This is a genomic window from Streptomyces poriticola, from assembly GCF_036689765.1.
GTDB classification, from domain to species: domain Bacteria; phylum Actinomycetota; class Actinomycetes; order Streptomycetales; family Streptomycetaceae; genus Streptomyces; species Streptomyces poriticola.
Map to the genome: position 1 here is coordinate 1 of NZ_JBAGKH010000030.1, position 56710 is coordinate 56710.

A 56710-nucleotide genomic window follows, 5' to 3' on the forward strand; every position below is an offset into this window, starting at 1 on the left:
CGGGCCCCCCCCGCCCCCCTACCCCCGCCCCCGGGGCCCGGGGGCCGGGGATCGGCGTGCGGGGCGGGTCAGGCGTCGGGCGACCGGCGGTCCGTGATGAGGTCCATGTCGGCGAGCCCCAGCAGGTGGGTGATGTCCCCGTTCCCGGACCGGGCACGGTCCGCTTCGTCCACGCCGAGCGCGTCGACGTCGAGGAGAGAGGTCAGTTCGGTGACCTGCCGGGGATCCTGCAGCCCGAGGGAGAGGACGGGGTCGGCGTCGATGGCGCCCTGTACGTCGATCAGTCTCACCACGATGTCGTCGCGCTGGAAGATCGTGCTGTTGCGGACCGGGCTGAACGCATCGCCCGCCATCGCCTCGTCGTGCCGGGCGAGCAGCCGGGCCAGCCGCATCCCGCAGCCCTTCCGGGCCGGGTAGTACAGGGCGTGGCGCCGTGCGTCCGCCGGCACCGGCCCGCTCGTCGTCACATGGTGGACGGCGGGCAAGGCCGCCCTGGTGAAGAAGACCCGGGCGGACTCGGGATCGCCGAGGTCCCGTTCCTGCTCGAGGTAGGGGTTGATGGCCTCCTCCACGGCCCGGACCTCCGGCTGCCGGGCGACGTGGCGCAGCGCCGCGAGCAGGTCGCCGCGCACCTCGATGGCCCGTACGACCTGGTTGCCGTGCATGAACAGGGAGGTGCGGCACAGCCGTGTGGTGTCGTCGACGCGCGGCTCGGGCGCCGAGTAGCCGGCCAGCAGCCGGGCGACCGTCTGCTCGCTGCCGGGCTTGACGGTGAAGGTGAGCGCATGACGGATCACACCGTCCCCGACCCTGGGGGGCGCCTGCAGTCCGCTCGTCGCGGACTCGGCGAACGGTCCACCGGTCTCCCGCAGCACATGGAAGCGCAGCGACCTGGTGTCCCGCACACAACGGTGCAGCGGCTTGACCATCTGCACGTGCTCCTCGCTGTTCACCCACGCGAGGAAGGGCGGGGCGCTCTCCCACTCACTGGTTATCAGCCATTGGGACGGATTCTCGATCGACTGGCACAGCTGCTCGCTGACGTGGCCCGGCACGGACGCCACGTGGTTGCGCAACTGCTCGTACGTTTCGAGGAACTGCTGCTGGGCCCCGTCGTACAGGTCCAGCAGGAGGAACACCCGGAGCCTGGAGTCGTCGAACACGGACTGCGAGACCTGCTCCGACACCCGTCCCGGCGATTGCTGCGTAGCTTCTTCCAACGTGGTCATCCTGTGACTGTCTCCTTCGGGGCAGAGGCGAATGTCGCACCGGTGTGAGCGACATCGGCGGGTCTCGATCGTGTGCCGTTGGTGTCCGGTCGCGCGACTTGCGTGAATCACCCGGGTGACCGGGACCGCGGATCGGCTCCCGGAGGGCGTGCGAGGCCCGTCGCGTCCCGCAACCCGTACTGCTGCGTCTGGAGGCGTTGATGAACGAAGCCGTCGGCCACCGGGTCCCCGTCCTCATCGTGGGCGGCTCCCTGGTGGGCCTGTCGCTCTCCCTGTTCCTGGGCCGCCTCGGCGTACCGCACACCCTGGTCGAGCAGCATCCGGCGACCTCGGTTCATCCGCGCGGACGTGGCAACAACGTCCGCACCATGGAGCTGTTCCGGGTGGCCGGGATCGAGCCGCGGATCAGACGGGCCGCGTCGCTCCTGGCGGACAACCACGGCATTCTGCAGACACCGTCCCTCGCCGGTGACGGCGGCGAGTGGCTGCTCGGGCACCTCGACCCGGGGGGCGGGCTTGCGCGGCTCAGCCCCAGCTCATGGTGTCTGTGCAGTCAGAACGATCTCGAGCCGGTGCTCCTGCGGGGCGCCCGGGAACTCGGCGGCGACCTGCGGTACGCCACGCAGATGCTGTCCTTCGAGCAGGACGGCGAAGGAGTGACCGCGCTGCTGCGGAACCGCGACACCGGGGAGCGGTACACGCTTCGCGCGGACTACCTCGTCGCGGCGGACGGTCCGCGCAGCGCGGTCCGCAACCGGCTCGGCATCGGCCGGACCGGACCCGGCGAACTCTTCCACAGTGTGAGCATCACGTTCCGTTCCAAGACGCTGGCGGGGGTGGTGGGCGACCGGCGCTTCATCGTGTGCTACCTGACCGACCCCCAGGCCGACGGGACTCTGCTGCCGGTCGACAACACGGAGAACTGGGTCTTCCACGCGCCCTGGTACCCGGAACACGGCGAGGCCATGGAGCACTTCACGACCGAGCGGTGCGCCCGGTACATCCGAAGGGCCACCGGGGTCCCCGACCTCGACGTGGAGATCACCGGCAGGGCGTCGTGGCATGCCGCCGAGCACGTCGCCGACCGGTACGCGGCCGGCCGGGTCCTGCTCGCCGGGGACGCCGCCCACGAGATGTCCCCGACCGGAGCGTTCGGTTCGAACACCGGTATCCAGGACGCCCACAACCTGGCCTGGAAACTGGCCGCCGTGCTGGACGGCTGGGCCGGTCCGGGGCTGCTGGAGACGTACGACACGGAGCGCCGTCCCGTGGCGCAGGCGACCAGCGCTCGCGCGTCGGCACGCTCGGCCGAGCACAGTCACCCGGGCTGCTCCCGGGACGCGGGTCCGTCCGGGGGACCCGGGCGGGGCGGGATCCTCGAGGTCGCCCTGGGCTACCGGTACCCGCGCGGTGCCGTGGTGGGCGCTCCTCCCGGGACGGCCGTGGTCCCCGGGAAGCTGCGCCTGACGGGTGAACCGGGCAGCAGGGCCCCCCATATGTGGCTGCGGCGCCCCGGTGCCCGGCAGGCCCGGCTGTCCACGCTCGACCTGTACGAACGGTCGATGGCGCTCCTCAGCAGCGCCCAGGGGGCGACGGATTGGCATGCCGCCGCCCGGAGCATCGCCGCCGCCGGGTCCGTACGGCTCGAGTCGTACCGCATCGGCGCAGGGCCGGACGCCGAACTGGCTCCGCAGGACGGGACCGACTGGGCGCGGCTGCACGGCACGAGCGGCGACGGGGCGGTGCTGGTACGGCCGGACGGGTTCGTGGCCTGGCGGTCGCCGGGACCGGTGCCGGACCCGGAGGCGGAGCTGCGGCAGGCCCTGAGGCAGGTGCTCCGGCTGAGCTGATCCCGCCCCGGCCGGCCGGCGGCACCGGACGACCGGGTGCGGTCGGGCGGCGTCCGGAGACGGTGAACTCCCGGAACCCGGCGACGCCCCGGGCACCGGTCCAGCCGCCGGCGGCGGTCATGAAGACCCCCACGTCCTGGGCCGGTACGGCACCTCCCGGCGTGGCGGTGCCGACCGTGATCCAGGTCGTGCCGTCGGTGCTCGCCCGGAAGGAGACGGCGGACGAGCGACGGCGATGCACGTACGAGCGTGATGCAGAATGCTGCTCGAGGGCGCCGGACCGCCCGCATCTTCTTGCGGAAGCAGGCGGGTCAACGCCGGATGGGGCGCGGGGCATTGCCCGGGGACAAGAACAGGCCGACCGCCCCTGCGCCGTCTCCAGCCGGGCCGCGGGGCTAGATCACCGCGCCGACATGCGCCAGCGCCTGCTTGAGCAGTACGCCGTGCCCGCCGGGCATCTCGCTCTGCACCGCCGGGGACAGCGCCTCCTGCGGGCTGAACCAGACCAGGTCGAGCGCGTCCTGCCGGGGCCGGCAGTCGCCGCTGACCGGGACCACATAGGCGAGGGACACCGCATGCTGCCGCGGGTCGTGGTACGCAGTGATGCCCTGCGTCGGGAAGTACTCCGCCACCGTGAACGGCTGCAGCGAGGCCGGGACCCGGGGCAGCGCCACGGGGCCGAGGTCCTTCTCCAGGTGGCGCAGCAGCGCGTCCCGGACCCGCTCGTGGTGCAGCACCCGGCCGGAGACCAGCGTCCGGTTGACCGTGCCGTCGGGCCCGATGCGCAGCAGCAGACCGACGCTGGTGACTTCACCGCTGTCGTCGACGCGCACGGGGACGGCCTCGACGTACAGCACCGGCACCCGGGCCCGTACGAGTTCGAGCTCGTCGGTCGTCAGCCAGCCCGGTGTGGTTTCGGTCGTGTCAGACATCGCCTGATCATACTTTCAACGTCGTCGGATTCCTGGGTGCCGCTCCGGTCCAACTGTGATCAGCACCACCCTGCCCGCTCGCCGTGCGCCTCACCGTCCGCCTCGCCGTCCGGCAGCCGGTAGACGCGCAGCGCGTTGTCCCGGCCGGTCCAGCGCGCGATGCGCAGGGCGTCCGGCAGGGCCAGCTCGTCGGCGTCCACCCGCTCCTGCAGCAGCCCGGCCAGCCCCTGCCGGAAGGCCAGCGCGCCCAGATGGTGGAACTCGGCCACACCGTAGGCGTCGGAGCTGAACAGCAGTTTGCGGAACGGGGTGATCTCCAGGGCCTCGGCCAGTACCGCGCCCGCCCGGGACGGGCCGACGTGGTGCAGGGTCAGACCGACGTCCAGGTACACCCGTTCGAAGACCGCCGCGAGATAGCCCGCCTGCCGCTGGAACGGCCAGCAGTGCAGCAGCAGGACCGGGACCGTGCCCGCGGTCAGCCGCAGCCAGTCGGTCAGCAGGCTCGGGTCCGCGCGGTGCAGCCGCAGGTCGCTGTCGCCGAACCCCGCGTGCAGCTGCAGCGGCAGCCCGAGATCGACGGCGGTCCACAGCAGCTGCCGGACCAGCACCGGGTGGTCCAGCCGCCCGCCCCGGGCAAGCCAGTCCCGGGCCGCCGCGGTGACCTCCGCGTGCGTGGGCCGGGCCGGGTCCAGGCCGAATCCGGTGCGGTAGGCGGCCACCGACTTCACCGCCACCACGTCCGGGCGCCGCGCCGCCGCCTCGGCCGCGCCGCGGAACGCCCGCGCGTAGCCGTCAGGTTCGACGCCGCGGGCCGCCACCGCCTCCGCCACGCTCTCCAGCCGGACCACCTCGTACGCGTCCCCACCCGCGGCCCGCGCCAGCTGGGCCGGTTCGGTGACGGCGTGCGGGGCGTACCCGGTGTCGACGCAGAAGACGCCGGTGCCCGACGCGGTGAGGAAGCGGCGGTTCACCTCGTCGGGGCCCAGTTCGGCCCGGCGGTTCAGATAGGTGTCGGCCGGGGCGTGCCGCGGCAGGTCCAGCAGGGGCGCACAGTGCCGGCGGACGGCGAGACCCGCCGGAGTGTCGAAGGCCGAGAACCCCGGCCACGCCTCGCCCTCGGTGAGCAGCGACTCGAAGCCCGCCCGGTCCAGCTCGGCGGTGACGGCACCGTGGCAATGGTGGTCCACCAGCTCCAGCGCTTCGAGCGTCTCGTGCACGGGGCCGACGGCCATCTCAGTACACCCAGCGGTAGGCCGCCGCGATCTGCTCGTCGTCCCGGTCCCGGACCGCCTCGATCTCCCCGAGCCGTACGGCGGTCACCGCGTCGGCCAGCACCGGCCCCAGCGCCGCGCGGAGCACGCCGTCGGCGCGGAACGCCTCGACCGCCCCGGCCAGGGAGGTGGGCAGCCGCCGTACACCGCGGGCCGCCGCCCGGGCCGGGTCGAGCCGCACCGGATCGCCGGTGGTCTCCTCGGGAAGCCTCGCCGAAGACACCATGCCGTCCAGCCCGGCGGCGATCAGACAGGCCAGCGCGAGATACGGGTTGGCGGCCAGGTCGACCGGCTTCACCTCCAGGTTCGCCGCCCGGTCGCGGACCCCGGCGGTCCCGGTGACGATCCGCAGCGCGGCCTCCCGGGTCTCCCGGCCCCACGCGGTGTACACCCCGGCCCACTGCGAGGGCTTGAGCCGCAGATGACTGGCCGGGCTCGGCGCGGTCACCGCGGTGAGCGCCGGGAGCCGGGCCAGCACGCCCGCCGCGAAGCCCTCGGCCTCGGCGGTCATGCCGTACCGGCCCTCGCCCCCGGCGTGCAGGTTCCGGCCCTCGCGCCAGGCGGAGAGGTGGATGTGACCGCCGTTGCCGACGCCCTGTGCGGACACCGCGGGGGAGAAGGAGACCCGCAGTCCGTGCCGCTGGGCCACCGCCCTGATCGTCTGCCGCACCAGCACACTGCGGTCGGCCGCCGCCACCGGGTCCAGCGCGCCCACCGAGAGCTCGAACTGTCCGGCCGCGTACTCCGGATGGAACTGCTCCACGTCCACGCCCTGGGCGGCCAGCGCCGCCAGCAGATCGGCGCCGCAGTCGCTCAGCTCCACCTGCCGGACGGCACCGTACGCCGGCCCCGACACGGCGGGCCGGAACGCGCCGCCGGGAGCGTCGCCGCGTCCCACCGCCCACTCGATCTCGATCGCGGCCCGGAAGGAGACACCGTGCCGCTCGGCGCTCTCCCGCACGATGCGCCGCAGCACGGTCCGCCCGCACCCGGGGTGCCGCTCGCCCTCCTGGGTGACCCGGTCGACCGGCGCCCACGCCCAGCCCGGCTGCGCGGCCAGCACCGCCAGCGCGCCGAGGTCGGGGTAGAGGCGCAGATCCCCGTCCGGGGAGCCGAGCACGTCCGTGGCCACGATCGCGTCGTTGGCCAGGAAGGTGTCGAACACCGGGGACATGCCGACGCCCCAGGCCGCCGCCGAGGCCAGCGCGGCCGTCGGCACCGTCTTCACCCGGCCGACGCCCGCGGTGTCCACATACGCCAGCACCACCCCGTGCACGCCCCGCCCGGACAGCTCCGCGCTCAGCGCGGTGGCCCGCTCGACGTCGCCGGGACGTCCGCCCGGTACCGGGTCGGCCAGGGTGGTCATGCGTCCTCCCGGACGGTCAGGGCTTCACGGCCACCGCGCCGAACTGCGGTACGGGGGCGGGGGAGCCGGGCTCGGCGCGCCACTGCGAGCAGGAGACCAGGCCCGGCTCCAGCAGCTCGAGCCCCTCGAAGAACGCGGCGATCTCCTCGCGGCTGCGGGCGGTGATCGGCGGCGTGGCGTTCTCGTTCCAGAACGCCATGGCCGGGATCTGGCCCTCGCCGCCCAGTGCGGAGTCGTGCGTGGGATGGGTGAGGGCCAGGCAGCTGCCGGAGGGGACGGCCGTCATGACCCCGCGCACGATCTCGCGCGCCTCGTCGTGGTCGAGCACGAAGTTGAGGATGCCCAGCATCATCACGGCGACCGGACGGGTCAGATCGAGGGTCTGCGCCGCCCGCTGCAGGATCGCGTCCGGATCGTGCACGTCGGCGTCGATGTAGTCGGTGGCGCCCTCGCGGGTGCCGGTCAGCAGGGTGCGGGCGTGGGTGAGGACGATCGGGTCGTTGTCGACATACACGATCCGCGCCTCGGGCGCGATGCGCTGGGCTATCTCATGGGTGTTGTCGGCGGTCGGCAGTCCGGTGCCGATGTCCAGGAACTGCCGGATCCCCCGCTCCCGGCCGAGGAAGCGGACGGCCCGGCCCAGGAACCAGCGGTCCGCCCGCGCGACCTCCCGGATGACCGGGAACATGCCGGCGACGTGCTCGCCGACCTGCTGGTCGACCTCGTAGTTGTCCTTCCCGCCGATCCAGTAGTTCCACACGCGCGCGTTGTGCGCCACACCGGTGTTCAGCCGTGCGGACCCGCTCGTCGGGGTGTGGCCCTCGCTCACGTCCATGACTCCCATGCGCCGGTACTGCCGTTCCCCGCCCATTGTGCCGCCGGGTGATCACACATGTCCCGGGAACCGGGAATCGGCCGGCGGGCGCACACGGCGGACTCCCGCCCCGCACGCTCGTACGGTGGGGCGGGAGTCCGCTGCGGTCGGCCCTCAGTACGCGTTGGTGGGCTGCGGCGAGGGGGTCCGGCCGGCCAGGACGTCCTCCAGCCGCTGGGTGCCCGCCTCGGTGCCCTGCTCGACGGAGTCCTTCTGGCCCCCGTCCAGGCCGCCGCCGGTGATGTTGAGCGCGTTGTCGCCGACCCGTACGGCGGCGACGGTGAGTGTGAGCGTCGCGGGCGAGCCGTCCGCCTGGCCGCGCACCGTCACCTCCAGGCCCTGGCGGTCGTCGCCGACGTCGGGCAGCGAGGTCTCGACCACCTGGATCGTCCGCTCGTCGCCGGCGTCGTCGGTCGCGGTGAACTCGTCGCACTGGGTGGGCAGATCCTTCAGCCACTTCATGGAGTCGTCCAGCGTGTCCTTGTCGTAGACGGCGACCTGCTCCAGCAGGCGGGAGTCGCCCATCTCGAAGCCGGTGAACGCGGAGGCGCCCGAGGGCTTGCCCAGCAGCTCCTCGCCGTACAGGTTGTCGAGCAACTGCTGGCAGTCCTCGGCGTCGGTCTGCGCGGTGAGGAAGGCGTCGACGTCGACGTCGTCGATGAGCAGTTCGTCCTGCCACTGGTCGGCGTCGTCGACCTGCTGCCAGTCGTCCTCCAGGTCGGCCTCGGTGAGCAGCGCCATCTGGGCGCCGTCCTCGGAGAGGGTGCCGGGGGAGGGGCTGGGCGTGGGGCTGGTGGTCTGGGCGGCGGGTTCCGCGGCGGGCGAGCTCGCGGCCTGCGCCGCGCCGGGGGTGTCGCCGGCTCCGTCCGAGCAGGCAGCGGTGGTCAGCAGCGCGCCCGCGGTGAGTGCGGTGGCGAGAAGACGGACGGGGTGGGCGGGACGACGGATCATCGGGAATGCCTCCTGGGAACGTGACGCGTCTCCTCAGCGCATCACCGCTGCCGCGGGCCCACCAGCGCACGGACCCTGACCGGGTGACCCGCCCCACCGGCCGGGTCCGCCCCCCCCCGCCCCACCGGCTGCCTCCAGGCCGGGCAGCGTCCGTCCCGTCCCACCGGGTGTGTTGGTCGGCGGTCCGTGGGTCGTGTCCGGGTCGGGGTGGTGTGTGTCCCGTCCCCCCGGGTGTGTTTGTCCGCGACTCGTCTGCCGCGCCTCCGGGCCGGGGTCGCGTCCGCCCCGGGGGCCGTCATACCGGTTCCGGGGCGGCGTGATCTGCTCCTGTGGTGGTGGTCGCGCCTGTTCCCGACGTGGTGGTCTCGCCGGCCCCGGGGTGTCGGCGCCGGCCGGTCCCGGGGTGGTCTTGCCGGCCCCGGGGTGTCGGCGCCGGCCGGTCCCGGGGTGTCGTCCGTGTTCGTTGTCCGGGAGGCGGGGCCGGCCCGATACCGGGCGCCGCTCTCGCCCGTTGCCGGGGAGCCGGGCCCGTCCGTCCCGGGTGCCGGCTTCGGCCGTTCCCGGACCTCAGCCTCGCCCGTCCGGGTGTCGTTCCTGTCCGTTCGGGGGGCTGTCGGCGTCGCCCGGCCCCGGGCGCCGGTCTCGACCGCCCCGCGCGGCGCGCCTCATCCGGCGCGCTCCAGCGTCTCCCCCGCCACCTCCTTCTCGACCGCGGCCCGCACCAACGCGGCGGCGAGCACGGCCGGTTCCGTGTCACCGGCCAGGTCCAGCAGCCGGTCGGGATCGTCGGGCAGGCCCAGACGCTCAGCGCCCTGCAGCGCCTTGCGGTCCAGGCAGGGCCCCGCCTCCGGCCACACCCGCTGCACCTCGCGCAGGAAGATCGCGGCACCGGCCGGGCCCATGCCGGGGAACTCCTGCAACAGCCTGCCCAGTTCGGCGGTGTCGCCGTCGGCCTGCTCGCGCAGCCGGCGCAGGTCCCCGCCCCAGCGCTCGGTCAGCATCTCGGCGCCCTCGCCGAGCTGGGTGGCGGTGCGTTCGTCGTAGCGCCGGTAGCCGCCCCGTCCCAGTGCGTCCACTCGCTGCTGCCAGTCGGCCGCGGCCATCCGGCGGGCATCGCGCAGTCCCGCCTCGTGCAGGGCGCGGGCGGTGGCCACGGCGATCGAGCCGCGGATCCGGGCGCTGAGCAGATGCGCGAGGACCAGCAGCCGGTACAGCGGCTGCGGGGTGTCCGCCAGCCGGATGCCCGCCTCTTCGGCATAGGTCCGTCCGTGCCTGTCGACGAGCTCCCGGACCACCCGTGCGTCGCGGTCCACGGCTGCACCCCTCCCGGGCTCACTCGTCCCGCGGCCAGTTCTCGGCGTCGAACATCCAGCGCTGCTTCTCCAGCTCGGCCGTGAGCCCGATCAGCAGGTCCTGGGTGACCGGGTCGGCCTCCGCGGTGGCCGTGATCCGCTCGCGCAGCCGTGCCACGGCCGCCTCCAGGCTCTCCACCAGCAGCGCGATCACCTCGGTGTCCCGAACCCAGCCCTCCTTGGCGCCGGGCAGGGTGAACGCGGACGCGACCGTCTCCGGGCGGCCGTCGGCCGGCATGCCGAGCGCGGCCAACGCTCCGCGACCGTGTCCGCGTACGAGCGGGCCGTGGCGACGACCTCGTCGAGCTGCAGATGGACCGAGCGGAAGCGCGGTCCGACGATGTTCCAGTGCACCTGCTTCGCAACCAGGGAAAGCCCGAGCAGGTCCACCAGCGTGCCCTGCAACGCGTCCCCGGTGACCTGGCGGGCCGACTCCGGGATCGTGCTCCTGACGACAGTCATGCGGTGCCACTCCTTGTCCCGTCCTCCGTGCCGGTACGGCAGCCGCGGGCGCCGCGCGCCGGTGGTACGGCGGTCGCGGCGCGGGCCGCTCCGCCGACGCGGGTGCCCGGAGCCGACCGGGACAAAACACCGGCGGCGGTCAGGGCGCGAGGACGCCGTCCAGGAAGGCCGTGAGGTCGGCGAGCACCTCGGCCCGGTTGGTCTCCAGGAACACCTCGTGCCGGGCACCGGGATAGATCCGCTCGGTCAGCGCCCCGCCGCTGAGCCCCTCCACACCCGGACGGCTCCCGGACAGCGGCACCAGCCGGTCGTCGTCGCCGTGCAGCCACAGCAGCGGGAGCCGGCCGATGTCGCCGCCCTTGCCGACGGTCGCCAGCGTCCGTGCGAAGGCCTCCACCGTCGGCCGCTTCATCGGGCCGTGCCACACCAGCGGATCGGCCGCGTACGCCGCCCCGACCGCAGGGTCGCGGGAGAGCGCGGACGGGCTGATCGGCGTCTCCGGGATCTCGTCCAGGGCGAGCAGCCGCCGGGGGAGCTCCCAGTCCCCGATGACCGGACCGGACAGCACCAGCGCGGCCAGGCCGCCGGGATGGCACTGGGCATAGCGGGAGGCGATCAGCCCGCCCATCGAGTGTCCGACCATGACCAGCGGCAGCCCCGGGTGGGCGGCCCTGGCCAGGCCGGCCACGGCGTGCACATCGGCGACCACGTCCTCGAAGTCCTCGATCAGCACCCGTTCGCCGTCCGACCTCCCGTGCCCGACGTGGTCCGGGCCGTACACGGCCGCGCCGTGCGCCACCAGCACCCCGGCCACCTCCTCGTACCGGCCGATGTGCTCGCCGTACCCGTGCACCAGCAGCGCCGCATACCGGGGCCGCCGCCCCGGCCACGCGCGGACCGAGATGCGGCCCCGGGTTCCGGTCAGTACGTGCTCGCGGGCCTCGGCCATTGCTCCTCCGGCTTGCGTGGGATGAAGGTTCCCGGGGGATCTTCCCAGCGGACCGCCGCGCGGTCTATAGTCCAAAACTAGCAGCGCTAATTAAGGAGTGTGCTCGTGCGGGCCGGTCCGGCGGCGCCATGCCGCCCGGCGGTGGCCGAGCCACGAACGGTCAGGAGTCCTCTCGTGCGTCCCGTCCACTTCGCCGCCGCCCGCCGCACCCCCGTCGGCCGACTCCGCGGGGCCCTGTCCACGGTGCGTCCCGACGACCTCGCCGCCGCCGTGATCCGCGGCCTGGTCGCCGACGTGCCCGCGCTCGACCCGGCGCGCATCGACGACGTCTACTGGGGCGCCGCCAACCAGGCCGGTGAGGACAACCGCAACGTCGCACGCATGGCCGCGCTGCTCGCCGGTCTGCCCGAGACGGTGCCCGGCGCCACCGTCAACCGGCTGTGCGCCTCCGGCCTGGAGGCCGTGACCACCGCCGCCCGCACCGTCGCCGCGGGAGAGGCCGACATCGTCCTCGCCGGCGGCTCGGAGGCGATGAGCCGCGCCCCCTTCGTGCTGCCCCGCCCGGACGAGGCGCTGCCGCACCGCATCGAGACCGCCGACACCCGGCTCGGCTGGCGGCTGGTCAATCCGGCGATGAAGGAACTGCACGGACTGCTGGCCATGGGCGAGACCGCCGAGGAGGTCGCCGAGCGGTACGGCATCGCCCGCGAACGCCAGGACGCGTTCGCGCTGCGCAGCCACCGCCGGGCCGCCGCGGCCCGCAAGAACGGTCACTTCGACGACGAACTGCTCCCCGTCGAGCGGCCGGACGGCGTCACCGTGACCGCAGACGAGTGCATCCGCGAGGACACCTCGCCCGAGAAGCTGGCCCGGCTGAAGCCGGTCTTCCGCGAGGGCGGCACGGTCACCGCGGGCAACTCCTCCCCGATGAACGACGGCGCCGCCGGTCTCCTTCTGGTGAGCGAGGAGGCCCTGAACGACCTCGGCCTGGAGTCGCTCGGCCGCTACGTCGCCGGTGCCTCGGCCGGCGTCCACCCGGACGTCATGGGCATCGGCCCGGTCCCCGCCACCCGCAGGGTCCTGGCCCGCGCCGACTGGGGAATCGGCGACATCGAGGAGGCCGAGTTCAACGAGGCGTTCGCCGCCCAGGCCCTCGCCTGCACCGACCAGCTCGGCATCGACCCCGAGCTGGTCAACGCCTCCGGCGGTGCCATCGCCCTCGGCCACCCGCTCGGCTGCTCCGGTGCCCGCATCCTCACCACCCTGCTGCACCGCATGCGCCGTACCGGAGCCGCCCGCGGGCTGGCAACCATGTGCGTCGGCGTGGGACAGGGCAGTGCCGTGCTCGTCGAGAGGCACTGAGGCCGGTCCGACAGGCCCCGGGCCCGACCCGCTGAGCGCTCCGCCGGAAGTGCCGCGATGTGCCGTCGCTCGTCCGCGGGCGCCGTCGTGGCCGGTCGCGCAGTTCCCCGTGCCCCTCCAGGGCGCTGCCGAACCGCAGGGGACTTCGCCCGAACCGCAGGGGACTTCGCCCGACCTGCTTGGACGGCCCCACGGATCTGTGACGATCCCGCGGTCCCACCCGCGGTCCCACTCACGGGCCGTGATCAGGCGCGCATAGCATCGGTGCCCGTCATGGACACCTCGATGCTCTCCCTCCTGCACGTCACCGGCTGGCAGTTCGCCGCGCTCGCCTTCGCGGCCCTGCTGGTCGGCTTCTCCAAGACCGCCGTCAGCGGCGCCAACACGGTCAGCCTGGCGATCTTCGCTGCGGTGCTGCCCGCCCGTGCCTCCACCGGCATCCTGCTGCCGGTGCTGATCGCCGGTGATGTGCTGGCGGTCCTGATCTACCGGCGGCACGCCCACTGGCCCACGCTGTGGCGGCTGTTCCCGGCGGTCGGTGCCGGCGTGGTCGTCGGCACCGTGTTCCTGATGCGGTCCGACGACGCGGCGGTCCGCACCTCCATCGGGGCGATCCTGCTGGTGATGGCGGCGGTGACGGTGTGGCGCCGACGGCAGGCCGACGCGGCCCCGCCACCGGACGCCGCGACCGGGCCGGGGACAGGGAGGGGAGTGAGAACGGGGCCGGGGACGAGCCCGGAGCCGGGGCCGGGCGGCGTCGGCCGCGCCCGGGCCCGCTCCTACGGCGTCCTCGGCGGCTTCACCACGATGGTGGCCAACGCCGGCGGCCCGGTCCTGTCGATGTACCTGCTCTCCGCAGGCTTCCGCAAGCTGGGCTTCCTGGGCACCTCGGCCTTCTTCTTCCTGATCGTCAACGTCTCCAAGGTGCCGTTCAGTGCCGGTCTCGGTCTGATCGACGCCCGCTCGCTGCTGCTGGACGCGGCCCTAGTGGCGTTCGTCGTCCCCGGCGCCCTGATCGGCAAGTGGGCCGTCGGCCGGATCGACCAACGGCTGTTCGAGCGGCTGGTGATCGCGGCGACCGTCGTCGGCGGCCTGCAGCTGCTGCTGCGCTGACCCGCCGTAGGCTCGGCCCCATGCCCGTCCACGTCCTGATCCTCGGCGGTACCACCGAGGCCCGCCTGCTCGCCGCCGACCTGACGGCGCGGCCCGGCGTGCGCGTCACCACCTCGCTCGCCGGGCGCGTGAGCCGGCCGGGGCCGCTCCCGGGCGTCGTCCGCTCCGGCGGCTTCGGCGGCGCCGACGCCCTGGCCGCCTGGCTGCGCGAGCACCGCGTGGACGCCCTGGTCGACGCCACCCACCCGTTCGCCGAGACGATCACGGCCAACGCCGCCCGGGCGGCGGCGACGGCCGGCGTACCCGCGGTCGTCCTGCGCCGCCCCGGCCGGCGGCCGGGCCCCGGCGACCGCTGGCACTCCGTGGCCTCCCTCGCCGAGGCGGCGGGCCTGCTGCCCGGACTGGGCCGCCGCGTCCTCCTCACCACCGGCCGCACCGGCCTGGCCGCCTTCGCCCACCTGACGGACGTCCACTTCGTGGCACGCTCGGTGGAACCCCCCGAGCCGCCGCTGCCGCCGGACATCCACGTCGTCCTGGCCCGCGGCCCCTTCACCCCGGCCGGCGAGACGGCTCTGCTCCGCGACCACCGCATCGACGTGCTGGTGACCAAGGACAGCGGGGGGCCGGCCACGTCCGCCAAGCTCACCGCGGCCCGCGAACTCGCCCTGCCGGTGATCGTCGTCCGCAGACCGTCCCTCCCGGAAGGGGTGCGGGCAGTGCCCGACATCCCGTCCGTCCTGGCCCGGCTGCACCTCGACGCCGGCTGACGGAGCCCGCCCGCGCGGATCCCCGGGCCGGGCTACGCGTCCCCCGGGTTGCGGCGCAGCAGATACGTGTCCATGATCCAGCCCTTGCGGGCGCGGGCCTCGGCGCGCAGCCGTTCGATGCGGGGCGCGGCCTCGGCGAGCGGACCGGAGACGAGGATCTCGTCCGGGGTGCCGAGATAGGCGCCCCAGTAGATGTCGATGTCCTGGTCGGCGTAGTGCCGGAAGGCCTGGCGGGCGTCCAGCATCACCACCACGTCGTCCGCGTCCTCGGGAAATGCCTCGGCGAGCCTCCGGCCCGTGGTGATCTGCACCGGCCGGGCGACCCGGTTCAGCCCCGTGCGGTGCCGGGCGACCAGCGCCGAGACACTGCTGATGCCGGGCACCACGTCGTACTCGAAGGCGACGGCGCCCCGGTCCAGGACCTCCTGGAGGATCCCCAGCGTGCTGTCGTACAGCGCCGGGTCGCCCCACACCAGGAACGCCCCGGTCCCGTCCGCCCCGAGCTCCTCGGCGATCAGCCGCTCGTAGATGCCGGCTCGGGCACTGCGCCAGTCCCCGACGGCCGGGGAGTACGCCTCGCCCCCGGCGGCGCGGTCCCGCTCCGGGTCCCGGGCCTCGACCACCCGGTACGCGCCCTCCGGGACGTGGGCCGCGAGCATCTCCCGGCGCAGCTGCACGAGATCCGCCTTGGCCTCGCCCTTGTCCAGGACGAAGAACACGTCCGTGTCGCGCAGTGCCCGGACCGCCTGCAGCGTCAGCTGCTCCGGGTCACCCGCGCCGATTCCGATGACATGGATCTTCCGCACGCCCCGAGTCTGCCGTATGCCACCGCCGGGGCCCGCGCCGGGCCGTGCTCAGCCCCGCAACCTGGGCGCCCGCGCCGCCGCGTCCACGGCCGCACCGCCGCCCTCCACCTCCACGGCGAGCTCCCGAGCCCACCCGGCGACCGACGGGAGGGCGACGCCGTACGGCTCCGGCCGCCCGCGCAGCCGTGCCCAGTCCTCGACCGCCCCCGCCCCGCGCCGCAGCAGCCGGGCGCCGCCCGTCGCGTTCCCCCGGGCGGCATGCGTCAGCCCCACGGCCAGCTGCGCCAGTCCCCGCCACAGCTCCCGCTCCTCGTCGGGGCCCGACTTCCAGGCGTCCTCGAACACCTCGTGGGCGTGGAACGGCTTGCCCTCGTCCAGCAGCCGCTGTGCCTCGGCCACGGTGTCCGCGGGGGCCCGCACCACGCCCTCCGGCTGCCGGGGCACGCCCTCCGCCCCGTACGGCAGGGGCCGCCCCAGCCCGTCCCGCGGCCGGGCGCTGCGCGCCCGTCCCGCACTGTCCCGGTCCCGTGCCTCGGGAGAGGTGCCGTCCATGGATCCGATTGTCGCGCGCCGGTGCCCGTTTCGGCTCCGCGGGGCGTGTGCGGTAGAGTGCTGTTCGCGTGATCACGCGGTTCACCGCGTGCGACCGCACCGGGACGTGGCGCAGCTTGGTAGCGCACTTGACTGGGGGTCAAGGGGTCGCAGGTTCAAATCCTGTCGTCCCGACGGTGTGGAGGGTCTTCGGGGCGAGAGCCCGGGAGACCCTTTTCCTTGTGGTTCTCCGTGGTCGTCCCCGGATGGTAGAAGCGGGTATGAGCACCTCGCCCCATGCCTTCGGGCACGCAGTCCACCGTCTCGTCCCCCGGGTCCGGCCGGGCGGCCTCCGATGACCGCCGGCGTCGACACCCCGGACCGCCGGGGCCGCACCGGGCTCGACCGGGCCGGCAGGGAGCTGACCGGCAACCCCCGGGTCGAGGTCCGGGATGTGAGACTGCTGTCCAGCCACTGGTACGTGGAGCGCACCACCACCTTCGACTTCCAGCGAGCCGACGGCACCTGGAGCACCCAGGAGCGCGAGACCCACGACCGCGGCAACGGCGCCACCGTGCTGCTCTACGACGCCGCACGCGAGACCGTGCTGCTCACCCGCCAGTTCCGCTTCCCCGCGTATGTCAACGGCCACCCGGACGGGATGCTGGTGGAGACCCCCGGCGGGGTGCTCGACGACGAGGACGAGCACCCCGAGGTCGCGGTGCGGCGCGAGGTGGTGGAGGAGACCGGGCACACCGTGGGCGACGTCCAGCACGTCTTCGACATGTACATGAGCCCGGGCTCGGTGACCGAGCGCGTCAGCTTCTACGCCGCCGCGTACGGCCCGTCGACCCGCACCCACGCGGGGGGCGGCCTGGACGAAGAGGGCGAGGACATCGAGATCCTCGAACTGCCCGTCCGCCGCGCCCTGGAGATGATCCGATCCGGGGAGATCACCGACGCCAAGACCGTCCTGCTGCTCCAGTGGGCGGTGCTGGAGGGGCCCTTCGCCGGGCTCGGCCCGAAGCGCGGCACGGCCCGCTGACGGGCCCCGCTCACAGGTGGCGGCGGCGGTCGGCGACCGCACGGGCATAGCGTTCCCGGGCCTCGGCGGCGGCCGCGCGACCGGACACCTCCGCCACCGGCACGTCCCACCACGCCTGGGCCGGGGGAGCCGTCGGCGCCGGGTCGGTCTCGACGTACACGCAGGCCGGCCGGTCCGACGCGCGTGTGGCGGCCAGTGCCGCGCGCAGCTCGCCCACCGTCTTCGCACGCCGGACCTGCATTCCGAGGCTGGCCGCGTTGGCGGCGAGGTCGACCGGGAGCGGAGCGCCGGTGAAGGTGCCGTCGGCGGCCCGGTGGCGGTAGGCGGTGCCGAACCGCTCGGCGCCCACCGTCTCCGAGAGCCCGCCGATGGAGGCGTAGCCGTGGTTCTGGATCAGCACCAGCTTCACCGGCAGGTTCTCCTGCACCGCGGTCACGATCTCCGTGGGGTTCATCAGATAGGTGCCGTCGCCGACCAGTGCCCACACCGGGGTGCCGGGCGCCGCCAGCTGGACACCGAGGGCGGCCGGGATCTCGTAGCCCATGCAGGAGTAGCCGTACTCCAGGTGGTACTGGCGCGCCGAGCGGGTCCGCCACAGCTTGTGCAGGTCGCCGGGGAGCGACCCGGCCGCGTTGATCACCACGTCGTCGTCGCCGACGACGGCGTCCAGCGCGCCGATCACCTGGGCCTGGGTGGGGACGGCGCTGTCGTCGCCGGCCGAGTACGCGGCCTCGACCAGTCGCTCCCAGCGTTCCCTGCCGGTGCGGTACCCGGTCTCGTAGGACGGGTCGACGCGGTGGTCCGCCAGTGCGTCCGTCAGCATCTCCAGCCCGGCCCGTGCGTCGCAGACCAGTGTGCGGGCGGCCAGCTTGTGGGCGTCGAAGGCGGTGATGTTCAGGTTGAGGAACCGCACGGCCGGGTTCTGGAAGAGGGTGCCGGAGGCGGTGGTGAAGTCGGTGTAGCGGGTGCCGACGCCGATCACCAGGTCGGCCCTGCGGGCGAGGTCGTCGGCGACCGCGGTGCCGGTGTGGCCGATGCCGCCCGTGTCGGCGGGGTGGTCGTGGCGCAGCGAGCCCTTGCCGGCCTGGGTCGAGGCGACCGGGATGCCGGTGGTGTCCACCAGCGCCCGCAGAGCCGCCTCGGCCTCGCTGTGGTGGACACCGCCGCCCGCGACCAGCAGCGGGCGCGCCGCCGCACGGATCGCCCGTACGGCCTCGGCGAGCTCCACCGGGTCCGGCACCGGGCGGCGGACCCGCCAGACCCGCTCGGCGAAGAACTCCTCCGGCCAGTCGAACGCCTCCGCCTGCACGTCCTGTGGCAGTGCCAGGGTGACCGCCCCGGTCTCGGCCGGGTCGGCCAGCACCCGCATCGCGTTCAGCGCGGCCGGGATCAGCGCCTCGGGCCGGGTGATCCGGTCGAAGAAGCGGGAGACCGGGCGCAGGGTGTCGTTGACGGACACGTCGCCGGCCAGCGGATGCTCCAGCTGCTGGAGCAGCGGGTCGGCGGCGTGCGAGGCGAAGTAGTCGCCGGGCAGCAGCAGGACCGGCAGCCGGTTGACGGTGGCCAGGGCGGCTCCGGTGACCAGGTTGGTGGCGCCGGGGCCGATCGACGTCGTCACCGCCTGCGCGGAGAGGCGGTTGCGGTGGCGGGCGTGGCCGACCGCCGCGTGCACCATCGCCTGCTCGTTGCGGCCCTGGTGATACGGCATCACCTCCGCGTACTCCACGAGCGCCTGGCCGAGGCCCGCCACATTGCCGTGGCCGAAGATCCCCCAGGTTCCGGTGATCAGCCGGTGGCGTACGCCGTCCCGCTCCGTGTACTGGGCGGACAGGAACCGCACCAGGGCCTGGGCGGTGGTCAGTCGGCGGGTGCCTGCGCTGGGCGCGCTCATAGGGACGTCTCCGGCGTGGTGTAGAGGGGGAGTCGGGGGTCGACGGGCTGCTCGGGCCAGGTGTCGCGGATCCAGGCGTGGCCGGGGTGGTCGCAGATCAGCCAGGCGCGCTCCGGGTCCGGGCCCGCCATGACGTTGAGGTAGTACATGTGGTGGCCGGGAACGGCCATCGACGGGCCGTGCCAGCCGTCCGGGATCAGTACGGCGTCGCCGTCGCGGACCTCCGCCAGGACGTCCGTGCCCCGGCCCCGCCCGGACGGCGACACCCGCTGGTAGCCGAGGCCCGGGGTGCCGTCGTGGGCGGCGAACTCGAAGTAGTAGATCTCCTCCAGCTCCGACTCCTCGCCGGGGCGGTGCTCGTCGTGCTTGTGCGGCGGGAACGACGACCAGTTGCCGCCCGGGGTGAGCACCTCCACGGCGATCAGCCGGTCGCACTCGAACACCCCGGCCGCAGCGAAGTTGTTCACCTGGCGGGAGCAGCTCCCGGTGCCGCGCAGCTCCACGGGGACCGAGGACGCCGGCCCGTAGCGGGCGGGCAGCCGGCGGGTGCAGCGCGCGCCGGTGAGCGCGAACCGTCCGCCACCGGACGAGGCCACCGTCGTACGGGAGTCCCGGGGGACGTACGCGAAGTCGCTGACGGCGCTGAACACGTCGGGGCGGCCGGTCAGCTCGAAGGCGTGCCGGCCGAACTCGTCCTCGGCGGTGACCGTGCAGCCGCCGCTCAGCGGCAGCACGATCCACTCGCTGTCATCGGTGTCGAAGGTGTGGGCGCCCCGCGGCGGCAGCTGCAGCACGCGCAGACCGGAGTAGCCCCAGCCGGCGGTCTCGGGGGTGATGTCCACGGCGTAGGGGCCGTCGGCGGCCCTGCCCGCCGACAGGTGATGCGTCATCGGTGCCTCCTCCTCACAACAGGCCGACGGCCGTGTCCACCGCCTGCTCCACGGTGCCCTCGGCCGGGTAGAGCAGCGAGCGGCCGACGACCAGTCCCTGGACGGTCGGCAGGCGCAGGGCCTTGCGCCAGCGCTCGTAGGCGACGTCCTGATCGTTCCCCACCTCGCCGCCGAGCAGCACCACCGGCAGGGTGGAGGTCTCCAGGACCTCGCCCATGTGGTCGGGGTCGGCGGTGACCGGCAGCTTCAGCCAGCTGTAGGCCGAGGTGCCGCCCAGGCCCGAGGCGATGGCGACGGACCGGGTGACGGCCTCGGCGGACAGGTCGTTGCGGACCCGGCCGCCGACCCGGTGGGACAGGAACGGCTCGACGAACACCGGCAGCCGGTGGGCGGCCATGGCGTCGACGGCGCGGGCGGCGGACTCCAGGGTGGCCAGGGAGCCGGGGTCCTCGTGGTCGATGCGCAGCAGCAGCTTGCCCGCGTCGAACCGGAGCCGGACGAGGTCCTCGGCGCGGTGGCCGGTGAATCGGTCGTCCATCTCGAACGCGGCGCCCGCCAGGCCGCCGCGGTTCATGGAGCCCATGACGACCTTGTTCTCCAGCGCCCCGAGCAGCAGCAGGTCCTCCAGGACGTCCGCGGTGGCGAGCACGCCGTCGACGCCGGGCCGGGACAGCGCCACACACAGCCGCTCCAGCAGATCGGCGCGGTTGGCCATGGCCAGCCCGCGGTCCCCGACGGCGAGCGCGCCGCGCGCCGGGTGGTCCGCGGCGACGATCATCAGCCGTCCGCCGGCGCCGATCAGCGGACGGCGGCTGCGCCGGGCGGCGGCCTCGGCGATCGCCTCCGGATGCCGGGCTCGGACCGCGGTGAGGTCGGGGATGCTGACAGTCACGTGGGGGCTCCGTTCGGGCAGTGGCTCACGCGAGGAGGCCGTCGATCTCGGCCGCGGTGGGCATCGCGGAGGAGCAGGCGAGACGGGAGGCGACCAGCGCTCCGGCCGCGTTGGCGTAGCGCATGGTGCGTTCCAGGTCCCAGCCGGAGAGCAGACCGTGGCAGAGGGCGCCGCCGAACGCGTCGCCCGCACCGAGGCCGTTGACCACCTCGACCGGCACCGGCGGGACCTCGGCCGCCGTGCCGTCGCGGTGCACGGCGAGGACGCCCTTGGGGCCCTGCTTGACGACGGCCAGCTGCACACCGGCCGCCAGCAGCGCCTCGGCGCACGCCCGCGGTTCGCGCAACCCGGTGGCGATCTCGCACTCGTCGAGGTTGCCGACCGCCACCGTGGTGTGCCGCAGCGCCTCGGCGTAGTGGGGGCGTGCGGCGTCCGGGTCGGTCCAGAACATCGGGCGCCAGTCGAGGTCGAAGACCGTGGTCCCGGCCCGGGCCCGGGCGGCGAGCGCGTCCAGGGTGGCGGTGCGGCTCGGTTCCTCGCTCAGCCCGGTGCCGGTGACCCAGAGGACCCGGGCCGCACGGACGGCCGCCAGGTCCAGTTCACCGGTGCGGATCTCCAGGTCGGGGGCCTTGGGGCGGCGGTAGAAGTACAGCGGGAAGTGGTCCGGCGGGAAGATCTCGCAGAACGTGACCGGCGTCGGGTACGCGGCGACCGGCGCGACCCAGCGGTCGTCCACCCCGAACTCCTGCAGCGCCCGGTGGAGATAATCGCCGAACGGGTCGTCTCCGGTGCGAGTGATCACCGCCGAGCTGTGGCCCAGACGCGCCGCCGCGACCGCCACGTTGGCGGCCGAGCCGCCGAGGAACTTACCGAAGGTCTCCACCTCTGTGAGGGGTACGCCGGTCTGCAGGGGGTAGAGATCGACCCCGATCCGGCCCATCGTGATCAGGTCGAACGGCGGGGCCGACGGGTCCGGCTGTGCCGACCGGGCCGGCGGGGGTGACTCGGGCATGGGGGGCGCTCCTCGGGCTGGGCGGGCCTGCCGACTCCCAGATGTAGGCCTCCGGACACGACCCTGTCAATGGTTTGTACTTACATTAAGACTAGTGCGTGAAATGATGTCTTAACAAAGTATTGACAGCGGGCGCCTCAGGGGCTTGTATCCGGTGCCAGCGCACAGCCGCCGTCTCCGCACGGCACACGGCTCCCCGTCGCACAGTGAGGTGCAGGAAAGATGGACCGCTCTTCGCCCGCCCGCTCCCGCAGATTCGCCCCCGCCGTGGCCCTCGCCGCCACGGCCGCACTGACCCTCGCCGGCTGCTCCAGCGGCTCCGGGGGGAAGAAGGCCGACGAGGAGGGGGGTTCCGGAGCGTCCGCGGGCAAGGCGGACACCCCCTCGATGACGGTCGCCCTGGTGACCCATCAGGCCCCCGGCGACACCTTCTGGGACATCGTCCGCAAGGGCGCCGAGGCGGCCGCCGCCAAGGACAACGTGAAGCTCGTCTACTCCGCCGACCCGAACGCCGGCAACCAGGCCAACCTGGTGCAGAACGCGATCGACCAGGACGTCGACGGCATCGCGGTCACCCTCGCCAAGCCCGACGCGCTCAAGAACGTGGTGGCCAAGGCGCAGCAGGCCGGGATACCCGTGGTCGGGCTCAACTCCGGTCTGAGCGACTGGAAGCAGCTGGGCCTGCTGGAGTTCTTCGGGCAGGACGAGACGGTGGCCGGCGAGGCGTTCGGGAAGCGGCTCAACGAGGTCGGGGCCAAGAAGGCCGTCTGCGTGGTCCAGGAGCAGGGCAACATCGGCCTGACCCAGCGCTGCGACGGGCTCAAGCAGACTTTCGACGGCTCGGTCGAGAACCTCTACGTCAACGGCACCGACATGCCCTCGGTACAGTCCACCATCACCGCCAAGCTGCGCCAGGACAGCGCCATCGACCACGTCGTCACCCTCGGCGCCCCGTTCGCACTGACCGCGGTGCAGTCGGTGGCGGAGGCCGGCAGCGACGCCGAGGTCGCCACCTTCGACCTCAACAAGCAGCTCACCGGCGCCATCCAGAAGGGCGACATCGAGTTCGCCGTCGACCAGCAGCCCTATCTGCAGGGCTACCTGGCCGTCGACGGACTGTGGCTCTACCGGAACAACGGCAACTACAGCGGCGGCGGCGAGCAGCCGGTGCTGACCGGACCGGCCTTCGTCGACAAGTCCAACGTCGACGCCGTCGCGGAGTTCGCCGCGAAGGGCACCCGGTGATGAGCACGGCCCAGCGGGCCGCGCCGGCGGCGACCGCACCGCCGGACCCCGGCCCCGGGCGGTCCGACGGGCGGACCCGGCAGCGGCCCCTGGCCCTGCGGCTGCTCGCCCGGCCCGAGGTGGGTGTCTTCCTCGGCGCCGTCGCCGTGCTCGTCTTCTTCCTGATCGCCGCTCCCGCGGTCCGGCAGGGCGGCTCCATGGCGACGATCCTCTACCAGTCGTCCACCATCGGCATCATGGCGCTGCCCGTGGCCCTGCTGATGATCGGCGGCGAGTTCGACCTCTCGGCCGGGGTCGCCGTGATCACCTCGGCGCTCACCGCCAGCATGCTCAGCTACCAGCTGACCCTGAACGTCTGGGCGGGCGTGATCGTCGCACTCGCGGTCTCCCTCGGCGTCGGGGCGTTCAACGGCTGGATGCTGGTGCGGACGGGACTGCCCAGCTTCCTGGTCACGCTCGGCATGTTCCTGATCCTGCAAGGGGTCAATCTCGCCGTCACCAAACTGGTCACCGGCAACGTCGCCACCGACGACATCAGCGACATGGACGGCTTCGACCAGGCCCGGGCGGTCTTCGCGTCCTCCTTCGAGGTCGGCGGCGTCCAAGTGAAGATCACGATCGTGTGGTGGCTGGTCTTCGCCGCGCTGGCCACCTGGGTGCTGCTGCGCACCAGGTACGGCAACTGGGTCTTCGCGGTCGGCGGCAACAGGCAGAGCGCCCGGGCCGTCGGCGTGCCGGTCACCTTCACCAAGGTCACCCTGTTCATGCTGGTCGGGCTCGGCGCCTGGTTCGTCGGCATGCACCAGCTGTTCTCCTTCAACACCGTGCAGTCCGGCGAGGGCGTCGGCCAGGAGCTGATCTACATCGCCGCGGCCGTGATCGGCGGCTGTCTGCTGACCGGCGGCTACGGCTCCGCGATCGGCCCCGTCTTCGGCGCGTTCATGTTCGGCATGGTCAACCAGGGCATCGTCTTCGCCGGATGGAACCCCGACTGGTTCAAGGCCTTCCTCGGCGTGATGCTGCTCGGAGCGGTGCTCATCAATCTGTGGGTCCGCCGCGCGGCGACCCGGAGGTGATCGGAAATGACCAGCAAGACCACCGGCATCACCGGCGCCGACGGAGCCGACGGGGCCGTCCGTCGGGAACCGCCGTCCGACGCGGACCGCCCGATCGTCGAACTGCGCGGCGCCGGAAAGTCCTACGGCAACATCCGCGCCCTGCACGGTGTCGACCTCGCCGTCCACCCCGGCCGGGTGACCTGTGTCCTCGGCGACAACGGCGCCGGCAAGTCCACCCTCATCAAGATCATCTCCGGGCTGCACCAGCACACCGAGGGCCGGTTCCTCGTCGACGGCGCACCGGTGCGCTTCGCCACCCCCCGCGAGGCCCTGGACCGCGGCATCGCCGCCGTCTACCAGGACCTGGCCACCGTCCCGCTGATGCCCGTCTGGCGGAACTTCTTCCTCGGCTCCGAGCTGACCCGGGGGCCCTGGCCGCTGCGCCGCCTCGACATCCCCCGGATGAAGCGGACCGCCGACGAGGAACTGCGCCGCATGGGCATCGTCCTGGACGACCTGGAGCAGCCCATCGGCACCCTCTCCGGCGGCCAGCGACAGTGCGTGGCCATCGCCCGCGCCGTCCACTTCGGCGCGCGCGTGCTGATCCTCGACGAGCCCACCGCCGCCCTCGGGGTCAAGCAGTCCGGCGTGGTGCTGAAGTACATCGCCGCCGCCCGCGACCGCGGCCTCGGCGTCATCTTCATCACCCACAACCCCCACCACGCCTTCATGGTCGGCGACCACTTCAGCGTGCTGCGGCTCGGGACCCTGGAACTGTCCGCAGCCCGCGCCGGGATCACCCTGGAGGAGCTGACCAACCACATGGCCGGCGGCGCCGAGCTGGCCGCCCTCAAGCACGAGCTGGCGCAGGTCGGCGGGGTCGACGTGGAGCAGCTTCCGGAGGCGGAGCAGCCGCCCCGGGACCCGGCCGCGGCCTCCGCCCCGGCCGCACCCGGCGTCCCGGGCCCGGCCCGGCCGACCAGCCCGGACCCGACCGAAGGGAAGTCCTGACATGCCCCCCGTACTCGACCGCATCCGGGTCGGTTCGGCCCCCGACTCCTGGGGCGTCTGGTTCCCCGACGACCCGCAGCAGGTGCCCTGGCAGCGTTTCCTGGACGAGGTCGCCGAGGCCGGCTACTCCTGGATCGAACTGGGCCCCTACGGCTATCTCCCCACCGACCCCGCCCGGCTCACCGACGAGGTGGCCCGGCGCGGACTGAAGGTCTCCGCCGGCACCGTCTTCTGCGGCCTGCACCGCGGCCCGGCCGAGTGGGACGGCACCTGGGAGCAGGTCCGCCGGGTCGCTGCGCTCGCCCGGGCCACGGGCGCGCGGCACCTCGTCGTCATCCCCTCCTTCTGGCGGGACGACAGGACCGCCAGAATCCTGGAACCCAGCGAGCTCACCCGCGAGCAGTGGGCCCATCTGACCAAGGGCATGGAACGGCTCGGCCACGAGGTCGGCGAGACCTACGGACTGGACGTCGTCGTCCACCCGCACGCCGACACCCACATCGACACCGAGGAGCATGTCGAGCGGTTCCTCGACTCCACCGACTCCGAGCTGGTCAACCTCTGCCTGGACACCGGCCACTACGCCTACTGCGGCGGAGACAGCGTCAAGCTGATCGAGACCTACGGCGAGCGCATCGGCTACCTCCACCTCAAGCAGGTCGACCCGGAGATCCTCGCCGAGGTCACCGCGAACGGCGTGCCGTTCGGGCCCGCCGTGGCGCGGGGTGTGATGTGCGAACCGCCGGGCGGTGTGCCGGAGCTGGAACCGGTGCTGGCCGCCGCGCAGCGGCTCGGCGTGGAACTGTTCGCCATCGTCGAGCAGGACATGTACCCCTGCGAACCGGACCGGCCGCTGCCCATCGCGGCCCGCACCCGCAGGTTCCTCCGCTCCTGCGGCGCCTGAGGCCGGCCGTGCCCGGGGCCGGGGGGAGCCGGGCGGCCCCGACGGGCGGGGTCCCGCCGGTGCGCCGCTCGGCGGGCCGAGGCCGGTGCAGCGCGCTAGCGTGCACAGCACTGGCACTTCGTCCCGTTCCGGGAGGCACCATGACCTCGCGTCTCAACCCCTACCTCAGCTTCGACGGCGACGCCCGGCAGGCGATGCAGTTCTACGAGCAGGTGTTCGGCGGCACCCTGTCGCTGAACACCTTCGGCGAGTTCAGCGAGCCCGGCAGTCCGGAAGCCGACAAGATCATGCACGGCTCGCTGGAGACCCCCGGCGGCTTCACCCTGATGGGCGCCGACACCCCGCCCGGCATGCAGCACACCCCGGGGAACACCTACTCGGTGTGTCTCAACGGCGACGACGAGGCCGAGCTGCGCGGCTACTGGGACAAGCTGTCCGTCGGCGCGACCGTCGCCGTGCCGCTGGAGAAGCAGATGTGGGGCGATGTCTTCGGCATGTGCACGGACCGGTTCGGAGTCTCCTGGATGGTGAACATCAGCGAGCCGACGGGCTGACCGTACGGCCCGCCGGCCCGCCCCGCCCGCTCACGGCAGCCGCACCTCCGCCACCCGCACGGGCCGGTGCTCGCGCAGCGACAGCGTGCAGGCCTCGGCGGTCCAGCCCGCCTCCAGCGCATCCTCCACCGTGCACGGCGAGGGCCGGGTACCGGCCACCACCTCGGTGAACGCCGTGAGCTCCGTGCGGTAGGCGGCCGCGAAGCGGTCCATGAAGAAGTCGTGCGGGATCCCGGCCGGAAAGCCCGTCCCGGGCTCCACCGAGCGCAGCGGCAGCCGGTCCTCCAGGCCGACGGCGACGGAGTCCGCGGACCCGTGCAGCTCCATCCGGACATCGTGCCCGCGCGCGTTGTGCCGGCTGTTGGAGACCACGGCGATGGTGCCGTCGTCCAGGGTGAGGACCGCGCCGGTGGTGTCGGCGTCGCCCGCCGCCCGGATGTAGTCGGCGCCGCGGTTGCCGCCGACGGCGTACACCTCGCTCACCTCACGGCCCGTCACCCAGCGGATGGCGTCGAAGTCGTGCACCGCGCAGTCCCGGAAGATGCCGCCGGACGCGGCGATGTAGGAGGCCGGCGGCGGCGCCGGGTCCAGCGTGGTCGACCGTACGGTGTGCAGCGTGCCGAGCTCCCCCGCGCGGACGGCGTCCCGGGCCGCGGCGAACCCGGCGTCGAAGCGGCGGTTGAAGCCGATCTGCACCGGCACCTCCCGGCCCGCGACCAGCTTGAGCACCTCGACGCCCTCCGCCATGGTCCGGGCCACCGGCTTCTCGCAGAAGACGGGGACGCCGGCCTCGACGGCGGCGCGGATCAGCGCCGGATGGGCGTCGGTCGCGGCGGCCACCACCACCCCGTCCACCCCGGCGGCCAGCACGGCCTCTGGGGTGTCCGCCACGTCGGCGCCGAACCGCTCGGCGGCGGCCTTGGCGGCGTCCGCGACCGGGTCGGCGACGATCAGCGAGCCGACGGCGTCGAGTCCGGAGAGGGTCTCGGCATGGAAGGCGCCGATGCGGCCGAGGCCGAGGATTCCGATACGCATGTGGATCGCTGCTCCTTGTGTGTCCGGGGTGCCGTCCGCTGCCGGACGGGGCGTCGTCGGTGCGGTCCGCCGGGCGGGTACCGGTCCCAGTTGATCACCGCCGAGGTGCTGCGGGGCTCTCCGCGCCTTCCACAGCGGTCCGTGGCGCCCGCGCCCGGGCCCGTGGCCGGGGTGACCGGTGACCGGGCCCGGCCGGGCGACCGACACGGCCGGTGTCATTCTTGTCAGTACAAACCCCTCGGACAACCAGCAGCAGTCCATCAAAAACCCCTCAAGGAGCCGCCGCGTGGGCCACCCGTTCCCGATCCGGGAGATCGCACGGCAGTCGGGCCTGAGCGAGGCCACCGTGGACCGGGTCCTCAACGGCCGGGGCGGGGTCCGGGAGAGTACCGCGCAGGAGGTGCACCGGGCCATCGCCGATCTGGACCGGCAACGCACCCAGGTCCGGCTGACCGGCCGCACCTTCATGGTGGACATCGTGGTGCAGGCACCGGAGCGGTTCACCACCGCGGTACGCGCGGCCCTGGAGGCCGAACTGCCCTCCCTGCAACCGGCGGTCGTCCGCTCCCGCTTCCACTTCCGCCAGACCGGACCCGTCGGGGAGCTGGTCCGCGTCCTGGACGGCATCGTCCGGCGCGGCTCCCAGGGCGTGATCCTCAAGGCTCCGGACGTCCCCGGGACGACCGCCGCCGTGGGCCGCCTGGCGGCGGCGGGCATCCCGGTGGTGACCCTGGTGACCGACCTGCCCGGCAGCGCCCGGCTCGCCCGCGTCGGGATCGACGACCGTGCGGCGGGCGCGACGGCCGCCTATCTCATGGGCCAGTGGCTCGGCGACCGGCCCGGCAACGTCCTGATCAGCCTCAGCAGCGGGTTCTTCCGCAACGAGGAGGAGCGCGAGATGGGCTTCCGCAGCGTCATGCGGGCCCGCCACCCGGACCGCGCGCTCGTCGAGATCGCCGAGGGCGAGGGGCTCGACGCCACCCAGTACGACCTGGTCCGCTCCGCCCTGGAACGCGACCCGGACATCCGGGCGGTCTACTCGATCGGCGGCGGCAACAACGCCACCCTGCGCGCCTTCGCCGACCTGGGCCGCCGGTGCGCCGTCTTCGTCGCCCACGACCTGGACCACGACAACACCCGGCTGCTGCGTGAGCACCGCCTGTCCGCGGTGCTCCACCACGACCTGCGGCAGGACCTGCGCGAGGCCTGCCACGCCGTCATGCGCGCCCACGGCGCGCTGCCGCCCACGGGCCCGGTACCGGCCTCCGCGATCCAGGTGGTCACGCCGTACAACATGCCGCCGCCGGCCACGGCCGTGTGACGCTCCCCGGCGCGCTCGGCGTGGCGCGGGCGTGCCACTGAGCACCGCGCACCGCGGCTCCCTACCGTCGTGCCCATGTGGAAATCCATCCCGGACGGGGGGCCGGAGCGGCTGGTGGCCCTGGCGGACGGCGTGTTCGCCATCGCCATCACCCTGCTCGTCCTGGACTTCTCCGTGCCGCGGGACCTCGACTCCGCGCAGTACCACGACGAACTGCGCGAACTGCTGCCGAACCTCGGGGCCTACGCACTCAGCGTGCTGGTGCTGGGCGTCTTCTGGCGGGAGCACCGCCGGATCTTCGGATTCGTCCGGCAGGTCGACGGACAGGTCATCACGCTGTCGATCCTGGGCCTGGGATGCGCCGCCCTGGTGCCCTTCCCCACGAAACTGATCTCCGAGTACGGCGGGGAGCCGGCGTCGGTCGCCATCTACGCGGGGTCGGTCGCCGCCCTGGGCGCCGCCCACCTCGCGCTGCTGCTCCTGCTGGCCCGGCGCCCCTGGCTGCGCGGCGAGACCGAGCCCCCGGAGGGCTTCGGGTTCTTCGCGCTCGATCTCGCGGTGACGGTGACGGTGTTCCTCCTCAGCATCCCGCTCGCCCTGGCCGCCGGCTCCGCCGCCATGTGGCTCTGGCTCGCCATGGCCCCGGTCAAGGCCGCGCTCGGCCTGCGGGCCCGCCGGGCGGCCTGACCGCCCGCCGTCACGGCCCCGCGTCCACGTCCGACCAGGCGCCGCTCCGCGCCGACCGCGCCATCGCGTCCAGTACGGCGGCGCTGTGCACGGCGTCCCGCAGGGTGGCGCCGTGCGGCACGCCCTCGGCGATCGAGCGCAGGAAGCGGCAGGCCTCGATCACCTTCAGATCGTCGTAGCCCATGGCGTTGGCCGCCCCCGGCTGGAAGGCCGCGAACTCGCCGTGGCCCGGGCCGGCGTACACCGTGCTCACCGGCTGGTCCTGGTACGCCGTACCGCGGCTGATCCCCAGCTCGTTCATGCGCCGGAAGTCCCAGAACACCGCTCCCCGGGTGCCGTGCACCTCGAAGCCGTAGGTGTTCTGCTCGCCGACCGACACCCGGCAGGCCTCCAGCACACCGCGCGCCCCGGAGGCGAAACGCAGCAGACAGCCGACGTAGTCCTCGTTCTCCACCGGGCCCGGCTCACCGCCCGCGGCCCGGGCGTGCCCGGCGGTCACCGCGACCGGGCGGGCCCGCTGCGGGACGAAGACCGCCGTGTCCGCGGTGAGCGAGGCGATGTCGCCCAGCAGGAACCGGGCCAGGTCCGCGCCGTGCGAGGCCAGGTCGCCCAGCACCCCGCTGCCGCCCCGCTCCCGCTCGTACCGCCAGGTGAGCGCGGACTCCGGGTGGGCCGCGTAGTCGCTGAACAGCCGGATCCGCACATGGGTGACGGTGCCGATGCCGCCGGTGGCGATCAGGTCGCGGGCCGCCTCCACGGCGGGCGCGTTGCGGTAGTTGAAGCCGACCGTGCCCTGGACGCCGGCCGCCGCGGCGGCGTCCGCCACCGCACGGGCGTCCGCCGCGGTGAGACCCACCGGCTTCTCGATCCACAGATGCTTGCCCGCCCCGGCCATCGCCACGCCGATCTCGCGGTGCAGGAAGTTCGGAGCCGTGACGCTGACCGCCCGCACCCGCGGGTCGGCGGCCACCTCGCGCCAGTCCCGGGTCGCCGAGGCGAAACCGAACTGCGCGGCGGCCTCCTCCGCCCGCCCCGGCACCTCCTCGGCGACCGCCACCAGCTCCGGACGCAGCGGTAGCTGCGGATAGTGATGCCGGACCCGGGCGTACGCCCGGGCGTGCACCCGGCCCATCCAGCCGAACCCGACGACGGCGACACCGAGCGCCTCCACCGCATCCACCATGAGAACTCCTAGACGACTGAATTGGACCGGTCCATATGTTCGTCGGCTCTAACCTGGGCACGGTCAACCAGTGCTGTCAAGGCTTTGACAGCGAACCCGTGCTCGTGGAACGGTCCATATCATGAAGCATCCGACCATCCGCGACGTGGCCGAGCGCGCCGGTGTCTCCAAGTCGCTGGTGTCGCTCGTGCTGCGGGGCTCCGCACAGGTGCGCCCCGAGAAGCGGCAGGCCGTGCTGCGCGCCGTGCGGGAGCTGGGCTACCGTCCCAACGCGGCCGCCCGCAGCCTCAGCGAGCAGCGCACCCGCACCGTCGGCGTACTGCTGAACGACCTGCGCAACCCGTGGTTCGTCGATCTGCTCGACGGCCTGAACTCGCTGCTGCACGCGGCCGGTCTCTACATGCTGCTCGCCGACGCCCGCCTCAACCGGCGCACCGGGCAGGACCCGGCCGGCCCGCTGGGCGACCTCGGCGTCGACGGCCTGGTCGTGGTCGGCACACTGCCCGACCCGGCCGCCCTGGGCCCGGTCGCCGCCCGGATGCCCGTCGTCGTCGCGGGCGCCCGCGAGCCGGTGCCGCCCGGCGTGGACGTCGTCGCCGGGGACGACGCCGAAGGCGCAAGACTGGTCACCGAGCACCTCATCGGCCTCGGCCACCGCCGTATCGCGCACCTCGCGGGCTACGGCGAGGTCGGCGCGCTGCGCCGACACAGCTTCGCGGCGGCGATGGGCGCCCACGGACTCGCCGGACAGGCGCAGGTGGAACCCTGCGACATGACCGAGGACGGCGGCTACCGCGCCGCCGTCCGGCTGCTCAGCCGCCCCGAGCCGCCCACCGCCGTGTTCGCCGTGAACGACATCGCGGGCGTCGGCGCCCTGTCGGCGGCCGGGGAGCTGGGCCTGCGCGTACCGCACGACCTCTCCGTGGCCGGGTACGACAACACCGGCATCTCCCGGCTCCGCCACGTACGGCTGACCACGGTCGACAACGCCGGCCACGAGGTCGGCCGACGCGCGGCGCGCTGTCTGCTCGACCGCTTCGGGCAGCCCGCGGGCGAGGGGAGCCGCCACCTGACCGCACCCACCCTGGAGGTCCGGGGCACCACGGCGACTCCGGTCAGCCGAGGTTGATCGCGTAGGCCTTGCGCAGCGTCTCGTGCACCGTCCACGTCGTACGGTCGCCGGCGCGCAGCACGGCCATGTCGCCGGGCCCCACAGCCAGCGTCGGACCGTCCGCCACCTCGATGGTCGCCGACCCGCTGATCACCACGAACAGCTCGTCCGCCTCGGTGTCGGTGACCACGCCCGGGGTGATCTGCCAGATGCCGCGCACCTGGCGGCCGTCCGCCGACTCCCAGACGACCCTGCCGGTCACCTCCGGGGTTCCGGACACGATCTGACCGGGGTCCAGGGGTTCCGGTTCGAGCTCGGCGTCGGGGATGTGAAGAGCGAAGCTGTGGTCCATGCCGCGACCCTAGCCAGCGGGACCGTGTCGGGAAGGCCGACAGAGTGTGGCGTTTCAGGGACACCCGCAGGACACTTCGTCGCGTGCCCGACACCGCGCGGCGGAGTGCGGGTCCGCCCGTCCGCCGACCCCCGTACCGCGGACGGGCGATGCGGCCGGGAGCGCCGCCCTCCCCCGAAGGCGGCGCTCCCGGCCCTTCCCCGGCGCCGGACTGTGGCCCTCTCGCGCCCGGGCGCGGCGCGGCCCCCCGCCGTCATCAGCGACGTCGGGACCAGAGTGCCGTGCACGCCGGGCCGGGCGCCTGAGTCGGGGTCTACTCAAGTCGCCTGTATCACGGGTGAGTACGCCGACTCCTGTTGTCGTGACGACTTTCGATGTGGCGGACACCGACCGGGACACCACGACACTGCGGCTGCTGCCCTGGCCGTTCACCGCACGCCGGGACGAACTGGAGCTGGTGCGCCGCGCCGTGGCCGCGGGGCGGCCGGGGCTGGTGGTGACCGGTCAGCCGGGTCATGGCAAGACCCGGCTGGTCACCGAGGCCGTCCGCGGCACCGACCACGCCCTGGCCACCGGCACGCCCGCGACCCGGCACATCCCCTTCGCCGCCTTCGCGCATCTGCTGCCCGAACGGGTCACGCTGCACCGTGCGGTGCGACTGCTGTCCGCGGTGCGGCTGCTGCTCGTCGACGACGCCCATCTGCTCGACGCCGACTCCGCCGCCCTGGTCCACCAGCTCGCCGTGCACGGCCGCACCCGGCTGCTGGTCGTCGCGACCGACGGCGCGCCCGCGCCCGCCGCCGTCGCCCGGCTGTGGACGGGCGAGCTGCTGCCCCGGCTCGCCCTGGAGCCGCTGCCCCGGGACGAGACCGCCGAACTCCTCGCGGCCGGCACCGGCCGCGCCCCCGACCCGCTCACCGCCGACCGCCTGCACCGCCTGTGCGGCGGCGATCTGCGGCTGCTGCGCGACCTGACGGGAGCCGTACGTGAACGCGGACTGCTCGCCACGGTCCCCGACACCGGCCGGTGGACGTGGCGCGGCCCGGTGCCCATGACCCCGGCGGTACGCGAGCGCACCGCCCACGTCCTCGACCGTCCCCGCACCGGCGAGCGCGGGACACTGGAACGCCTGGCCTTCGCCGAACCCCTTCCGCTGCCCCTCGCCGACGCCGACGCCGGCACCCTCGGGGACCTGGAGACGCTGGAGCGCGAGGGCCTGGTCCACCTCGACGGCCCCGGCGACGCCGCCCGTCTCGCCCACCCCCTGCACGGCCCCGTCCTGCGGTCCGCCGCCGGCCGCCTGCGCGCCCGGCGGCTGTCCGGTACCGCCGGCCGGTGCGGCTCCGCGCTCACCGCCGAGCGCGCCGCCCTGGTCCGCCGCATCGAGCGGGCCGACCTGCGGGAGACGGCGGCCCCGGTGGGGGAGTGGCTCGTCGACGAGGGCGCACCCGTACCGGCCGGGTACGCGGCCGTACGCGCCCGCTGCGCCCGGCTCCGCGGCGAGCTGCGCACCGCGGCGGCATGGGCGCGCGAGGGCCTTCGGCAGGCGCCCGGCGACCCGGAGTGCTCGACCGAACTCGCCCTTGCCGCAGCCCAGTCGGGGGAGCCGCCGGCCGGCCCCGGCGGCGGCGGAGGACGGACCGCTGTCTGGTCCGCCGCCGCGCGCGGCGACCTCGACGCGGCCCTGTCCGCCCTCCCCGACGGCCCCGCACACGACGCCTGCTCCGCCTACGACGCGGTACGCCTCGGTTTCCCCCGGACGGCCGCCCGGCGGCTGACCGGTGTCTTCGCCGACCACGCCGGCGCTCTCGCCCGCGGCGACGGGCCGGGCCTGGACCGGGCGGCCGAGGAGCTGCGGCGGCGCGGATTCCTGCTGTTCGCGGCCGAGGCCCACGCCCAGGCCGCCCGCGTGCACCGGGACCCGAGCGCCGCCCGCACCTCCCGTACCCGTGCCATGGCCCTGGCCGCGTACTGCCAGGGCGCCCGCACCCCCGCCCTGTCCGGTCTGGTCCTCGGTGAACTCACCGCCCGCCAGCGGCAGGTCGTCACCCTCGCCGCGGCCGGGCTGAGCAACCGGCAGATCGCCGAGCGGCTCACCCTGTCCGTCCGGACCGTCGGCAACCACCTCTACAGCGCCTACGCCCGGCTGGGCGCCGGCGACCGCGGCGCACTGCCCTGGCTGGTGGAGCCGCCGGAGGCGCGCTCGGCGTGACGCTCCGGGTCAGGCGGCCCCGAACGCGGCGAACGCCCACCCCGTGGCCTGGTGCACGGCGTCGTCCGGCAGCGCCGCCCGCGCATCGCGCAGTGCCTCCGCCAGCGACAGGCCCGCGTCCAGGCCCTTGTGCAGGGCGAGCATCAGCGGCACCACCGCCGCGTCGTTGACCGGCGCGCTGCACGCCACCACCCCGGCCGTACCCAGCGGCAGCAGCGCGGTGACCAGGCCCAGCAGCTCGTCCGCGCCCACCGTCGCGAACCGGGCGGTGTCGCAGCAGGACAGGATGATCCGGTACGGGCTGCGGTCGAGCCGCTCGAAGTCGTGCACGATCAGCGGCCCGTCGGCCATCCGAAGCGACGAGAACAGCGGGCTGTCGGCCCGGAACGTGCCGTGCGCGGCGATATGCGCCAGGCCGGCCCCGTCCAGCTCCGCCAGCACCCGCGGGACCCGCGCCTCGTCACCCTCCAGCATGACGGGACGCACAGCGCCTGCCGCACGCGCGCCCTCACCGGCACCGTCGGCGCCGCCGTCGTCCGGCACACCGCCGGCCCCCGGCCCGGCCCCGCCCCCGCCCCCGGCCCGCCCACCGTGCCCCGTCCGGCCCCCGGCCCGCCCACCGGGCCTCCCGTCTCCGGTCCGGCCCTCGTCCGGGTTTCCGGTCCGGTCCCTGGCACGGTTTCGGGTCCGGTCCCCGGTCCGGGTCTCACCCTCGCGCCGGGGGCGGTCGCAGGCCCGGTCGGCGGCGCGGTCGTCCATGCCGCCCCCGGCGTGGAGGCCGGTGACGGTTCGGGCCCGGTCCCGAGCCCCGTACCCGGCAGGGACCTTGACCGCGGTCGTGGTGTGGTCCTCGACCTCGTCCCCGGGTCGGTCGTCGGCGTGGTTCCGGTCGTGGAGTGCGGCGGGGTGTGCGGCCCGGGGCCTGGTACGGTCCTCCGCCTTGCCTGTGGTGATGTCCTCGGTCCCGCCCGCAGGCCGGTCGTCGGCGTGGTTCCGGGGCCGGGGTGGGGTGTGGCCCGCGGTTCCGGGACCGGGCGGTTCCTCGGCTCTGCCCGTGGTGCGGTCGGTCTGGTCCGTGGTGTGGTCGCCCGCTTGGCCTCGGGGCCCGGGTCGGGGGTGGTCCGCGGTTCCGGGACCGGGGGCGGAGGGCTCGTGGGTGGGGGCCCCGGTGCGGGCGGGGTCCGCCCGCACGCGTGTGGCCGTCGGACCCGGGGTGGCGTGAGGGCCGTAGCGGCCGGCGAGTTCCGGGACCTCCGCGCCGCCGCCCGCCAGGCCCGGACCACGGACCAGGACATGGCGTCCGCCGGGCGGTGGGGCGGTCTCCCGGGCGCGGAGCCAGCTGCTCGCCGAGGGCGACACGCTCAGCACCCGCTCCCGCAGGGCGGGCAGCAGCGCCCACGGCACCCGGTGCAGCCGGGCCGGCGGGACGATCACCACCGGGCCGGAGCCCAGCTGTGCCGCAGCCGGTCCGAGCAGCAGCTCCTGCAGCCGCCGCCCTGCGGCCTCCACCAGCGGCAACCGTGCCTCCGCCCCCGGATGCGCCAGCCGCCGCAGCCCGGCCTGGACATGGTCGGCCTCCCGCTCGGCCTCCGCCAGCAGCCCCGCCTCGAACCGCCGTACCCGCCCCCGGCCGCACAGCAGCACCTGCACCCGCCCGTCCAGCACGGCCAGTTCCACCAGCCGCACGTCGCCGCCGAGCGCCGCGAGCAGTCGGCCTACGTCGAACCGGTCCCCGCCGCCGGGAGCCGCACCCCGCATGTGCCGGGTCCGGGAGCGGATCTCCCGCTCCAGCCTGCGCTGTTCGCGTTCCAGCGCCGGGACGGGCCGGCCGTCCATCCGGGCCCGCTCCGCACGGTCGGCGATCTCCCGGAACGCGGTCATCCCGCGCAGCAGCGCCGGATCGGCCGGCGGCCGGGTCGGCGGCGCGGACAGCACCGTCGCCCGCCATCTCTCGCTCCACACCAGCAGCCGCCGCGGACCGCCCGAGGCCAGACTCGCCCGCTGCGCCATCGCCGCCAGCTCGGTGCCCTGCTCCGTGGCGCGCGCCCGCAGCTCCGGGGCGCCCAGTGTCATCCGGTGGTCGTCGAGCACGTCCAGCCCGCGCCGGCACGCCTCCAGCAGCCGCCGGGCCGAGCCCGCCGCCCGGGCCCGCAGCGCCTGTGCCACCCAGCCCGTCATCCGGGCCAGCGGCGGCCCGCCGTGCCGACTGCGCGCGGCCAGTGCCAGATGCCGCTCGGCCTCCGCCGTCCGGCCCAGGTCCAGCGCGATCCGGCCCGCGAGCAGCGAGGCCTCCGGCGCGGCCGGCGCGCCGAACGCCGCCAGCCGCCGCGCCACCGCCGCCGCGTCCGCGACCAGCCGCCCCGAGCCGTGCCCGGCCGCCGCCCGTGCCTCGATCAGCACCAGCCGGGCATGTGTCTCGTACCAGGTGCGCCGCTGCCCGGCGAACAGCCGTACGGCGGCGGCCGCGCGGGCGATCGCGGTCTGCGGGTCGCCGGCCGGCCGGGCCGCCCGCGCGGCCACCAGCAGCAGCTCCGCCCGGCGCGTCGACTGCCCGCCGATGCCGTCCAGCACGGCGAGCGCCGCGTCCGCCTCGGCCAGTGCCTCCGGCGCCAGCCCCGCCGCCATCAGCACCTCGCAGCGCCGGATGCTCAGCATGAACGTGGGCGTGCCCAGCTGCGCGTACCGCTCCTCGGCCTCGTCGAGCAGCCGGAGCGCCGCCGGCACGTCCCCCGACCGGAACGCCGCCAGCCCCCGGCTCTCCACCACGTCCGCCTTGTCGTGGTCCTGGCCGGTGGTGTCCCACAGCGCCTCCGCGGCCGTGAAGTCGGCTTCCGCCCGCTCCACCGCGCCCAGTGCCAGATGCACCGTCGCCCGCAGCGTCAGCGCCCGCGCCGTCCAGATCACGTCCTCCGCCTGCCGCAGCACCGGCACGGCCCGCCGTACGTCCTCCAGGGCCTCGGCGTGCCGGCCCAGCACCCACCACACGTACCCTCGCCGGAACAGCACCCGCGCCCGGGTGTGCCCGGTGCCGCGCGCCACGCCCCGCTCGAACGCGGCCAAGCCCTGCCGGGTGCGCCCCGAGTGCACCAGCGCCACGCCGAGCGTGGCCAGCACATCCGCCTCGCGGTCGGCCGAGTCCGCGCGTGCCGCCAGGTCCCGGGCGCGCCGCAGATGGGCCAGCGCCAGCCGCGTGTCGCCGAAGTCCCGCTGCCAGATACCGATCACCTGATGGGCGACGGAGGCGTGCACCGGCGCAGGAGAGCCGGTGAGCACCCGTTCCGCCCGCGCCCGCGCCTCGCCCGGGGCGGCGAACACCATCGGCAGCAGGTCGAGCACCGATTCGTCTCCGGCGGTCACCCCACGGATGGTAGTGGTGCGGAACCACGTCCCACAGGTGGGTGTCTGTATCAATCAGCCGCCCACGGGCTCTGATTGACGACCGCCGCCGCAGTGGAGGACACGCCATGGCACCTCAGCGATTCCGCGAGCAGTTCGACCAGATCCAGCGCTCGATGTCCGACGTCCCCCTGGCGATGGGACCGGACGACTCCGCCGAGTTCCTGTACGAGAAGGGTGTCGTCCTCGCCCGCGACGGCGAGGAGGCGCGCCTCGTCGAGGACACCGTGCGCGAGCACTTCACCACGTTCGCCGGGCTCGGCGCGGACCAGGTGCGCCGGGCGAGCCCCGAGACCAACCGCACCGGCATCACCCGTATCCGGGTCGGTGACCCGGGCGAGGGCGACGGCCGCGGCGACCCGGCGGTGGCGAACGCGCTGCGCTCGCTGCGGGCCACCGAGGGACGCGCCGGCCGCCGGCTGATCAGCCGCAACCACGTGGTGTCCATCGCCGTCAACGCCTGCCCCGGCGACGAGCCCGTGCCCGTGCCGCGCACCACCCCGCCCAACCCGGCCCCGGACACCACCCCGTACGAGGCGGACACCGCCGTCGGCGTCCTCGTCGTCGACACCGGTCTCATGCACGACTACCGGTCCTGTGCGCTGCTGGCCCACACCACCGGCGACGCGCAGCTCCGGGAGTGCGACGACGACGGCGTACTCCAGCAGTACGTCGGCCACGGCACCTTCATCGCCGGGGTCCTCGCCGCCGTCGCACCCAACACCGACATCATCGTGCGCAACACCCTCAACGACTGCGGGGCGATCCTGGAGTCCGAGTTCGGTGAGAAGCTCTTCGAGGCGGTCGACGGCCACGGCTGGCCGGCCGTCCTCAGCCTCTCCGCAGGCACTTCCAACGGCCGTACCGACGGCCTGCTCGGTATCCACGCCTTCATGGAGGAACTGCGCGACCAGGGCACCCTGCTGGTCGCCGCCGCCGGCAACAACGCCAGTGCCACCCCCTTCTGGCCCGCCGCCTACGCCGCCCTGCCCGGCTGGGAGAACGCCGTGCTCTCGGTCGGCGCGCTGCGCAGCGACGGCGAGTTCGGCGCCTGCTTCAGCAACCACGGCTCCTGGGTGCGGGCCTACGCGCCCGGCGAGCGGCTCACCGGCGCCCTCACCGGCTTCGGCACCCCGGTGCCCTACGTCTACCAGCACTCCTCCTACGACGACTGCCGGTTCGGCTTCGGCTACGCCTGCACCTGCAGTCACCCCCGGCACACCGGCGTCCTCAGTGAGCCGGGCGACCCGGCGGGCAAGCCGGACCAGGTGATGTTCGACGGGCATGCCCAGTGGAGCGGCACCTCGTTCGCCGCCCCGGTGGCCGCCGGACTCGTCGCCGCACATATGACGGCGCACAAGGAGACCGACCCGCGCGCCGCCCGCAGGCAGCTCCTCGCGGCGGTGGCCGACTACGCCGAGGTCCGCGGCGCGCACGTGCCCGCGCTGCTGCCACCCACCTGGCGGCCGGACCCCGTCGACCCGCCCGCCGCCGGGGCATGAGCGGCACACCGGCCGGAACGGCCCCCTCCACGGCGTACGATGACCACTCGTACACGAGGGGTGGGACCGTGGAACGTGCTGCTGTCGGGGCGCTCGTCCAGTCCGCCGCCGACGGTGACGCGGCGGCGTGGAAGGCACTGGTGGAGGGGCTGGGGCCGCTGATCTGGTCCGTGGTGCGATCCCACGGGCTCTCCGACGCCGACGCGCACGAGGTGTACCAGACCGCCTGGTTCCGGTTCGCCCAGCACCTGGGGCGGATCCGGGAACCGGACAAGGCCGGATCGTGGCTGGCGAGCACCGCGCGGCACGAGTCGCTGAAGGTGCTGAAGGCGTCCCGGCGCTGGACACCGACGGACGATCCGCAGCTGCTGGACCGGGCCAGCGAGGACCGTACGCCCGAGGAGCGGGTGCTGGACTCGGAGGAGGCCGCCGCCGAGAGCGAGCGCATCCGGTGGCTGTGGCAGGAGTTCGAGGAGCTGGGCGAGCGGTGCCGGCAGCTGCTGCGGGTGCTGATGGCCTCGCCGCCGCCCAGCTACCAGGAGGTGTCGGCGGCGCTGGGCATCGCGGTGGGCAGTATCGGGCCGATGCGCCAGCGCTGTCTGCGCCGGCTGCGGGACCGGCTGGAAGCACGGGGGACACGATGAGCGACACCTACGACGACGGCGCGTTCGGCTACGGGCCGCCGGCCGACGACGTACTGGCCGACGATCTGCTGGAGGAGGAGCTGCGGCAGGCCGCCGCGATCCTCGACCCGGTCCCGGCGGAGCTGAGCCGGATCGCCGTGGACGCCTACGCGCTGCACGATCTGGACGCCCGGCTCGCCGAGCTGACCTTCGACTCGCTGGTCGACGGCATCCCGGTGCGCGGTGAGGCGCCGCCGCCGCGGATGCTCACCTTCCGGGCGGGGGACGTCACCATCGACGTCGAGGTCACCGCCGACGGCCTCATCGGGCAGCTGCTGCCACCGCGCCCCGCCCGGATCGAGGTGCTGAGCGGGCCGCAGTCGGCGCGCTCGCTCACCGCGGACGACCTGGGCCGGTTCACCGGCGAGGCACCGCCGGCGGGGCCGTTCGCGCTGCGGTTGCGGTCCGGCGGGGAGCTGGTCGTCACCGAGTGGCTGCGGGCCTGACACCCGCTCCCGGTTCCCGGCGCGCGACGCCGGTCAGCGCGACACGGCGTCGACCAGCGCGGCCAGCGACTCGGCCGCCCGCGCCAGCCCGGGGCCGGCCGGACCGCCCGGCTCGCTCATGTAGGTGTCCCGGCGGATCTCCACCATCAGCGCGCCGACCTCGGCACGCCGGCCGTAGAACTCCAGTGGCACGTACGTCCCCGCGAACGGGCTGTCGAGCCCCGTCTCCCCGCACCGCGCGAACGCCTCCCGCGCCGCGGCGAGCAGCCCGGGCGGGGTGTGGAAGGGGTCCGTGCCCAGGCAGACGGGCGGGCGGGGGCCGTCGCCGTGCAGCTCGTAGGGCAGCGGCTCGCCGGGGTAGGAGTGCACGTCCAGGATCACGGCCCGTCCGGTGGCGGCGAGCCGGTCCGCCACGGCCCGGGTCATCGCCGCGGCGTACGGCCGGAAGTACCGCTCCAGCAGCGGCTCGGGGTCGGTGCCGGCGGGCCGCAGCCGCTCGCGGTGCGTGGTCCGGGTGTACACCGCGCCCATGCCGACGGCCGCCATCTCCTCCCGCTCGTCCGGGAACCGCTCCGGGTCCACCACCAGCCGGGACAGCCGGTTGACGAACCGCCAGGGCGTGACCCGGGCCCGCCGTGCCGCCGCTGCGGCCAGCTCGGCGGTGTGCGCGTCGGTGATGTGGTCGAGTTCCCGCTCCAGCGCCGCGTCACCGAGCACGATCCCGGCTCGGACGTCCGGCGGGATCGTCCGCGCGGAGTGCGGCACATGCAGGATCAGCGGGGAGCCGGCGGCCCCGGGCAGCAACTCGAAGGAACGCGGCGCGTCGGTCATGGGCTGCTCCCGGGTGGGGATCGGCGGCGGGGCGGGCGATGTCAGTGGTGTGCGGGAGGATCGAGGTGCCGGATCGATCAGCGAAGGGGGCGGCATGCCGATCAGCAGTCAACGGGTGGGCGCACACCGGTTTCTGCGGGGGCTGTACGAGGACGCGTACTTCCCCGACGACGTCGTGGACCGGGGCCGGGCGGTGCTGCTGCGGCTGTGCGAGCGCATCGAGGCGACCGGGCCCGCGGACCTGACCGCGCTGTACGCGCTGACACACGCCGCGACGGAGGAGTTCAACGACCTGGAGAGCGCGTTCGAGGCGGCCGGCAGCGAGATCGAGACGGTCGCCCGGGAGGCGATAGCCGAGGACTTCCGGTTCGTCGCCGAGGCCTACGGGTTCCCGGAGGCGGACGTGGAGGAGCTGATCGCCACCCGGGAGTGGTGACGACGGCACCCCGTCCCCGGTGGGCCGGGGACGGGGTGCCGTGCGGGTCCCGTGGTTCAGCCGAGGGACGCCAGTGCCGCGTTCCAGGTGGCGGACGGGCGCATCACGGCGGCGGCCCTGGCCGGGTCGGGCTGGTAGTAGCCGCCGATCTCGGCGGGCTTGCCCTGGACGGCGATCAGCTCGTCGACGATGCGCTGCTCGTTGGCGGCGAGCGCCTCGGCGAGCGAGGCGAAGGCCTTGGCCAGCTCCGCGTCGTCGGTCTGCTTGGCGAGCTCCTGCGCCCAGTACAGGGACAGGTAGAAGTGGCTGCCGCGGTTGTCGATGCCGCCGACGCGGCGGGTCGGGGACTTGTCCTCGTTGAGGAAGGTCGCCGTGGCCCGGTCGAGGGCGTCGGCCAGCACCCTGGCGCGGGCGTTGCCGGTGGCCTCGGCGTACTGCTCCAGGGACGGCACCAGCGCGAAGAACTCACCCAGGGAGTCCCAGCGCAGGTAGTCCTCCTTGACCAGCTGCTGCACGTGCTTCGGCGCGGACCCGCCGGCGCCGGTCTCGAACAGGCCGCCGCCCGCCATCAGCGGCACCACCGACAGCATCTTGGCGCTGGTGCCCAGCTCCAGGATCGGGAACAGGTCGGTCAGGTAGTCGCGCAGCACGTTGCCGGTGACCGAGATGGTGTTCTCGCCGCGGCGGATGCGCTCCACCGACAGCTCGGTGGCCTGCATCGGGGACAGGATCCTGATGTCCAGACCCTCGGTGTCGTGCTCCGGCAGGTACTGCTCGACCTTCTTGATCAGGTTGGCGTCGTGGCCGCGGGTGGCGTCCAGCCAGAACACCGCCGGGTCGCCGGTGGCGCGGGCGCGGGTGACGGCCAGCTTCACCCAGTCCTTGATCGGGGCGTCCTTGGTCTGGCAGGCGCGGAAGATGTCACCGGCGGACACGGTCTGCTCGATGACGGCGTTGCCGGCCTGGTCGACCAGGCGGACGGTGCCGGTGACCGGGATCTCGAAGGTCTTGTCGTGGCTGCCGTACTCCTCGGCCTTCTGCGCCATCAGGCCCACGTTCGGCACCGAGCCCATCGTGGACGGGTCGTAGGCGCCGTTGGCCCGGCAGTCCTCGATCACGGCCTGGTAGACGCCCGCGTAGGAGGAGTCCGGGATGACCGCGAGGGCGTCGTGCTCCTGCCCGTCCGGCCCCCACATGTGGCCCGAGGTGCGGATCATGGCCGGCATGGAGGCGTCGATGATGACGTCGGAAGGCACGTGCAGGTTGGTGATGCCCTTGTCGGAGTCGACCATGGCCAGCTCCGGGCCCTCGGCCAGCTCGGCGTCGAAGGAGGCCTTGATCTCGGCACCCTCCGGCAGCGACTCCAGACCCTTGTAGATGCCGCCCAGACCGTCGTTCGGGGTGAGGCCGGCCGCGGCGAGCTGCTCGCCGTACCGCGCGAAGGTCTTCGGGAAGAACGCACGCACCACATGACCGAAGATGATCGGGTCGGAGACCTTCATCATCGTGGCCTTCAGGTGCACGGAGAACAGCACACCCTCCTGCTTGGCGCGGGCCACCTGCGCGGTGAGGAACTCACGCAGCGCGGCGACCCGCATCACGGAGGCGTCCACGACCTCGCCCTGCTGCACGGGTACCGACTCGTGCAGCACGGTGGTGGAGCCGTCGTCGCCCTTGAGCTCGATGCGCAGCGCACCGTCCTCGGCGATGATCACGGACTTCTCGGTGGAGCGGAAGTCGTCCACGCCCATGGTGGCCACGTTCGTCCTCGACTCGCCGGTCCAGGCGCCCATGCGGTGCGGGTGGCTCTTGGCGTAGTTCTTCACCGAGGCCGGGGCACGCCGGTCGGAGTTGCCCTCGCGCAGCACCGGGTTGACCGCGGAGCCCTTGACCTTGTCGTAGCGGGCGCGGATCTCGCGCTCCTCGTCGGTCTTCGGGTCGTCCGGGTAGTCCGGCAGTGCGTAGCCCTGGCCCTGCAGCTCGGCGACGGCGGCCTTGAGCTGCGGGATCGACGCCGAGATGTTCGGCAGCTTGATGATGTTGGCGGCCGGGGTCCTGGCCAGCTCTCCGAGCTCCGCCAGGGCGTCCGGGATGCGCTGCTCCTCGGTGAGGTACTCCGGGAACACCGCGATGATGCGCCCGGCCAGCGAGATGTCGCGGGTCTCCACCGCGACACCGGCCTGCGAGGCGTACGCCCGGATCACCGGCAGGAAGGAATACGTCGCCAGGGCCGGGGCCTCGTCAGTGTGGGTGTAGATGATGGTCGAGTCAGTCACCGGGTGCTCCGCTCCACGTCTGCAACATTGCTCGACATCAAGATATCTCCTGATCGATCAGAGCTCGACAGGGGTACGCCGGAAGATTCCGGGACGAACCCGCCGTCGGGGGTACCGGCCGCGGTGCCGCTCCGCTGCTGGGGAAGGACCACCGCGGCCTGCTGGAGCGCCACCGTGCGGGCGGGCGCCGGGATCCGGATGCCCTCCGCGCGGTACCGGCGGTGCAGGCGCTTGATGAACTCGTGCTTGATCCGGTACTGGTCGCTGAACTCCCCGACGCCCAGGATCACGGTGAAGCCGATCCGGGAGTCACCGAAGGTGTGGAAGCGGACCGCGGGCTCGTGCTCCGGGACGGCACCGGAGATCTCGGTCATGACCTCGGCCACCACCTCGGTCGTCACCCGCTCCACCTGGTCCAGGTCGCTGTCGTAGGCGACGCCGACCTGAACCAGGATGGTCAGCCGCTGCTCGGGCCGCATGAAATTGGTCATGTTCGACTTGGCGAGCTGGCCGTTCGGGATCACCACGAGGTTGTTGGACAGTTCACGGACGGTGGTCTGCCGCCAGTTGATGTCCTCGACATAGCCCTCCTCGCCGCTGCTGAGCTGGATGTAGTCGCCGGGCTGCACGGTCTTGGAGGCGAGGATGTGAATGCCGGCGAACAGGTTGGCGAGCGTGTCCTGCAGGGCCAGGGCGACCGCGAGACCGCCGACGCCGAGGGCGGTGAGCAGCGGTGCTATGGAGACACCGAGCGTCTGCAGCATCACCAGGAAGCCGATCGCCAGGACCAGGATCCGGGTGATGTTGACGAAGATCGTGGCCGATCCGGCGACCCCGGAGCGCGAGGTGGTCACCGATCGGACCAGTCCGGCCACCACCCGGGCCGCCGACAGCGTCGCCACGAAGATCAGCAGCACCGTCAGCACCTGGTTGACGTGGTGCTGCACGGTCCGGGTCAGCGGCAGCGCCGCAGCGGCCCCCGCCACGCCGCCCGCGACCGCAGCCCACGGCACCACGGTGCGCAGCGCGTCCACGATGACGTCGTCGCCGCTCCAGCGGGTGCGGCCGGCGTGTCCCGCCAGCCAGCGCAGCAGCAGCCGCAGCAGGAAGGCGGCCAGCAGGCCCGCGGCGAGCGCGACACCGGCGGGGAGCAGGTCGTCCACGGTGAGGTCGCGGGTCACCATCGGTCACCTCCGCCGGGTGCGGGTGCGGCGAAGGGCCGCGCCGGCGGCCGGATGCGAAGTCTCGTCACGTCGTCACCTGCTCGTCTCCGGAATGTGCCAGCACACCGCGTCCGCAGGACAGTTCGAGCGGCGTGCTCGCTCATCCTGCCGTACCCGAGGGGGTGCTCCGTACCGCCTCCGGCGGCGGGCCGAAGCGATCCGGCCGCGGGGCGCGTCCACACCCGCCCGCGGGACCGTCCCCGCGCCGGTCGCGGACCCGCGTCCGCGTCGGCCGGGGTGCGCCTGTGCCTGCGCCGTGGCGCACCCGGTCCGTGGTGGTCGTCGGGGTGCGTTCGGATCGTCTGCGGTCTCCCGGCGCGCCGGCCGAGGGCCCGAGCCCGAGGGGGCTCGCGGGGGCCGGGCCGGAGCGCGTGTGCTGCCGGCGGGAGGCGTGTTCGTTCTCTGCCGGGCGGCGCTGCTCGCTGTCCGGGCCGGCCGGGCCCGTACCGTCCTCGGACCGTTGCGCCGTTCGGGACGTCCGGGCCGGCAAGATGTCCGGCGGCGGGGGAGGACCGGACCCGCCGGGGGACCGGACCCGCACGGACGCGGCGTCGGTCACCCGTCCGAGAAGGAGCCGTGGCGGCCCGCGCCGGAGGCGAAGCGGGTGGCGCCCCGGAGGCTCTCCGGCAGCACCGCCGCGCCGCCCCGGAGCTCGCCGCGCAGCGCCGTCTCCTCGTCCCGGCCCTCCTGGTCGAGCACGGACGCGCGGTCGGCCCGCAGACAGGCCTGCGGGAACCGGGCGATGGTCTCCGCCAGCTCCTCGGCGGCCGCGCGGGCGGTGCCGGTCGGCACGACCCGGTTGGCGAGCCCGATGTCGTAGGCCTCCCGGGCCGGCACCGGGCGGCCGGTGAGGACCAGGTCCATGGCCCGGCTGCTGCCGATCAGCCGGGGCAGCCGCACCGTCCCGCCGTCGATCAGCGGTACACCCCAGCGGCGGCAGAACACCCCGAAGACGGCGTCCTCCTCGGCGACCCGCAGATCGCACCAGAGCGCCAGCTCCAGGCCCCCGGCCACCGCGTGCCCGGCGACGGCCGCGACGACCGGCTTGGACAGCCGCAGCCTGGTCGGGCCCATCGGCCCGTCCCCGTCCTCCGCCACTCGGTTGCCCCGCCCCGCCGCCAGTGTCTTGAGATCGGCGCCCGCGCAGAACGTGCCGCCCTCGCCCCACAGCACCGCCACCCGCGCCCCGTCGTCCGCGTCGAACGCGCGGAACGCCGCGGCCAGCTCGGCGGCGGTCGGTGCGTCGACCGCGTTGCGCACCTCGGGGCGGGACAGGACGACGGTGGTGACGGGACCTCGGCGTTCGACGCGGACCGGCATGCGGATGCCCCTCTCATGGCTGGGACCCGGCAATTTACCGGCCCGCTCCGGGCCGCGGTCAGATGACCTTCAGCCGGACCAGCGCCCCAAGGGTCAGCGCCCCGGGCAGCATCGGCAGCCAGACGGTGACGATCCGGTACGCCAGCACCACCGCCGTGGCGACCGCCGCCGGACCCCCCGCCGCCACCAGCGCCACGACCAGTGCCGCCTCCACAGAGCCGATCCCGCCCGGAGTCGGCACCAGCGCCACGGCCACCGTCGCCGCCAGATACGCCACCGCCACATGCGCGGCCGGTACCTGGAGCCCCAGCGCCCGCCCCACCAGGACCAGCCCGGTGGCCTGCAGGGCCGGAAACGCCAGCGAGCCGCCCCACAGGGCCACCGCCCGCGCCGGACGGGCGTGCACCGAGCGGGCCTCGCCGAGCGCCGTGCGCAGGAACGAGACCACGGCCGAGCGCACCCGCCGGACCAGGCCCAGCACCCCCGCGGCCACCACCAGCACCACCGCCCCGATCACCAGTACCGACCCGAGCACGCCCTCCGGCAGCAGCGCGCCGAGCCGCAGGGCGTCAGGGAAGACCAGCAGCAGCACGCCCAGCAGGGCCACCCGGGCGACGCTCTCCGCCAGCAGGTACAGCGCGAGCGCCGCCGAGGAACGGGCGAGCGGCAGCCCGCACACCGTCATGAACCGCAGATTGACGGCGCTCGCCCCCAGACCCGTCGGCAGTAGATGGTTGGCGGCGCCGGCCGCGAACTGGGTGGCGAGCAGCCGTACCCCGGGCAGCCGTTCGACCACCGCGCCCTGCCGGGTGCAGGCGGCGGCGACCCAGGTCAGACAGGTCGCTCCGGCCGCCGCCAGCAGCCACGGCCACTGCGCGGTGGCGAGATGACGGAAGCCGTCGGCCAGCACGGAGCGGTGCTGCGCCGCCACCACGGCGACGAGCAGCAGCGGAAGCAGACAAAGGACCCGGCGGACCGTCACATCGCCAGAGGCTGCCCGCGCCGCGCCAACGGCGGATGGCGCACGCCGGTCCGGAGGCTTACGGACGGACAGCGGACGCTCGTTGACCTCAAGGTCGCTTGAGGTCCTAGCGTTCCGGCCATGAGTATGGAGACCACCGCCTGGACCCAGCTGCAGAGCGTGCTGCACGCCGAGCAGGACCGCCGCCCTCTCGCCCGCGCGACGCTGCGCCGCATCGCCGCCTTCGCCCGCCCGCACCGGCGCCGTATCGCCGTGTTCGTGCTGCTCGGGGTGGTGACGGCGCTCCTCGCCGTCGCCACGCCCGTGCTGGCCGGCCGCGTCGTGGACGCGATCGTCTCGGGCGGCGACGAGGCCGCCGTCGTACGGCTGGCCCTGCTGATCGCGCTGATCGCGGTCGCGGAGGCGGCGCTCGGCATCGTCGCCCGGCGGCTCTCGGCGGCGCTCGGGGAGGGGCTCATCCTCGATCTGCGCACGGCTGTGTTCGATCATGTGCAGCGCATGCCGGTCGCGTTCTTCACACGTACGCGTACGGGGGCGCTCGTCTCCCGTCTCAACAACGATGTGATCGGCGCCCAGCGGGCGTTCAGCAACACCCTCTCCGGCGTGGTCAGCAACCTGGTGACGCTGCTGCTCACGCTCGCCGTCATGCTCACCCTGTCCTGGCAGATCACCCTGCTCGCGCTCGCCCTGCTGCCGGTCTTCGTCGTCCCCGCCCGCCGCATGGGCCGCCGGATGGCCCGGATGCAGCGCGAGGCCGCCGCCCTGAACGCCGCCATGGGCACCCGGATGACCGAGCGCTTCTCCGCGCCCGGCGCCACCCTGGTCAAGCTGTTCGGCCGCCCGGAGGAGGAGTCGGCCGAGTTCGCGGTGCGCGCCCGGCGGGTCGCGGACATCGGCGTCCGCACCGCCACCGCCCAGGCCGCGTTCATCACTGCGCTCACCCTGGTCTCCGCACTCGCCCTGGCCCTGGTCTACGGCCTCGGCGGGTTCCTCGCCCTGCGCGGCGGTCTGGAGCCGGGCGCCGTGGTGGCGCTGGCGCTGCTGCTGACCCGGATGTACGCGCCGCTCACCGCGCTCGCCGGGGCGCGCGTGGAGGTGATGAGCGCGCTGGTCAGCTTCGAGCGTGTCTTCGAGGTACTGGACCTGCAGCCGCTGATCGAGGAGCGGCCGGACGCGCGCCGGGTCCCCGACGGTCCGGTGTCGGTCGAGTTCGACGACGTCCGCTTCGGCTACCCGTCGGCCGACAAGGTCTCCCTCGCCTCCCTCGAGGAGGTCGCCGCGCTGGACACCCGGGGCGGCGCCGAGGTCCTGCACGGAGTCTCCTTCCGCGCCGAGCCCGGACAGACCGTGGCGCTCGTCGGCTCCTCCGGCGCTGGCAAGTCGACCATCGCCCAGCTGCTGCCGCGGCTGTACGACACCGACGGGGGAGCGGTGCGGATCGGTGGCGTCGACGTGCGCGACCTGAGCGCCGGTGCACTGCGGGAGACCCTCGGCATGGTCACCCAGGACGGCCACCTCTTCCACGACACCGTCCGCGCCAACCTGCTGCTCGCCCGGCCCGGTGCGACCGACGGCGACCTGTGGGAGGCCCTGGGCCGGGCCCGCCTCGACGACCTCGTCCGCTCGCTGCCCGACGGACTGGACACGGTGGTCGGAGAGCGCGGCTACCGGCTGTCCGGCGGGGAGCGCCAGCGGATGACCATCGCCCGGCTGCTGCTGGCCCGTCAGCGTGTGGTCATCCTGGACGAGGCCACCGCCCACCTCGACAACGCCTCTGAGGCGGCAGTCCAGGAGGCGCTCACCGAGGCGCTCCAGGGCCGGACCGCCGTCGTCATCGCCCACCGGCTCTCCACGGTCCGGGCCGCGGACCAGATCCTCGTCGTCGAGGCGGGCCGCATCGTGGAACGCGGCACCCATGACGAACTGCTGGCCGCGGGCGGCCGGTACGCACTGCTGTACCGCACCCAGTTCGCCCGGCGGCCGGAGGGGGCGACGGAGACGGCGACCGGGCCGGCGGACGCCCCGGTGGACGGGCCGGCGGACGCCCCGGCGGCGGACGCGCCGTCCGAGGGGGCATCCGAGGCGGCGACCTCGACGGTCTGAGCAGGCCGTCCGGCCGGACCACCCGGTCCCGCCGCGGACGGCAGGCCCGGGCTAGTCCGGCCGGCCGCCGGTCCCGCCGTCACCGTCGGCCGTCGGTGGTGAGACCGGGTCGGCCGGCACCATCTTGGGTTCGTGGCGCGCGCATCGGGGATTGCGGCAGGGGCCCGGGGCCCACACGGGGACGTAGACCGCCATGTTCTTGTGCCGCTCCACCACGGCCTCGACCGGCTGCCTGCACACGGGGCAGACCTGCTCGGGGGAGTGAGAGGCCGCCGTACGTCGTCTCTCGCTGCTCATGTCGGCATTTTAAGACTGCTTTAGCGGTTTTTGGGAGTATGTTGACCGGGATCCTCGTCGGGCGGCGGCTCCGCGGCGTCCGACGCGGTCCCGTCCGCCCCCTGTGCCGGTGGCCGCACCATGCTCAGCACGATCGACACCGTCAGCACGACGACGATGACGGCGAGGCTGACCAGCGAGGGGATCTCCGGTACGGCGGTGCTGATGGTCTCGTGGGAGGCCTGCAGAATCAGCTTGACCGCGATGAAGGCCAGGATGAGGGCGAGCCCGTAGCTGAGGTAGTGGAAGCGGTCGAGCAGCCCGGCCAGCATGAAGTAGAGGGCGCGCAGGCCCAGGATGGCGAAGGCGTTGCTGGTGTAGACGATGAAGGCGTCGCTGCTGACGGCCAGCACCGCGGGCACGCTGTCGACGGCGAAGACGAGGTCGGCGGCCTCGATGGCGGCGACCACGGCGAGCAGAGGCGTGGCGACGCGCCGGCCGGCCTCCCGTACGAAGAAGTGGTGCCCGGCGTACTCGTCCCGCACCGGGACGACCTTGCGGAGCATGCGCACGGCGATGCTCTTGGCCGGGTCGAAGCTGTCCTCCTCCTCGCGCAGGATCTTGTACGTGCTCCACAGCAGGATGGCCGCGAAGACGAACAGCACCGCGGTGAAGCGGCTGACCACGGCCACACCGGCGGTGAGGAAGATGCCGCGGAAGACCAGGGCGCCGAGGACCCCGAGGAAGAGCACCCGGTGCTGATAGGCGCGGGGCACCCTGAAGTAGCCGAAGATCAGGGCGAAGACGAAGAGGTTGTCGACGGACAGGCTCTTCTCCAGCAGCCAGGCGGTGGTGTACTCCACCCCGGCGGTCGTGCCGACGACGAAGAAGACGACCACACCGAACAGGACCGCCAGCCCGACCCACACGGCGCTCCATGCGGCGGCCTCCCGGAAGCCGATGACGTGCGCCTGTCGGTGGGCGAGCAGGTCGATCGCCAGTGACACCAGCACGGTGATGCCGAAAACCATCCACAACCACACCGGCACGTCATGCACAGGCCCGACCTCTCGCATCTCTCGAACGGGATCGACCGCAGGTCTTCCTACGAGTCTGGGACATACCCGGGGAGGATGTCGCCCCCACGCTCACGCGTGTTCTGGCAGGATGCGGGCGTTCGCCGGGTCGGGACCGTGGGAGGTTCGAGTGCGAGGGCGACGGGCACCGGCGGGCGTGGTGGGACTCCTCGTCCGTGCGGCAGTGGTACTGACCGTGTCGGCGCTGCTCGCGGAAGGGGTCCGGGCGGCGATTCCGCTGGACCCGGTCGCGGCGGGTACGGGCGAGGGCGGCGCGGCGTTCGCCGTCTCGGTGCTGCGCGCCGTCTCCGCGGGCACGTTCGGCGCCGCGGCCTGTGTGCTCCAGGTGGCGCTGCTGGTCCTGTTCTCCAGGGCGGTCCGCGCGGGGCTGCGGCTGCTGCGGGAGAGGCGGGCGGGGCTGCATTCGGGGCTGCGCTCACCCTGACCCGGCGCCCTGGGTCGCCCGTGGGTTGCCGGAACCCGGCAGTGTGCGGCCGTTCCGGGTACGCATCAGGGCCCTGTCAATGGTGCGTCAGGAGCCTGTAAGGTTCCCTGCGGTGTGCCGGGAAGTCGGGTCGGCGAGCAGGGCAGAACTCTTCCGATCGGGGGGCCTTCCGTCATGGTTCTGGTAGTGGTCTTCGGCGTCGCGCTGTTGGTGGCGGTGCTCCTGTCGGGCCTCGCGGCGCGTACGGTGCTGTCGACGTCCTTGCTGTTCCTGGTGGGCGGCGCGCTGGTCAGCGACGGTTTCCTGGGGCTGATCCATGTGACCCCGGACAGCGAGATCGTGGCGGTGACCGCCGATCTGGCGCTGTTCGCGGTGCTGTTCACCGACGGCATGCACGTCTCGCTGCCCAAGCTGCGGGCCAACTGGCGCAATCCGGCCCGCGCGCTGGGCCTCGGCATGCCGCTGGCGTTCGTCTTCATGGCCCTGGTGACCCACTATCTGGTGGGCCTCGACTGGACCACCTCGTTCCTGGTCGGCGCGGTGCTGGCACCGACCGACCCGGTCTTCGCCTCGGCGATCGTGGGCCGTGCGGAGGTCCCCGCCAAGCTGCGTCAGCTGCTCAACGTGGAGAGCGGGATCAACGACGGACTCGCCCTTCCGGTCGTACTGATCCTTATCGCCGCCGCCGGCCCGACGGCCGCCGGCATGGACGCCTCGCCCTCGACGATCGCCCTGGAACTGCTCCTCGGGCTGGCGTTCGGCGGCATCCTGCCGCTGCTGGTCAACCGGCTGGTCCGGTTCCGGCTGCTGGGTGCGGAGCCGAAGCTCCAGCCGCTGCTGCCGCTGGCCACCGGGATCATCCTGTACGCCGCCTGCCACCTCACCCACGCCAACCCCTATCTGGCGGCCTTCTCGGCGGGCGCGGTCATCGTGCATGTCTCCCCGGAGGCCAAGACCTCCTTCGAGCCGCTCGGCGAGGCGCTGGCCGAGCTGGCGAAGTTCGCGGCGCTGCTGGTCTTCGGCGCACTGCTGACCCCGCAGCTGTTCGGCGACCTGTCGCCGGGCGGCTATGTGGCCGTGCTCCTGGCGATCGTCCTGATCCGCCCGGCCTCGCTGCTGCTGTCCCTCCTCGGCACCCGGCTGTCACGCAAGGAGAAACTGGTCGCGGCCTGGTTCGGCCCCAAGGGATTCGCGTCGGTCGTCTACGGGCTGCTGGTGCTGCACTCCGGCATCCCGGAGGCGGAGCAGGCGTTCACGCTCATCGCGGTGTGCATCGCCTTCTCGATCGTCGCGCACAGCTCGACGGACGTACCGATCGCCCGCGCCTTCGACGTCGAGGACCTGGCGGGCATGGGCGACGGCGACGCCGCACGGCCTGCCGGGGTCTCGGTCGGGGAGACCGGGGCCGCCGGGAAGGCCGAGCCGGTGAGGAGCGAGGCCGGGACCGGCGGGACCGCGAAGAGCGCGTCGGAGTGACCCGCGGCGCGTACGCGCTCCGTGTCCGGGGAGGGACCGCACCCGCGGCCCTCCCCTTCCTCCCCTCCCTCTCTTCTCCTCTTCTCCCGGCCGGGTGTCAGCAGGGCAGCCGGCCGAGCAGGGCCGCGAATCCGGTCGCCGGGGCGAGGGTGCCGAAGGCGAGGCCGCGGTCGCCCGCCAGGCGGGATGCGCAGAAGGCGTCCGCGACCGGCGCCGGGGCGTGCCGCACCAGCAGGGACCCCTGCAGCACCAGCGCCGCACGCTCGATGACCCGGCGGGCTCGCAGCGGGGCGTCCTCGGTGAGCACCAGCTCGTCCCTCAGTTCCCGCCAGGCCAGGTCGAGCCGGCGGTCGGCGCCGGCCGCGGCCTCGATCTCGGCGCCGAAGGCGTCGACGGACTCCGGCTCCCGGGCCATCGCGCGCAGCATGTCCAGTGCGTTGACATTGCCCGAGCCCTCCCAGATGCCGTTCAGCGGGGCCTCGCGGTACAGGCGCGGCATGCCGGACGCCTCGTCGTAGCCGTTGCCGCCGAGGCACTCCAGGGCCTCGGCCACCGCCGCGGGCTGGCGCTTGCACACCCAGTACTTGGCGACGGCCGTGGCCAGCCGCAGGAAGGCACGCTCGCGGGCGTCGCCCCGCACCGCCCGGTCGGCTGCTCCGGCGAGGCGCAGCGCGAGCGTGGTGGCGGCCTCCGACTCGACGCCCAGGTCGGCGATCACATTGCGCATCAGCGGCTGGTCGATCAGCTTGGCGCCGAGAACGGAGCGGTGGCGCACATGGTGGGCGGCCTGGGCGAGGGCGGCACGGGTGCCGGCGGCCGAACCGAGCACGCAGTCCAGGCGGGTCATCGTCACCATGTCGATGATGGTGCGCACCCCCTTGCCCTCCGCGCCGACCAGCCAGGCCACGGTGTCGTCGAACTCGGGCTCGCTGCTGGCGTTCGAGCGGTTCCCGAGCTTGTCCTTGAGCCGCTGGACACGGAAGGTGTTGCGGCTGCCGTCGGGCAGCACCCGCGGCACCAGGAAACACGACAGCCCGCCGGGGGCCTGGGCGAGGACCAGGAACAGGTCGTTCATCGGCGCACTGGTGAACCACTTGTGCCCGCGCAGCCGCCAGGTCCCGTCGGGCCGCTCGGTCGCGGTGGTCGTGTTGGCCCGTACGTCCGTGCCGCCCTGCTTCTCCGTCATGCCCATCCCGGCCAGCAGGCCGCGCTTGTCCGTGGGCGTGCGCAGGCCGGGGTCGTAGACCCGGCCGGTCAGCAGCGGCTCGTAGGTCTTGGCCAGGTCGGGGGAGTGCCGCAGCGCCGGGACCACGGCGTAGGTCATGGAGACCGGGCAGCCGTGCCCCGCCTCGGCGGTGCTCCACACCATGAACCCGGCCGCGCGCGCCACATGCGCGCCGGCCCGCTCGTCCGCCCAGGCGGCCCCGGCCAGCCCCTCGCCGATCGCCACCTCCAGCAAGGCGTGGTACGAGGGATGGAAGTCCACCTCGTCGACCCGCCGGCCGTAGCGGTCATGGGTGCGCAGCACCGGCTCGAAGCGGTTGGCCTCGTCCGCCCAGCGCTGCACCTCCTCGTCGCCGGCCCGGCGGCCCACCCGGTGCAGGTCGTCGAGGTACCACTCGGCGCCCTCCCGGCGCACGCCCTCGATCAGCACCGGGTCGTCGGCGACGTCGTGGCCGGTCAGCGGCGGTGGCTGGTTGGTCACCTCGTGGGTCACCGCGGTGGGGTTGCTCCGCGGAACTGCGGATGATGACACGGGATCTCCTCCAAGGTCGCCGGTGGTTCACGGGTGCGCGGGTGCTTCCCGAGGGCGGTTCACGGGTGCGGGCCGGCCGGGTCGGCCCCGGCGCAGCGCAGTGCCATGGCGGTGAGCTCGGCGAGCAGTTCACCGCTGTCGCCGTCGTCGTCGGCGGTGCCGAGCGGAGCGACGAGGACCTCGCCGATCCCGCCGGTGAGCGCCGCGGCGGTGACCTCAGCGTCCTGGGGCGGCAGCGTGCCGTCCGCGATGCCCTCTCGGACCACCTCGGCGAACAGGGCGCGGTAGCGCAGGCGGTGGTCGAGGCGTTCGGCCCCGACCGCCGGTTCCGCCGGGGCGGCGAGCAGCGCGTAGGCCAGACCGCGGTTCTCCAGCGCGCGTCGGGCGAAGACCCGGACTCCGGCGGCGAGCCGCCCGGCCGGATCGCCGGGGCCGCGCAGCACCTCGCCGAGCACCTCGACCTCCCGCCCGGCGGCACGCCGGAACACCTCGACGGCGAGCGCCGCCTTGGACGGGAAGTGCTGGTAGACCGAGCCGGCCGCGATCCCGGCCGCACCGGCGACCGCGGTCACGGACGCCTGTGCCCAGCCCACCTCGGCGACCACGGCGGTGGCGCAGTCGACGAGGCGGTCACGGGCGGCTTCCAGCCGGCGGATCTCGGCAGGGGTCTTGCGGTAGGCCATGAAAGAAGTGAACCACCATTCACATCTTTCGCCAAGAGCAGAACGTGGCGGCGGTGGCCCGGAGCGGGGCGGCGGCGCGTCAGGTGTCGTCGTCGGACTCCCGGCGCGCCTTCGCCGCCCGCCGCAGCCGGTGGTGACGGGACGGTCCCTGCTCCGTGACCACGTCGCCGACCATCGTCCGTACGACGTCCGCGAGCCCGTGCAGCGCATGGTGCCGGGCGGGGCCGGCGCCCGGGTCCTCCCGCAACTCGCGCACCAGGGACCAGCACAGGAGCAGCATCACCACCACGAAGGGCAGCGCCACCAGGATCGTCGCCGTCTGGAGCGAGTCCAGGCCGCCCACCACCAGCAGCACCGCCGCCACCGACGCCATCAGCACGCCCCACACCACGACCAGCAGCGTCGGCGGATGCAGCGCGCCCCGGCTGGTCAGCGAACCCATCACCAGCGACGCCGAGTCGGCACTCGTCACGAAGTAGGTCATGACCAGCACCATCGCGATGAACGACGTGACCGAACCGATCGGCAGTGCGTCCAGCATGGCGAACAGCGACGCCTCGGCGCCGTCGGCCACGGCGCCCGCGAGGTCGGCCTCCCCGGTCGACTGCAGCCGGAGCGCCGTACCGCCCATCACACAGAACCAGATGACGGTCGCACCGCTCGGCACCAGCAGCACGCCGATGAGGAACTCCCGCACGCTCCGGCCGTGCGAGATACGCGCGATGAACGTCCCCACGAACGGCGCCCAGGACAGCCACCAGGCCCAGTAGAAGATGGTCCAGGCGCCCAGCCAGGCATGGTCGGAGAAGGCGCCGGTCCGGGTGGCCATCGGCAGCAGGTTCTGCAGATACCCGCCGACGGACGCGGGGATCGTGTCCAGGATGTAGACGGTCGGGCCGACCAGGAACACGAACACCATCACCGCCGCCGCCAGCACGATGTTCAGCGTCGACAGCCATTTGACGCCCCGGTGCAGCCCGGAGAAGGCCGAGACGACGAACGCCGCCGACAGTGCCCCGATGATGACCAGTTCGGAGGTCCGGGTGGCGTCCACGCCCGCCGTGATGTCGAGTCCCTCGGCGACCTGGAGCGCGCCCAGGCCGAGGCTGGTCGCCGTGCCGAAGACGGTTGCGAAGACGGCCAGCAGATCGATCACCCTGCCCTGCCACGACACCGCCCGCCGGGCCCCGATCAGCGGGACGAACGCGGCGCTGAGCCGGTTGCCGCGGCCCTTGCGGAAACCGGCGTACGCCAGCGCGAGCCCCGCGATCCCGTAGATCGCCCAGGGCGTGAGCGTCCAGTGGAAGAACGAGTACTCCATGGCCGTACGCGCCGCCGCGGCGGACTCGGGCTGTGCGCCGCTCGCCGGCGGCGGCGCCAGGAAGTGCGTGAGCGGCTCACCGACGCCGTAGAACATCAGACCGATGCCCATGCCCGCGCTGAACATCATGGCGATCCAGGCGAGGTTCCCGAACTCCGGCTCGGCGTCGTCCCTGCCCAGCCTGATCCGGCCGAACCTGCTGAACGCGATGACCAGGCAGAGGACCAGGAACACGTCCGCGGCGACCACGAAGAGCCAGCC

General features: G+C 73.8%; 49 protein-coding genes, 1 tRNA gene and 1 pseudogene (1 of these 51 cut by a window edge). 22 read left to right on the plus strand and 29 right to left on the minus strand.

Translation table 11 applies throughout. From position 1 onward, the window contains the following. Positions 1-68 precede the first annotated feature (68 nt). Positions 69-1229 (minus strand): SchA/CurD-like domain-containing protein, encoded by a 1161-nt coding sequence (locus tag V5O46_RS26500; RefSeq protein ID WP_332887228.1) that lies wholly within the window; start codon positions 1227-1229, stop codon positions 69-71. 200 nt (positions 1230-1429) lie between these two features. Here V5O46_RS26500 and V5O46_RS26505 point away from each other — a divergent pair, with 200 nt between their 5' ends. Further along, positions 1430-3079, plus strand: a complete 1650-nt coding sequence (locus V5O46_RS26505) for an FAD-dependent oxidoreductase (protein ID WP_332887229.1) — start codon at positions 1430-1432, stop codon at positions 3077-3079. Positions 3080-3474: 395 nt separating this feature from the next. On the opposite strand, the gene V5O46_RS26510 is transcribed toward V5O46_RS26505, so the two are convergent. The 8 genes and pseudogenes from V5O46_RS26510 to V5O46_RS26545 all read right to left on the minus strand — a co-directional run bounded on the left by V5O46_RS26510 (position 3475) and on the right by V5O46_RS26545 (position 11236). Beyond that, a complete protein-coding gene (locus V5O46_RS26510; protein ID WP_332887230.1) occupies positions 3475-4011 on the minus strand; it encodes an NUDIX hydrolase family protein in 537 nt (178 codons plus the stop codon). A gap of 59 nt (positions 4012-4070) precedes the next feature. Continuing rightward, positions 4071-5243, minus strand: a complete 1173-nt coding sequence (locus tag V5O46_RS26515; protein ID WP_332887231.1) for an amidohydrolase family protein — start codon at positions 5241-5243, stop codon at positions 4071-4073. Position 5244: 1 nt separating this feature from the next. Then, positions 5245-6648, minus strand: coding sequence for a glutamine synthetase family protein (locus V5O46_RS26520; protein ID WP_332887232.1), 1404 nt, complete (start codon positions 6646-6648; stop codon positions 5245-5247). Positions 6649-6664: 16 nt separating this feature from the next. Continuing rightward, on the minus strand, positions 6665-7477 hold the full coding sequence (locus V5O46_RS26525) for an SAM-dependent methyltransferase (RefSeq protein WP_332887233.1): 813 nt from the start codon (positions 7475-7477) through the stop codon (positions 6665-6667). Between the two features lie 159 nt (positions 7478-7636). Next, complete coding sequence (locus tag V5O46_RS26530; protein WP_332887234.1) at positions 7637-8473, minus strand: hypothetical protein; 837 nt, start codon at positions 8471-8473, stop codon at positions 7637-7639. Positions 8474-9138: 665 nt separating this feature from the next. Continuing rightward, positions 9139-9786 (minus strand): endonuclease, encoded by a 648-nt coding sequence (locus V5O46_RS26535; RefSeq protein ID WP_332887235.1) that lies wholly within the window; start codon positions 9784-9786, stop codon positions 9139-9141. A gap of 19 nt (positions 9787-9805) precedes the next feature. Then, a pseudogene (locus V5O46_RS26540) lies at positions 9806-10287 on the minus strand (Dps family protein). Between the two features lie 139 nt (positions 10288-10426). Further along, a complete protein-coding gene (locus tag V5O46_RS26545) occupies positions 10427-11236 on the minus strand; it encodes an alpha/beta hydrolase (RefSeq protein ID WP_332887236.1) in 810 nt (269 codons plus the stop codon). Positions 11237-11410: 174 nt separating this feature from the next. Between V5O46_RS26545 and V5O46_RS26550 the strand changes: the two genes are divergently transcribed. The 3 genes from V5O46_RS26550 to V5O46_RS26560 all read left to right on the plus strand — a co-directional run bounded on the left by V5O46_RS26550 (position 11411) and on the right by V5O46_RS26560 (position 14478). Next, the gene (locus tag V5O46_RS26550; RefSeq protein ID WP_332887237.1) at positions 11411-12598 is read left to right on the plus strand and encodes a thiolase family protein; all 1188 of its coding nucleotides are present in this window, start codon (positions 11411-11413) and stop codon (positions 12596-12598) included. Between the two features lie 273 nt (positions 12599-12871). Continuing rightward, entirely contained in the window at positions 12872-13711 is an 840-nt protein-coding gene (locus V5O46_RS26555; protein WP_332887238.1) for a sulfite exporter TauE/SafE family protein, read from the plus strand. Between the two features lie 20 nt (positions 13712-13731). Then, positions 13732-14478: a cobalt-precorrin-6A reductase gene (locus V5O46_RS26560; RefSeq protein ID WP_332887239.1), complete on the plus strand. Its 747-nt coding sequence runs from the start codon at positions 13732-13734 to the stop codon at positions 14476-14478. Between the two features lie 32 nt (positions 14479-14510). On the opposite strand, the gene cobF is transcribed toward V5O46_RS26560, so the two are convergent. Then, positions 14511-15284, minus strand: a complete 774-nt coding sequence (gene cobF, locus V5O46_RS26565) for a precorrin-6A synthase (deacetylating) (RefSeq protein WP_332887240.1) — start codon at positions 15282-15284, stop codon at positions 14511-14513. A 48-nt stretch (positions 15285-15332) separates the two neighbouring features. Continuing rightward, complete coding sequence (locus tag V5O46_RS26570; protein WP_332887241.1) at positions 15333-15836, minus strand: DUF309 domain-containing protein; 504 nt, start codon at positions 15834-15836, stop codon at positions 15333-15335. Between the two features lie 100 nt (positions 15837-15936). Between V5O46_RS26570 and V5O46_RS26575 the strand changes: the two genes are divergently transcribed. Both V5O46_RS26575 and V5O46_RS26580 read left to right on the plus strand, forming a co-directional pair. Further along, positions 15937-16010: transfer RNA gene (locus V5O46_RS26575), tRNA-Pro, on the plus strand. Between the two features lie 160 nt (positions 16011-16170). Continuing rightward, positions 16171-16860, plus strand: a complete 690-nt coding sequence (locus tag V5O46_RS26580; RefSeq protein WP_332887242.1) for an NUDIX domain-containing protein — start codon at positions 16171-16173, stop codon at positions 16858-16860. Between the two features lie 10 nt (positions 16861-16870). Here V5O46_RS26580 and iolD read toward each other — a convergent pair whose 3' ends face one another. From iolD to iolC, 4 genes are read right to left on the minus strand one after another with little or no spacing between them, the layout of a single operon-like run. Further along, on the minus strand, positions 16871-18751 hold the full coding sequence (gene iolD / locus V5O46_RS26585; protein ID WP_332887243.1) for a 3D-(3,5/4)-trihydroxycyclohexane-1,2-dione acylhydrolase (decyclizing): 1881 nt from the start codon (positions 18749-18751) through the stop codon (positions 16871-16873). Continuing rightward, positions 18748-19641 (minus strand): 5-deoxy-glucuronate isomerase, encoded by an 894-nt coding sequence (iolB, locus tag V5O46_RS26590; protein ID WP_332887244.1) that lies wholly within the window; start codon positions 19639-19641, stop codon positions 18748-18750. The genes iolD and iolB overlap by 4 nt, the downstream gene beginning before the upstream one ends. 13 nt (positions 19642-19654) lie before the next feature. After that, positions 19655-20533: a Cgl0159 family (beta/alpha)8-fold protein gene (locus V5O46_RS26595; protein ID WP_332887245.1), complete on the minus strand. Its 879-nt coding sequence runs from the start codon at positions 20531-20533 to the stop codon at positions 19655-19657. Between the two features lie 25 nt (positions 20534-20558). Then, positions 20559-21545, minus strand: coding sequence for a 5-dehydro-2-deoxygluconokinase (gene iolC, locus V5O46_RS26600; protein ID WP_332887246.1), 987 nt, complete (start codon positions 21543-21545; stop codon positions 20559-20561). A gap of 222 nt (positions 21546-21767) precedes the next feature. Between iolC and V5O46_RS26605 the strand changes: the two genes are divergently transcribed. The 5 genes from V5O46_RS26605 (at position 21768) to V5O46_RS26625 (ending at position 26317) form a co-directional block, all read left to right on the plus strand. After that, positions 21768-22790 carry a substrate-binding domain-containing protein gene (locus V5O46_RS26605; protein WP_332887247.1) on the plus strand — a complete coding sequence of 341 codons (1023 nt, stop codon included), beginning with the start codon at positions 21768-21770 and terminating at the stop codon, positions 22788-22790. Continuing rightward, a complete protein-coding gene (locus V5O46_RS26610; protein ID WP_332887248.1) occupies positions 22790-23866 on the plus strand; it encodes an ABC transporter permease in 1077 nt (358 codons plus the stop codon). The genes V5O46_RS26605 and V5O46_RS26610 overlap by 1 nt, the downstream gene beginning before the upstream one ends. A gap of 6 nt (positions 23867-23872) precedes the next feature. Beyond that, a complete protein-coding gene (locus V5O46_RS26615) occupies positions 23873-24859 on the plus strand; it encodes an ATP-binding cassette domain-containing protein (protein WP_332887249.1) in 987 nt (328 codons plus the stop codon). A gap of 1 nt (position 24860) precedes the next feature. Further along, positions 24861-25763 carry a sugar phosphate isomerase/epimerase family protein gene (locus V5O46_RS26620; protein WP_332887250.1) on the plus strand — a complete coding sequence of 301 codons (903 nt, stop codon included), beginning with the start codon at positions 24861-24863 and terminating at the stop codon, positions 25761-25763. A gap of 140 nt (positions 25764-25903) precedes the next feature. Beyond that, positions 25904-26317, plus strand: coding sequence for a VOC family protein (locus tag V5O46_RS26625; protein WP_332887251.1), 414 nt, complete (start codon positions 25904-25906; stop codon positions 26315-26317). 30 nt (positions 26318-26347) lie between these two features. Here V5O46_RS26625 and V5O46_RS26630 read toward each other — a convergent pair whose 3' ends face one another. After that, complete coding sequence (locus V5O46_RS26630) at positions 26348-27352, minus strand: Gfo/Idh/MocA family protein (protein ID WP_332887252.1); 1005 nt, start codon at positions 27350-27352, stop codon at positions 26348-26350. A gap of 286 nt (positions 27353-27638) precedes the next feature. On the opposite strand from V5O46_RS26630, the gene V5O46_RS26635 reads away from it, so the two are divergent. Both V5O46_RS26635 and V5O46_RS26640 read left to right on the plus strand, forming a co-directional pair. Next, on the plus strand, positions 27639-28673 hold the full coding sequence (locus tag V5O46_RS26635; RefSeq protein WP_332887253.1) for a LacI family DNA-binding transcriptional regulator: 1035 nt from the start codon (positions 27639-27641) through the stop codon (positions 28671-28673). A gap of 75 nt (positions 28674-28748) precedes the next feature. Then, entirely contained in the window at positions 28749-29360 is a 612-nt protein-coding gene (locus V5O46_RS26640; protein WP_332887254.1) for a TMEM175 family protein, read from the plus strand. A 10-nt stretch (positions 29361-29370) separates the two neighbouring features. Here V5O46_RS26640 and V5O46_RS26645 read toward each other — a convergent pair whose 3' ends face one another. Then, positions 29371-30543, minus strand: coding sequence for a Gfo/Idh/MocA family protein (locus V5O46_RS26645; RefSeq protein WP_332887255.1), 1173 nt, complete (start codon positions 30541-30543; stop codon positions 29371-29373). Positions 30544-30664: 121 nt separating this feature from the next. On the opposite strand from V5O46_RS26645, the gene V5O46_RS26650 reads away from it, so the two are divergent. Further along, positions 30665-31672 (plus strand): LacI family DNA-binding transcriptional regulator, encoded by a 1008-nt coding sequence (locus V5O46_RS26650; protein WP_332887256.1) that lies wholly within the window; start codon positions 30665-30667, stop codon positions 31670-31672. Here V5O46_RS26650 and V5O46_RS26655 read toward each other — a convergent pair. Next, positions 31659-32006, minus strand: a complete 348-nt coding sequence (locus V5O46_RS26655; RefSeq protein WP_332887257.1) for a cupin domain-containing protein — start codon at positions 32004-32006, stop codon at positions 31659-31661. The two genes, V5O46_RS26650 and V5O46_RS26655, sit on opposite strands and share 14 nt — an antisense overlap. 361 nt (positions 32007-32367) lie before the next feature. Between V5O46_RS26655 and V5O46_RS26660 the strand changes: the two genes are divergently transcribed. Beyond that, a complete protein-coding gene (locus tag V5O46_RS26660; RefSeq protein WP_332887258.1) occupies positions 32368-34218 on the plus strand; it encodes a LuxR family transcriptional regulator AbsR2 in 1851 nt (616 codons plus the stop codon). Between the two features lie 9 nt (positions 34219-34227). On the opposite strand, the gene V5O46_RS26665 is transcribed toward V5O46_RS26660, so the two are convergent. Continuing rightward, on the minus strand, positions 34228-37536 hold the full coding sequence (locus V5O46_RS26665) for a CHAT domain-containing protein (RefSeq protein WP_332887291.1): 3309 nt from the start codon (positions 37534-37536) through the stop codon (positions 34228-34230). Positions 37537-37682: 146 nt separating this feature from the next. On the opposite strand from V5O46_RS26665, the gene V5O46_RS26670 reads away from it, so the two are divergent. Genes V5O46_RS26670 through V5O46_RS26680 form a run of 3 tightly spaced genes read left to right on the plus strand, consistent with a single transcriptional unit; the run spans position 37683 to position 40245 of the window. After that, entirely contained in the window at positions 37683-39116 is a 1434-nt protein-coding gene (locus V5O46_RS26670) for a S8/S53 family peptidase (protein WP_332887259.1), read from the plus strand. Next, positions 39113-39760, plus strand: a complete 648-nt coding sequence (locus V5O46_RS26675; protein WP_332887260.1) for an RNA polymerase sigma factor — start codon at positions 39113-39115, stop codon at positions 39758-39760. The genes V5O46_RS26670 and V5O46_RS26675 overlap by 4 nt, the downstream gene beginning before the upstream one ends. Continuing rightward, positions 39757-40245: a hypothetical protein gene (locus V5O46_RS26680; RefSeq protein ID WP_332887261.1), complete on the plus strand. Its 489-nt coding sequence runs from the start codon at positions 39757-39759 to the stop codon at positions 40243-40245. Before V5O46_RS26675 ends, V5O46_RS26680 begins: the two co-directional genes overlap by 4 nt. Before the next feature lie 33 nt (positions 40246-40278). Here V5O46_RS26680 and V5O46_RS26685 read toward each other — a convergent pair whose 3' ends face one another. Beyond that, on the minus strand, positions 40279-41076 hold the full coding sequence (locus tag V5O46_RS26685; RefSeq protein ID WP_332887262.1) for an N-formylglutamate amidohydrolase: 798 nt from the start codon (positions 41074-41076) through the stop codon (positions 40279-40281). 94 nt (positions 41077-41170) lie between these two features. On the opposite strand from V5O46_RS26685, the gene V5O46_RS26690 reads away from it, so the two are divergent. Next, positions 41171-41512, plus strand: coding sequence for a DUF5713 family protein (locus tag V5O46_RS26690; RefSeq protein WP_332887263.1), 342 nt, complete (start codon positions 41171-41173; stop codon positions 41510-41512). 56 nt (positions 41513-41568) lie between these two features. On the opposite strand, the gene V5O46_RS26695 is transcribed toward V5O46_RS26690, so the two are convergent. The 4 genes from V5O46_RS26695 to V5O46_RS26710 all read right to left on the minus strand — a co-directional run bounded on the left by V5O46_RS26695 (position 41569) and on the right by V5O46_RS26710 (position 47289). Continuing rightward, the gene (locus V5O46_RS26695) at positions 41569-43788 is read right to left on the minus strand and encodes an NADP-dependent isocitrate dehydrogenase (RefSeq protein ID WP_332887264.1); all 2220 of its coding nucleotides are present in this window, start codon (positions 43786-43788) and stop codon (positions 41569-41571) included. Beyond that, the gene (locus tag V5O46_RS26700; protein WP_332887292.1) at positions 43785-44969 is read right to left on the minus strand and encodes a mechanosensitive ion channel family protein; all 1185 of its coding nucleotides are present in this window, start codon (positions 44967-44969) and stop codon (positions 43785-43787) included. Before V5O46_RS26700 ends, V5O46_RS26695 begins: the two co-directional genes overlap by 4 nt. A 597-nt stretch (positions 44970-45566) precedes the next feature. Further along, positions 45567-46331, minus strand: a complete 765-nt coding sequence (locus V5O46_RS26705) for a crotonase/enoyl-CoA hydratase family protein (RefSeq protein WP_332887265.1) — start codon at positions 46329-46331, stop codon at positions 45567-45569. A gap of 58 nt (positions 46332-46389) precedes the next feature. Continuing rightward, positions 46390-47289 (minus strand): lysylphosphatidylglycerol synthase transmembrane domain-containing protein, encoded by a 900-nt coding sequence (locus V5O46_RS26710; RefSeq protein ID WP_408649066.1) that lies wholly within the window; start codon positions 47287-47289, stop codon positions 46390-46392. A gap of 150 nt (positions 47290-47439) precedes the next feature. Here V5O46_RS26710 and V5O46_RS26715 point away from each other — a divergent pair, with 150 nt between their 5' ends. Next, positions 47440-49416: an ABC transporter ATP-binding protein gene (locus V5O46_RS26715; RefSeq protein ID WP_332887293.1), complete on the plus strand. Its 1977-nt coding sequence runs from the start codon at positions 47440-47442 to the stop codon at positions 49414-49416. A 51-nt stretch (positions 49417-49467) separates the two neighbouring features. Here V5O46_RS26715 and V5O46_RS26720 read toward each other — a convergent pair whose 3' ends face one another. After that, positions 49468-49713: a hypothetical protein gene (locus V5O46_RS26720; protein WP_332887267.1), complete on the minus strand. Its 246-nt coding sequence runs from the start codon at positions 49711-49713 to the stop codon at positions 49468-49470. A gap of 20 nt (positions 49714-49733) precedes the next feature. After that, on the minus strand, positions 49734-50750 hold the full coding sequence (locus V5O46_RS26725) for a TerC family protein (RefSeq protein WP_332887268.1): 1017 nt from the start codon (positions 50748-50750) through the stop codon (positions 49734-49736). Positions 50751-50898: 148 nt separating this feature from the next. Here V5O46_RS26725 and V5O46_RS26730 point away from each other — a divergent pair, with 148 nt between their 5' ends. Next, positions 50899-51213, plus strand: a complete 315-nt coding sequence (locus V5O46_RS26730; protein WP_332887269.1) for a hypothetical protein — start codon at positions 50899-50901, stop codon at positions 51211-51213. Between the two features lie 174 nt (positions 51214-51387). Beyond that, complete coding sequence (locus V5O46_RS26735) at positions 51388-52689, plus strand: cation:proton antiporter (protein ID WP_332887270.1); 1302 nt, start codon at positions 51388-51390, stop codon at positions 52687-52689. A 97-nt stretch (positions 52690-52786) separates the two neighbouring features. Here V5O46_RS26735 and V5O46_RS26740 read toward each other — a convergent pair whose 3' ends face one another. From V5O46_RS26740 to V5O46_RS26750, 3 genes are all read right to left on the minus strand, one after another. Next, positions 52787-54445 carry an acyl-CoA dehydrogenase family protein gene (locus V5O46_RS26740; RefSeq protein ID WP_332887271.1) on the minus strand — a complete coding sequence of 553 codons (1659 nt, stop codon included), beginning with the start codon at positions 54443-54445 and terminating at the stop codon, positions 52787-52789. A 59-nt stretch (positions 54446-54504) separates the two neighbouring features. Then, positions 54505-55128, minus strand: coding sequence for a TetR/AcrR family transcriptional regulator (locus tag V5O46_RS26745; RefSeq protein WP_332887272.1), 624 nt, complete (start codon positions 55126-55128; stop codon positions 54505-54507). 79 nt (positions 55129-55207) lie between these two features. Then, positions 55208-56710: the 3' portion of a BCCT family transporter gene (locus V5O46_RS26750; RefSeq protein ID WP_332887273.1), read on the minus strand. 192 nt of this gene lie beyond the right edge of the window; the window shows 1503 of its 1695 coding nt (coding positions 193-1695); its start codon lies off the right edge, out of view; it ends in the stop codon at positions 55208-55210.

Coding starts and splice junctions, on each gene's coding strand:
- V5O46_RS26630 (WP_332887252.1), bottom strand. CDS start 27,352: ATGCGTATCGGAATCCTCGGCCTCGGCCGCATCGGCGCCTTCCATGCC.
- V5O46_RS26510 (WP_332887230.1), bottom strand. CDS start 4,011: ATGTCTGACACGACCGAAACCACACCGGGCTGGCTGACGACCGACGAG.
- V5O46_RS26720 (WP_332887267.1), bottom strand. CDS start 49,713: ATGAGCAGCGAGAGACGACGTACGGCGGCCTCTCACTCCCCCGAGCAG.
- V5O46_RS26715 (WP_332887293.1), top strand. CDS start 47,440: ATGGAGACCACCGCCTGGACCCAGCTGCAGAGCGTGCTGCACGCCGAG.
- V5O46_RS26500 (WP_332887228.1), bottom strand. CDS start 1,229: ATGACCACGTTGGAAGAAGCTACGCAGCAATCGCCGGGACGGGTGTCG.
- V5O46_RS26615 (WP_332887249.1), top strand. CDS start 23,873: ATGACCAGCAAGACCACCGGCATCACCGGCGCCGACGGAGCCGACGGG.
- V5O46_RS26735 (WP_332887270.1), top strand. CDS start 51,388: ATGGTTCTGGTAGTGGTCTTCGGCGTCGCGCTGTTGGTGGCGGTGCTC.
- V5O46_RS26690 (WP_332887263.1), top strand. CDS start 41,171: ATGCCGATCAGCAGTCAACGGGTGGGCGCACACCGGTTTCTGCGGGGG.
- V5O46_RS26705 (WP_332887265.1), bottom strand. CDS start 46,331: ATGCCGGTCCGCGTCGAACGCCGAGGTCCCGTCACCACCGTCGTCCTG.
- V5O46_RS26555 (WP_332887238.1), top strand. CDS start 12,872: ATGGACACCTCGATGCTCTCCCTCCTGCACGTCACCGGCTGGCAGTTC.
- V5O46_RS26650 (WP_332887256.1), top strand. CDS start 30,665: ATGAAGCATCCGACCATCCGCGACGTGGCCGAGCGCGCCGGTGTCTCC.
- iolB (WP_332887244.1), bottom strand. CDS start 19,641: ATGACGCATCACCTGTCGGCGGGCAGGGCCGCCGACGGCCCCTACGCC.
- V5O46_RS26620 (WP_332887250.1), top strand. CDS start 24,861: ATGCCCCCCGTACTCGACCGCATCCGGGTCGGTTCGGCCCCCGACTCC.
- V5O46_RS26610 (WP_332887248.1), top strand. CDS start 22,790: ATGAGCACGGCCCAGCGGGCCGCGCCGGCGGCGACCGCACCGCCGGAC.
- V5O46_RS26580 (WP_332887242.1), top strand. CDS start 16,171: ATGACCGCCGGCGTCGACACCCCGGACCGCCGGGGCCGCACCGGGCTC.
- V5O46_RS26745 (WP_332887272.1), bottom strand. CDS start 55,128: ATGGCCTACCGCAAGACCCCTGCCGAGATCCGCCGGCTGGAAGCCGCC.
- V5O46_RS26675 (WP_332887260.1), top strand. CDS start 39,113: ATGAGCGGCACACCGGCCGGAACGGCCCCCTCCACGGCGTACGATGAC.
- V5O46_RS26520 (WP_332887232.1), bottom strand. CDS start 6,648: ATGACCACCCTGGCCGACCCGGTACCGGGCGGACGTCCCGGCGACGTC.
- V5O46_RS26560 (WP_332887239.1), top strand. CDS start 13,732: ATGCCCGTCCACGTCCTGATCCTCGGCGGTACCACCGAGGCCCGCCTG.
- V5O46_RS26605 (WP_332887247.1), top strand. CDS start 21,768: ATGGACCGCTCTTCGCCCGCCCGCTCCCGCAGATTCGCCCCCGCCGTG.
- V5O46_RS26545 (WP_332887236.1), bottom strand. CDS start 11,236: ATGGCCGAGGCCCGCGAGCACGTACTGACCGGAACCCGGGGCCGCATC.
- V5O46_RS26625 (WP_332887251.1), top strand. CDS start 25,904: ATGACCTCGCGTCTCAACCCCTACCTCAGCTTCGACGGCGACGCCCGG.
- iolC (WP_332887246.1), bottom strand. CDS start 21,545: ATGCCCGAGTCACCCCCGCCGGCCCGGTCGGCACAGCCGGACCCGTCG.
- V5O46_RS26530 (WP_332887234.1), bottom strand. CDS start 8,473: ATGATCCGTCGTCCCGCCCACCCCGTCCGTCTTCTCGCCACCGCACTC.
- V5O46_RS26505 (WP_332887229.1), top strand. CDS start 1,430: ATGAACGAAGCCGTCGGCCACCGGGTCCCCGTCCTCATCGTGGGCGGC.
- V5O46_RS26670 (WP_332887259.1), top strand. CDS start 37,683: ATGGCACCTCAGCGATTCCGCGAGCAGTTCGACCAGATCCAGCGCTCG.
- V5O46_RS26640 (WP_332887254.1), top strand. CDS start 28,749: ATGTGGAAATCCATCCCGGACGGGGGGCCGGAGCGGCTGGTGGCCCTG.
- V5O46_RS26515 (WP_332887231.1), bottom strand. CDS start 5,243: ATGGCCGTCGGCCCCGTGCACGAGACGCTCGAAGCGCTGGAGCTGGTG.
- V5O46_RS26685 (WP_332887262.1), bottom strand. CDS start 41,076: ATGACCGACGCGCCGCGTTCCTTCGAGTTGCTGCCCGGGGCCGCCGGC.
- V5O46_RS26570 (WP_332887241.1), bottom strand. CDS start 15,836: ATGGACGGCACCTCTCCCGAGGCACGGGACCGGGACAGTGCGGGACGG.
- iolD (WP_332887243.1), bottom strand. CDS start 18,751: ATGAGCGCGCCCAGCGCAGGCACCCGCCGACTGACCACCGCCCAGGCC.
- V5O46_RS26680 (WP_332887261.1), top strand. CDS start 39,757: ATGAGCGACACCTACGACGACGGCGCGTTCGGCTACGGGCCGCCGGCC.
- V5O46_RS26665 (WP_332887291.1), bottom strand. CDS start 37,536: ATGGTGTTCGCCGCCCCGGGCGAGGCGCGGGCGCGGGCGGAACGGGTG.
- V5O46_RS26655 (WP_332887257.1), bottom strand. CDS start 32,006: ATGGACCACAGCTTCGCTCTTCACATCCCCGACGCCGAGCTCGAACCG.
- V5O46_RS26645 (WP_332887255.1), bottom strand. CDS start 30,543: ATGGTGGATGCGGTGGAGGCGCTCGGTGTCGCCGTCGTCGGGTTCGGC.